General features: G+C 73.8%; 39 protein-coding genes (2 of these 39 only partly in view). 21 read left to right on the forward strand and 18 right to left on the reverse strand.

Going from position 1 to position 57,671, the window contains the following annotated elements; translation table 11 throughout:
- Positions 1-1,693 carry the 3' portion of a SpoIIE family protein phosphatase gene (locus ACZ6S8_RS18925; RefSeq protein WP_469457108.1) on the forward strand. 470 nt of this gene lie to the left of the window's left edge, so the window shows 1,693 of its 2,163 coding nt (coding positions 471-2,163); its start codon lies off the left edge, out of view; the stop codon is at positions 1,691-1,693.
- Positions 1,694-1,744: 51 nt separating this feature from the next.
- On the opposite strand, the gene tal is transcribed toward ACZ6S8_RS18925, so the two are convergent.
- Complete coding sequence (gene tal, locus ACZ6S8_RS18930) at positions 1,745-3,418, reverse strand: transaldolase (RefSeq protein ID WP_469457110.1); 1,674 nt, start codon at positions 3,416-3,418, stop codon at positions 1,745-1,747.
- A 341-nt stretch (positions 3,419-3,759) separates the two neighbouring features.
- Here tal and ACZ6S8_RS18935 point away from each other — a divergent pair, with 341 nt between their 5' ends.
- From ACZ6S8_RS18935 to ACZ6S8_RS18945, 3 genes are read left to right on the forward strand one after another with little or no spacing between them, the layout of a single operon-like run.
- Positions 3,760-4,953, forward strand: a complete 1,194-nt coding sequence (locus ACZ6S8_RS18935) for a lycopene cyclase family protein (RefSeq protein ID WP_469457112.1) — start codon at positions 3,760-3,762, stop codon at positions 4,951-4,953.
- Positions 4,954-4,962: 9 nt separating this feature from the next.
- Positions 4,963-5,673 carry a methyltransferase domain-containing protein gene (locus tag ACZ6S8_RS18940; RefSeq protein ID WP_469457114.1) on the forward strand — a complete coding sequence of 237 codons (711 nt, stop codon included), beginning with the start codon at positions 4,963-4,965 and terminating at the stop codon, positions 5,671-5,673.
- Positions 5,625-7,223 carry an FAD-dependent oxidoreductase gene (locus ACZ6S8_RS18945; protein ID WP_469457115.1) on the forward strand — a complete coding sequence of 533 codons (1,599 nt, stop codon included), beginning with the start codon at positions 5,625-5,627 and terminating at the stop codon, positions 7,221-7,223. Before ACZ6S8_RS18940 ends, ACZ6S8_RS18945 begins: the two co-directional genes overlap by 49 nt.
- A gap of 41 nt (positions 7,224-7,264) precedes the next feature.
- Here ACZ6S8_RS18945 and ACZ6S8_RS18950 read toward each other — a convergent pair whose 3' ends face one another.
- The 6 genes from ACZ6S8_RS18950 to ACZ6S8_RS18975 form a co-directional block, all read right to left on the reverse strand.
- Positions 7,265-8,260: a DUF5914 domain-containing protein gene (locus ACZ6S8_RS18950; RefSeq protein WP_469457117.1), complete on the reverse strand. Its 996-nt coding sequence runs from the start codon at positions 8,258-8,260 to the stop codon at positions 7,265-7,267.
- On the reverse strand, positions 8,257-9,222 hold the full coding sequence (locus ACZ6S8_RS18955) for a phytoene/squalene synthase family protein (RefSeq protein ID WP_469457119.1): 966 nt from the start codon (positions 9,220-9,222) through the stop codon (positions 8,257-8,259). The genes ACZ6S8_RS18950 and ACZ6S8_RS18955 overlap by 4 nt, the downstream gene beginning before the upstream one ends.
- The gene (locus ACZ6S8_RS18960; RefSeq protein ID WP_469457121.1) at positions 9,219-10,751 is read right to left on the reverse strand and encodes a phytoene desaturase; all 1,533 of its coding nucleotides are present in this window, start codon (positions 10,749-10,751) and stop codon (positions 9,219-9,221) included. The genes ACZ6S8_RS18955 and ACZ6S8_RS18960 overlap by 4 nt, the downstream gene beginning before the upstream one ends.
- On the reverse strand, positions 10,748-11,962 hold the full coding sequence (locus ACZ6S8_RS18965) for a polyprenyl synthetase family protein (RefSeq protein ID WP_469457122.1): 1,215 nt from the start codon (positions 11,960-11,962) through the stop codon (positions 10,748-10,750). The genes ACZ6S8_RS18960 and ACZ6S8_RS18965 overlap by 4 nt, the downstream gene beginning before the upstream one ends.
- A 289-nt stretch (positions 11,963-12,251) precedes the next feature.
- Positions 12,252-14,492: a catalase gene (locus ACZ6S8_RS18970; protein WP_469457123.1), complete on the reverse strand. Its 2,241-nt coding sequence runs from the start codon at positions 14,490-14,492 to the stop codon at positions 12,252-12,254.
- A 637-nt stretch (positions 14,493-15,129) separates the two neighbouring features.
- Positions 15,130-16,533 (reverse strand): DUF7507 domain-containing protein, encoded by a 1,404-nt coding sequence (locus ACZ6S8_RS18975; protein WP_469457125.1) that lies wholly within the window; start codon positions 16,531-16,533, stop codon positions 15,130-15,132.
- A gap of 854 nt (positions 16,534-17,387) precedes the next feature.
- Here ACZ6S8_RS18975 and ACZ6S8_RS18980 point away from each other — a divergent pair.
- Positions 17,388-18,719, forward strand: a complete 1,332-nt coding sequence (locus ACZ6S8_RS18980; RefSeq protein ID WP_469457127.1) for an MFS transporter — start codon at positions 17,388-17,390, stop codon at positions 18,717-18,719.
- Between the two features lie 429 nt (positions 18,720-19,148).
- Here ACZ6S8_RS18980 and ACZ6S8_RS18985 read toward each other — a convergent pair whose 3' ends face one another.
- Positions 19,149-19,730 carry a YdeI/OmpD-associated family protein gene (locus ACZ6S8_RS18985; RefSeq protein WP_469457128.1) on the reverse strand — a complete coding sequence of 194 codons (582 nt, stop codon included), beginning with the start codon at positions 19,728-19,730 and terminating at the stop codon, positions 19,149-19,151.
- A gap of 442 nt (positions 19,731-20,172) precedes the next feature.
- Between ACZ6S8_RS18985 and ACZ6S8_RS18990 the strand changes: the two genes are divergently transcribed.
- The gene (locus ACZ6S8_RS18990; RefSeq protein WP_469457130.1) at positions 20,173-20,718 is read left to right on the forward strand and encodes an MOSC domain-containing protein; all 546 of its coding nucleotides are present in this window, start codon (positions 20,173-20,175) and stop codon (positions 20,716-20,718) included.
- A 95-nt stretch (positions 20,719-20,813) separates the two neighbouring features.
- Here the strand turns inward: ACZ6S8_RS18990 and ACZ6S8_RS18995 are convergent, their stop codons facing one another.
- Complete coding sequence (locus ACZ6S8_RS18995; protein WP_469457132.1) at positions 20,814-21,668, reverse strand: class I SAM-dependent methyltransferase; 855 nt, start codon at positions 21,666-21,668, stop codon at positions 20,814-20,816.
- Positions 21,669-21,969: 301 nt separating this feature from the next.
- Here ACZ6S8_RS18995 and ACZ6S8_RS19000 point away from each other — a divergent pair, with 301 nt between their 5' ends.
- Positions 21,970-22,728 carry a DUF6426 family protein gene (locus ACZ6S8_RS19000; RefSeq protein ID WP_469457133.1) on the forward strand — a complete coding sequence of 253 codons (759 nt, stop codon included), beginning with the start codon at positions 21,970-21,972 and terminating at the stop codon, positions 22,726-22,728.
- The gene (locus ACZ6S8_RS19005) at positions 22,728-24,212 is read left to right on the forward strand and encodes a Fic family protein (protein ID WP_469457135.1); all 1,485 of its coding nucleotides are present in this window, start codon (positions 22,728-22,730) and stop codon (positions 24,210-24,212) included. Before ACZ6S8_RS19000 ends, ACZ6S8_RS19005 begins: the two co-directional genes overlap by 1 nt.
- Before the next feature lie 57 nt (positions 24,213-24,269).
- On the opposite strand, the gene ACZ6S8_RS19010 is transcribed toward ACZ6S8_RS19005, so the two are convergent.
- A complete protein-coding gene (locus tag ACZ6S8_RS19010; protein ID WP_469457137.1) occupies positions 24,270-24,545 on the reverse strand; it encodes a response regulator transcription factor in 276 nt (91 codons plus the stop codon).
- Entirely contained in the window at positions 24,452-27,262 is a 2,811-nt protein-coding gene (locus ACZ6S8_RS19015; RefSeq protein ID WP_469457139.1) for an AAA family ATPase, read from the reverse strand. Before ACZ6S8_RS19015 ends, ACZ6S8_RS19010 begins: the two co-directional genes overlap by 94 nt.
- Before the next feature lie 338 nt (positions 27,263-27,600).
- On the opposite strand from ACZ6S8_RS19015, the gene ACZ6S8_RS19020 reads away from it, so the two are divergent.
- Positions 27,601-28,455, forward strand: coding sequence for a MerR family transcriptional regulator (locus ACZ6S8_RS19020; RefSeq protein WP_469457141.1), 855 nt, complete (start codon positions 27,601-27,603; stop codon positions 28,453-28,455).
- 82 nt (positions 28,456-28,537) lie between these two features.
- Here the strand turns inward: ACZ6S8_RS19020 and ACZ6S8_RS19025 are convergent, their stop codons facing one another.
- Both ACZ6S8_RS19025 and ACZ6S8_RS19030 read right to left on the reverse strand, forming a co-directional pair.
- Entirely contained in the window at positions 28,538-29,194 is a 657-nt protein-coding gene (locus tag ACZ6S8_RS19025) for a response regulator transcription factor (RefSeq protein WP_469457143.1), read from the reverse strand.
- A gap of 115 nt (positions 29,195-29,309) precedes the next feature.
- On the reverse strand, positions 29,310-30,509 hold the full coding sequence (locus ACZ6S8_RS19030) for a sensor histidine kinase (protein WP_469457145.1): 1,200 nt from the start codon (positions 30,507-30,509) through the stop codon (positions 29,310-29,312).
- Between the two features lie 166 nt (positions 30,510-30,675).
- Here ACZ6S8_RS19030 and ACZ6S8_RS19035 point away from each other — a divergent pair, with 166 nt between their 5' ends.
- The 11 genes from ACZ6S8_RS19035 to ACZ6S8_RS19085 all read left to right on the forward strand — a co-directional run bounded on the left by ACZ6S8_RS19035 (position 30,676) and on the right by ACZ6S8_RS19085 (position 51,623).
- Positions 30,676-31,068, forward strand: coding sequence for a hypothetical protein (locus ACZ6S8_RS19035; protein ID WP_469457147.1), 393 nt, complete (start codon positions 30,676-30,678; stop codon positions 31,066-31,068).
- A 270-nt stretch (positions 31,069-31,338) separates the two neighbouring features.
- Positions 31,339-32,553 carry a DUF7927 domain-containing protein gene (locus ACZ6S8_RS19040; protein WP_469457149.1) on the forward strand — a complete coding sequence of 405 codons (1,215 nt, stop codon included), beginning with the start codon at positions 31,339-31,341 and terminating at the stop codon, positions 32,551-32,553.
- A 537-nt stretch (positions 32,554-33,090) separates the two neighbouring features.
- Positions 33,091-33,387, forward strand: coding sequence for a hypothetical protein (locus ACZ6S8_RS19045; RefSeq protein ID WP_469457151.1), 297 nt, complete (start codon positions 33,091-33,093; stop codon positions 33,385-33,387).
- Between the two features lie 630 nt (positions 33,388-34,017).
- Positions 34,018-37,275 (forward strand): amino acid adenylation domain-containing protein, encoded by a 3,258-nt coding sequence (locus ACZ6S8_RS19050; RefSeq protein WP_469457153.1) that lies wholly within the window; start codon positions 34,018-34,020, stop codon positions 37,273-37,275.
- Positions 37,272-43,004, forward strand: a complete 5,733-nt coding sequence (locus ACZ6S8_RS19055) for a non-ribosomal peptide synthetase/MFS transporter (protein WP_469457156.1) — start codon at positions 37,272-37,274, stop codon at positions 43,002-43,004. The genes ACZ6S8_RS19050 and ACZ6S8_RS19055 overlap by 4 nt, the downstream gene beginning before the upstream one ends.
- Entirely contained in the window at positions 43,001-44,578 is a 1,578-nt protein-coding gene (locus ACZ6S8_RS19060) for a class I adenylate-forming enzyme family protein (RefSeq protein ID WP_469457158.1), read from the forward strand. Before ACZ6S8_RS19055 ends, ACZ6S8_RS19060 begins: the two co-directional genes overlap by 4 nt.
- Positions 44,575-47,682: a non-ribosomal peptide synthetase gene (locus tag ACZ6S8_RS19065; RefSeq protein WP_469457160.1), complete on the forward strand. Its 3,108-nt coding sequence runs from the start codon at positions 44,575-44,577 to the stop codon at positions 47,680-47,682. Before ACZ6S8_RS19060 ends, ACZ6S8_RS19065 begins: the two co-directional genes overlap by 4 nt.
- Positions 47,679-47,903 carry an MbtH family protein gene (locus tag ACZ6S8_RS19070; RefSeq protein WP_469457162.1) on the forward strand — a complete coding sequence of 75 codons (225 nt, stop codon included), beginning with the start codon at positions 47,679-47,681 and terminating at the stop codon, positions 47,901-47,903. The genes ACZ6S8_RS19065 and ACZ6S8_RS19070 overlap by 4 nt, the downstream gene beginning before the upstream one ends.
- Positions 47,900-48,241, forward strand: coding sequence for an acyl carrier protein (locus ACZ6S8_RS19075; protein ID WP_469457164.1), 342 nt, complete (start codon positions 47,900-47,902; stop codon positions 48,239-48,241). The genes ACZ6S8_RS19070 and ACZ6S8_RS19075 overlap by 4 nt, the downstream gene beginning before the upstream one ends.
- A complete protein-coding gene (locus ACZ6S8_RS19080) occupies positions 48,238-49,713 on the forward strand; it encodes a condensation domain-containing protein (protein WP_469457166.1) in 1,476 nt (491 codons plus the stop codon). The genes ACZ6S8_RS19075 and ACZ6S8_RS19080 overlap by 4 nt, the downstream gene beginning before the upstream one ends.
- A 65-nt stretch (positions 49,714-49,778) precedes the next feature.
- On the forward strand, positions 49,779-51,623 hold the full coding sequence (locus ACZ6S8_RS19085; protein WP_469457452.1) for a N,N-dimethylformamidase beta subunit family domain-containing protein: 1,845 nt from the start codon (positions 49,779-49,781) through the stop codon (positions 51,621-51,623).
- A gap of 677 nt (positions 51,624-52,300) precedes the next feature.
- Here ACZ6S8_RS19085 and ACZ6S8_RS19090 read toward each other — a convergent pair.
- The gene (locus tag ACZ6S8_RS19090; protein ID WP_469457168.1) at positions 52,301-52,807 is read right to left on the reverse strand and encodes a DUF6193 family natural product biosynthesis protein; all 507 of its coding nucleotides are present in this window, start codon (positions 52,805-52,807) and stop codon (positions 52,301-52,303) included.
- A gap of 228 nt (positions 52,808-53,035) precedes the next feature.
- A complete protein-coding gene (locus ACZ6S8_RS19095; protein WP_469457169.1) occupies positions 53,036-53,407 on the reverse strand; it encodes a winged helix-turn-helix transcriptional regulator in 372 nt (123 codons plus the stop codon).
- 92 nt (positions 53,408-53,499) lie between these two features.
- On the opposite strand from ACZ6S8_RS19095, the gene ACZ6S8_RS19100 reads away from it, so the two are divergent.
- Positions 53,500-54,339: an SDR family oxidoreductase gene (locus ACZ6S8_RS19100; RefSeq protein WP_469457172.1), complete on the forward strand. Its 840-nt coding sequence runs from the start codon at positions 53,500-53,502 to the stop codon at positions 54,337-54,339.
- 142 nt (positions 54,340-54,481) lie between these two features.
- Here the strand turns inward: ACZ6S8_RS19100 and ACZ6S8_RS19105 are convergent, their stop codons facing one another.
- The 3 genes from ACZ6S8_RS19105 to ACZ6S8_RS19115 form a co-directional block, all read right to left on the reverse strand.
- Positions 54,482-54,820 carry a hypothetical protein gene (locus tag ACZ6S8_RS19105; protein WP_469457174.1) on the reverse strand — a complete coding sequence of 113 codons (339 nt, stop codon included), beginning with the start codon at positions 54,818-54,820 and terminating at the stop codon, positions 54,482-54,484.
- A gap of 394 nt (positions 54,821-55,214) precedes the next feature.
- Positions 55,215-55,661: a DUF5709 domain-containing protein gene (locus tag ACZ6S8_RS19110; protein WP_469457176.1), complete on the reverse strand. Its 447-nt coding sequence runs from the start codon at positions 55,659-55,661 to the stop codon at positions 55,215-55,217.
- Positions 55,662-55,800: 139 nt separating this feature from the next.
- Positions 55,801-57,671, reverse strand: the 3' portion of a protein-coding gene (locus tag ACZ6S8_RS19115) for a phosphoketolase family protein (RefSeq protein WP_469457453.1). The gene runs 505 nt beyond the window's last position; only the last 1,871 of its 2,376 coding nucleotides appear in the window; its start codon lies off the right edge, out of view — the gene reads right to left on this strand; its stop codon occupies positions 55,801-55,803.

Consider the following 57,671-nt stretch of genomic DNA (forward strand, 5'->3'; position numbering starts at 1 on the left):
CGACGGTATGGCCCGCGCGATCGAGGACCTCGCCCCCGAAGAGGTCCTGGTCTCCGTCCTGCTCGCCGACGCGGACGGCCGCCACCTGCGCCACGGCACGGCCCCCAGCCTTCCCGACTTCTACAACCGGGCCATCGACGGCATCGCCACGGGCGAGGGCGTCGGCTCCTGCGGTACCGCCGCGCACCGGCGCCGGCCGGTGATCGTCACCGACATCGCCTCCGACCCCTACTGGGACGACTTCCGCGACCTGGCGGAGAAGGCCGGTCTGGCCGCCTGCTGGTCCACGCCGATCCTGGCCCGTGACGGCTCGCTGCTGGGCACCTTCGCGATGTACCACCGCGCCCCCCGGGCTCCGCAGGAGGCCGATCTCGCGCTCGCCCGGGTCTTCGCCGGCACCGCTGCCCTGGCCATCGAACGCCACCAGGCGGAGCAGGCGCGCACGGCAGCCGAGGTCCGCGAGATGGCGGTGCGGGAAGACCTCGCCTTCCTCCTGACCGCCGGCACCGCCCTGGGTTCCGACCTCGACGCCGCACAGACCCTGAGGCGGCTGGCCGATGCCTGCGCCCCGCGCCTGGCGCCGCTGTGCGCGGTGGACGTCGTCCAGGACGGGCGGGTGCGCCGGGTCGCCTCGGCCGCCCCCACTCGTCAAGAGCAGGAGCTGCTGTTCTCCCACGGCCCTGTCCACCAAGCCGTAGACGACGCCGTCGCGCGGGTCCTGGCCTCGGGCACCAGCGAGGTCGCCCGTCGCGCCCCCGCCGGTCCCGGCCCCTGGCACGATCTGGGCGTCACCGGCTACGTCTGCGTCCCGCTGATGGACCGGGAGGTGGCGTTCGGCACGGTCACCCTGTTCTCCACCGGCGCATCCACCTTCGACGGGCACGCCGTCGCGCTGGCCGAGGAACTCGCCCGCCGCGCCGCCCTCGCAGCCCGCAACGCCCGCCAGTACACCCAGCGCGCCGCCCTCGCCCGCGACCTGCAAGCCGGGCTCCTCCTGCCGGGCGTGCCGGACGTACCCGGCGCCGATATCGCCACCTATTACCATCCGGCCGGTGAAGGCCTCGAAATCGGCGGCGACTTCTACGACGTCTTCCCCCTCGACGACGGACGCTGGGCGTTCATGCTCGGCGACGTGTGCGGCCGCGGCGCCATCGCCGCCACCACCACCGCCCTGGTCCGTCACACCGCCCGCGCGGTCGCCCCCCTCCTGCCCGGCCCGGTTTCCGTCGTCAACGCCATCAACCGAGCCCTCATCAAGCGCCCGGCCAGTCACGGCACCGGCTTCGTCACCCTCGTCTACGGCCAACTCCGCGTCACCGCGAGCGGCGTGGACATCGACCTGGTGCGCGCCGGCCACACCCACCCGATCCACTTCGACACCGACCGCGCCGCACACACCGTCGAGGCGCCCGGGGCGCTCCTCGGCATCACCCGCGACCCCGAAGTGACCTCCCAGCGTCTGCGCCTGCGTCCGCGGGAGAGCCTGCTGCTGTACACCGACGGCATCACCGAAGCCCGCGACGGCACCGGCCGGCAGTTCGGCGAGGAACGCCTGATCGCCGCCCTGGGCGACACCCCGCACCGGCCCACCGCACACGACACCATCGAGACCGTGACCCGGGCCGTCCACACCTTCACCGGCAGTCAGGACGTCGACGACGACCAGGCCGTCCTGGTCCTGACCGCCACCTGATCGAGTCCTCCTCTTCCTCGGCGGCGGCCGTGCGGATGCCGGTGGGCCGGGTCAGCCCGCTTCGGGCCGCGTGCCGGAAGGCCGGGGCTGCAGCGTTCGGGCGGCCGCCTCGGCGCGCAGGCCCTCCAAGGCCTCGATCTGCCGCTCGGCGCGTTCGATCAGGGTGTCCAGTCGCTCGGGGGCGAGGCGCTCGTCGGTTTCGGCGAGGGCGTGCAGGGTCCGCCAGCAGGCCGCCTTGCCCTGGACGCCCAGGAGCATGGCCTCCGCTTCGAGGACGTCGCTGAGCGGGGAGCGGGAGAGGAGGTGCCCGTTGGGCTTGAGCCTGCCCGCCTTCTCGGCGATCCAGCCCATGGCGGCTTTCGAGCGGCTGGCGGGCACCCCCAGGTCGGTCATGAGCTGCGCCAGCGCGTCGCGGTCTTCCCCGACCTGGCGGGCCAGGTCGGCCAGGACCGTGCCGCTCTGCCCGTCCGGCTGCGCCGCTGCGGCCCGCTTGAACAGTTCCAGGCCGCCCGTGGCGCCGGCGTAGTGGTCGTTGAGGTAGGTCGCCAGGTGGTCGGCGCCGTCGGAGTCTGCGTCCCGGCTCCCGCTGCCGACGGCCTTGACCGCTTCGGGGTGCATCTCGCGCTCCACCGAGGCGCCGAGCTCCGTCCAGCTGTCCTCGAACTTGGCCAGTCCCTCGCGCTCCAGGGTGTCGGTGACGTCGGCGAAGTCGACCCCGGCCTGCTGAAGCGCCTCGATGTGGGCGGCAGCGGCAGCGTAGTCGTCCGCGGTCGGCGGGTGCGCGGGGACGGTGCCGTGGTCGGCGAACGCGGTCAGGGTGGCGCCCGGCATGGTGTTCACGGTGCCCGGGATGACGAGTTCGCTGACGTACATCGTGTCGGGGTAGGCCGGGTCCTTCACTCCGGTGGACGCCCACAGGGGGCGCTGGACCCGGGCGCCCGCGGCGGCGAGGCGCTGCCAGCGCGGTTCCGCGGTCATCTGCTCGTACGCCCGGTACGCGAGCCGGGCGTTGGCGACAGCGGCCCTGCCCTTCAGGGCGCGGGCCTCGGGGGTGCCGAGGGCGTCGAGGCGGCGGTCGACTTCGGTGTCGACGCGGGAGACGAAGAACGAGGCGACCGAGTGGATGTCCGACAGGTCGCGTCCCGCGGCCCGCGCCTGCTCCAGGCCGCTCTGGTGGGCGTCCATCACGTCGCGGTAGCGGTCCAGGGAGAAGATCAGCGTGACGTTGACGCTGATGCCCTCGGCGATGACCGCGGTGATCGCCTTCAGCCCCTTGCGGGTGGCCGGGATCTTGACGAGCAGGTTCGGGCGGTCGACCGTCTGCCACAGTTCGCGGGCCTGGGCGGTGGTGGCGTCGGCGTCCTGGGCCAGGCGGGGATCGACCTCGATGGACACCCTCCCGTCCGTCCCGCCGGTGCGCCGGTGGACGGGGGCGAAGACCTCGCAGCCGTTTCGCACGTCGTCGGTGGTCAGGTCGAAGACCGCGTCGTCCACGCCGGCGGCTGCGGCGCCGAGGCCGCGCAGCTGCTCGGTGTAGCGGTCGCCCTTGGACAGGGCGGAGGCGAAGATCGTGGGGTTCGTGGTGACCCCCACCACGTGCTGGTCCGCTATCAGCTTGTCGAGCTCCCCGCCGGCCAGGAGCTCGCGGGACAGGTCGTCGAGCCATACCGACACTCCGGCTGCGGACAGTGCGGCGAGCGGGTCGGGGCGGGCGGAATCAGACATGCGAGGCCTCCAGATGGTGCGGTGCCGCTCGCGCTGAGGATGCTTCTCGCCCGGTGGGCGGGCTTGCCGGCGGCGGCACTCGGCACCGTGCTTCCCTTGGCGCATGCCCGCATCGTCCTGCGGCAAGCGTTTCGCCGGGCTCGCGCCCCGGGGAGGGGGCCTGACCCCGCCCGCGTGGGGGTGCTGCCGGAGGGCCATGGGGATGGTCCTTCCGCCGTCGTCCGTGGTCCTCGGGGGCATGCTCCTCCGGGAGGGGTTGACTGCATCCGCGGGGGTGGTCGGCGCGGAAGAGGGAAGGTTGGCGCGATGGGCGGGAGGTCGGGGTGAGCCGGGATGCCGATGTGACCGTGATCGGAGCCGGGGCAGCGGGCCTGTCCCTCGCGGTGCGCCTTGCCGAGCCCCGGTCCGGGGCGGGCCCGGCACCGCGCGTGCTGGTGGTCGAAGCGCCGCCGGGGCCGTTGCGTCCGCCCGCCCGGACCTGGTGCTTCTGGGAGGCGGGCGCCGGCCCGTACGACGGGCTGCTGGCCGCGAGCTGGAACCGGCTGCGTCTGTACGCCCCGGACGGCACGGTGATCGACCGGTCGCTGGGGCCGGTGCGGTACAAGATGCTGAGGTCGGACCGGTTCGGGACCGCCATGGCGGGCCGGCTCGGAGCGTACGGGGTCGACGTGCGGCCGATGACGGTGGAGTCGGCGCGGGACGCCGGCGGTGGCGCGGTGGTCCGCGGCAGCGACGTGTCGGGGGCGCCCTCGGCGGTCCGGTCGGGGCTGGTCTTCGATTCGCGGCAGCCCCCTCGGCTGCCCGCTGCCCGGACCACGCTGCTCCAGCACTTCCGGGGGTGGTTCGTGCGGACCGCGGAGCCGGCCTTCGACCCCGGAGCGGCGACCCTGATGGACTTCCGCCTCCCCCAGCCGCCCCGGGGGCTCGCCTTCGGGTACGTGCTTCCGCTCAGCCGGTACGAAGCGCTGGTCGAGTACACGGAGTTCTCCCGCTCGGTCCTGGACGGGGCGGCGTACGACCGTGCCCTGCACCACTACTGCACGTCGGTCCTGGGCCTCGGCGCCTACACGGTGGGCGAGCGGGAGCAGGGGGTGATCCCGATGAGCGACGGCGTGTACCCCCGTCGCGGCGGGCGGCGGGTCTACTTCATCGGCGCGGCCGGTGGAGCGACCCGGCCGTCGACCGGCTACACGTTCGCCGCGATCCAGCGCCAGAGCCGTCACCTGGCCGAGGCGGTGCGGGCGGGCCGCTCCCCCGCCCGGGCACCCGCCGTGCACGGCCGCCGGGCCCGGGCGATGGACGCGGTGCTGTTGCGCGCGCTGGACACCGGGCGGATCGACGGCGGGGCCTTCTTCTCCCACCTCTTCGCGTCCGTGCCGGCCGAGCGGGTCCTGCGGTTCCTGGACGGCGCGACCTCGCCCGTCGAGGACTTCGGGATCGGTCTGCGCACCCCCGTCCTGCCCATGCTGCGGTCGCTCCTGGAACTGCCGCTCCTGCGCCGTACCGTCCCGGCCGTCGGTCCGGGGCGGTACTGAAAGGCTGTCATGTCACTGCTGCGCGACGACTCCCTGTCGGTTGCCTTCGACCACGCCGCGGCGCGCTACGACCTGCTGGTCGCGGCGAGTCCCGGCTACCACGGACATCTGCGCCGATCGGCCCGCAGGCTGGGGCTGCCGGACGCGGGCCGCGGCGTCCGCGTCCTGGACCTGGGTTGTGGAACCGGCGCCTCGACGGCGGCGCTGTTGTCTGCGGCGGGCGCGGCCCGGGTCACCGGGGTGGACGCCTCCGCGGGCATGCTGGAACGGGCCGCGGCCAAGCACTGGCCCCCCGGCGTGGACTTCGTACGGGCGTCGGCCGACCGGCTCGGCGAAGCCGGCGTCCACGGGCCGTTCGACGCCGTCTTCGCCGCGTACCTCCTGCGCAACGTGCCCGATCCCGATCTGACGCTGGCCCGCGTGCGGGCCGTGATGGCGCCGGGCGCGCGGATCGCCGTGCACGAGTACGCGCTCAGCGGGAAGCCGGTGCACCGGGCGCTGTGGACGGCCGTGTGCCGGGCGGTGATCATGCCGCTGGGCCGGGCGGGCGGCGACGCCGGGCTGTACGAACACCTGTGGCGCAGCGTGCTCGGTTTCGACACGGCGCCGGAGTTCGCCGCGCGGATGCGGGCGGCCGGGTTCACCGACGTACGGGTGCTGCCGCTGCCGGGATGGCAGACGGGGATCACCCACACCTTCGTCGGGCGGGTCGCCGCGTGAGTGGGGCCTACCCGGGCCGGGACCGGCGGGCGCGGCGCGTCGATCCCCGAGGCGGGCGACCGCGGGTCGGGCGGGACGGACCGCGGGTGGCCGTGGTCGGCGGGGGCATCGCGGGCCTGTCGGCGGCCACGGTCCTCGCGGAGCGCGGCGTGCGCGTGATCCTGTTCGAGCGGGACGCGCAGCTCGGCGGCCGGCTGGCGGGGTGGGGTACGCGGCTGGCGGACGGCTCGGAGGTGACGATGAGCCGCGGGTTCCACGCGTTCTTCCGGCAGTACTACAACCTGCGGGCGCTGCTGCGCCGGACCGATCCGGGGCTCCACGGGCTGACGGGGCTGGCGGACTATCCGCTGCGCCACCGCGACGGCGGGCAGGACAGCTTCGCGCGGGTGCCGCGCACGCCGCCGCTGAGTGCGCTGGGTTTCGTCGCGCAGAGCCCGTCGTTCGGCTGGCGTGATCTGGGCCGGATGAATCCGCGCGCGGCTCTGCCCCTGCTCGACGTCGGTGTCCCGGGGGTGTACGAGGCGCTGGACGGGGTGAGCGCCAGCGAGTTCCTGGCGTCGATCCGCTTTCCCGAGGCGGCGCACCATCTGGCGTTCGAGGTGTTCTCGAGGAGCTTCTTCGCCGATCCGGCGACGCTGTCGGCGGCCGAACTGGTGCTGATGTTCCACATCTACTTCCTCGGCTCCAGCGAGGGGCTGCTGTTCGACGTGCCGCGCGAGCCGTTCCCGCAGGCCTTGTGGGATCCGCTGGCCCGCTATCTGGGCGGTCTCGAAGTGGAGTTGCGTACGGGCACGCCGGTCGACGAGGTGCGCCCCGTCGGCGAGGAGCAGGTGGAGGTCGTCGCGGGGACGGCGGCCGAGCGGTTCGACGGGGTGGTCCTGGCGCTGGACACCGGGGGGCTGCGGGCGGTGGCCGGCGCGTCGCCGCGGCTCGTGGGTCCGGCGTGGCGGGCATCGGTCGCGGGGCTGCGGACGGCGCCGCCGTTCCTGGTGTCGCGGCTGTGGCTGTCGCGGCCGGTGGCGGGCGACCGGCACGGGTTCCTGGGCACGAGCGGCTTCGGTGACCTCGACAACGTGAGCGTCCTGGACCGGTGGGAGGGCGAGGCCCACCGGTGGGCGTTGCGCAGCGGCGGCTCCGTGGTGGAGCTGCACGCGTACGCGGTCGATGCGGCGGAGCGGCGGCGGGACGTGGAGGAGCGGCTGGTGGGCCGGCTGCGTGAGGTGTATCCGGAGACGGCGGACTCCCGGATCGTGGATGTGCGGCACGAATGGCGCGAGGACTGTCCGCTGTTCACGGTGGGCGGCTACCGGGAGCGGCCGGGTGTGCGGACGGGTGACGCGCGGGTGGTGGTGGCCGGGGACATGGTGCGTACGGGTCTGCCGGTGGCGCTGATGGAGCGGGCGGCGACGAGCGGGTTCCTGGCGGCCAACGCGCTGCTGGAGCGGTGGGGCGTGCGGGGCGAGACGCTGTGGACGGTGCCGGACGGGGGCCGGTCCGCGGCGGGCCGGCTCTTGGCGGGTCTCGGGCAGCGGTCGCCCCGCGTGCCGTAGCCGGCCCGCCACGGGGTCGGCGGCGCATCTCGGCGCGGGGGTCAGCCGGGGAAGCGGCCCGTGCTGCGCAGGTGCCACCGTCGCTCGGCGTAGGCCAGGTCGTCGCGCCACAGGCGGCCGGCGGTGCGGCGCATGAGGGGCCGCAGGAGCGGTGCGGCGGCGCGGGCGAGGGTGAAGCCGGGGCGGTGGGAGGTGGCGATGACGGCTTCGGTGACCCGGGTGCGGGGGCGGCCGTCCCGGCCGGGCCCGAGCGGGGTGGCGTGGGTTTCCACGACGGAACCCCGGCCTTCGCCCTCGGTGATGCGCATGACGACGGTGCGCGGGCCGGGGGCGGTGAACTCGGCCGTCACGGGCACGACGACGCGGCGGGACACCTTGAAGGAGACGCGCACGGTCAGGACGTCGGTGTCCGCGCCGTCGTCGAGGACGGTGAGGTCGACGAAGGAGTAGGGGTGGAACCACGCCCCGTGCCAGGGGTCGAGGCGGTTGGCGACGATGTCCTCGGGCTCGCAGGCGCCCGTGCCGGTGTAGACGGCGGCCAGGGAGTGGGCGGCGGGTGGGCGGACGGGCACGGCGGGCGTTTCGAGGGGTTCCTCGCGGCCGTGGTCGTCGAGTCGTACCCAGGCCAGGACGCCGTCGTCGTGGGCGGGGTGGGGGTTCCATCCGGCGAAGGGGGCTCCGGTGAGGGCGAGTCCGTGCCACGGGCACACCAGGGTGCCGCAGCGGACCGGGGCCTGGGCCAGCGCGGCGCCCAGGTGCGGGCAGGCGCCCGGTCCGGCGACGAGCGTTCCCGCGGCGTCCCGCCAGGCCACGATCTCGGCGCCGTCGACCGTGGCCCCGTACCCGGCGTCCGCGACGACGGCGCTGCTGGGGCCGAGCACGTACCAGTTGCCCGTGGGCCGGGCCTGGGCCCGTTTGAGGGCGGCGTCGATGAGCCGGGGCGACGCGCTGCGCCAGGTCGGTTCCTGCCGGTGCCAGGCCACGGGTGCGCGGCGCAGGCTGACCGGGATGCGGCGGCGGGGGGCGCGCGGGCTCATCGGGCCGGCTCCTTGGCGGTGGGGGCGGCGGAGGCGGTCAGCCGGCCCGCCGCGATCCGGGCCAGTCCGACGGCGGCGACGGCCGCCCTGCGGGTGAGGGGGACCGCGGAACGGCGGTGGACGCTGGTGTACCCGTCGCGGGCGACGGCGTCGAGGATCTCGCCGTAGAGGACGAAGGCGGTGCGGACGCAGGGCCGGGAGCGGGGTTCGAGCATGTTCAGGCCGGGTTCCGCCCTCGTGTAGAAGCGTCGGGCCAGGGCGGTGGCGGAGCGCAGCGCGTGGGTGATGCGGGGGTCGCGGCGGCCCGTGCGTCTGCTCCAGAGCAGCAGGTCGCGGTCGACTCCGTCGGCGGCGAGGAGGTCGGCGGGCAGGTAGACGCGGTCGCGGTCGAGGTCTTCGCCGACGTCGCGGATGAAGTTGGTGAGCTGGAACGCCTCGCCGAGGGCGGCGGCGTGGGGGGCGGCTTCGTCGCGGGGGGCGGTGTGGCCGAGCACGGGGAGCATCTGGAGTCCGATGACGGCGGCGGAGCCGTGCATGTAGCCGCGCAGTGCGTCCAGCGTGTGGTAATCGGTGACGGTGAGGTCGCTGCGCATGGAGGCGAGGAAGTCGTCGAAGTGGCTGTGGGGGATGCGGTAGTGGTGCGCGGTGTGGGCGACGGCGGTGACGACGGGGTGGTGGCCGGTGCCGCCGGTGATCGCCGTGTGGAGGTCGCGCGAGAGGGTGTGGAGGCGTTCGGCGCGGTCGGCGGGGTCTGCGGGGGCGACGAAGTCGTCGACGATGTCGTCGGCGAGCCGGGCGAAGGCGTAGAGGGCGTGCACGGCGGGGCGGCGGGATGCGGGCAGCAGCCGGGTGGCGAGGAAGTACGTCTTGCCGTGCCGGGCGTTGAGGCGGCGGCAGCGGTCGAAGGCCGCGCGCAGGGCGGGGTCGGTGATGGCGGCGGCGTCGAGTTCGCGTCGCGTCATGCGGGGCTGCCTTTCGCTGCGGGGAGGGGCGCCGTGGTGCGGGGGCCGGCGGGCAGGCCGGTGATGCGGGCGGCGGCGAGGCGGCCGGAGATCAGGACGGTGGGGACGCCGACGCCCGGGGTGGTCCCGCAGCCGGCGAGTACGGCGTTGGCGGCGCCGCGTACGAGGTTGCGGGGGCGGAAGGGGCCGGTCTGGGGAAAGGTGTGGGCGACGGAGAAGGGGGTGCCGGCGGCGTGGCCCTGGGAGGTCCAGTCGGCGGGGGTGACGAGGACCTCGGTGTCGATGGCGTCGGCGAAGCCGGTCAGGCCCCGGGCTTCCAGTACGCGCAGCAGGCTGTCGCGGTAGCGGGGGCCGAGGTCGTCCCAGGAGGCCGCGGAGGGGCCGACGGCGGTGTTGGGGCAGGGCGCGAGGACGTAGTGGGAGTGCTTGCCGGGCGGGGCGAGGCCCGGATCGGTGGCGGTGGGCCGGGTGATGAGGAGGGAGGGGTCGCTCATCAGGCGGCCGGTACGGGTGAGTTCGTGGAAGGTCTGCTTCCAGGCGGCGCCGAAGGAGATCGTGTGGTGGGCCAGGTCAGGCCAGGTCCGGTCGGTTCCGGCGTGCAGGACGACGGCCGACGGGGAGTGGCGCAGGGCGAGCGGGCGGCGGGGGCGGGCGCCGAGCAGGCGGTAGGAGACGGGCAGGTCGGGGGTCAGGACGACCGCGTCGCAGGGGATGCGCTGTTGGTCGGTGACCACGGCGGTGATGCGGTCGCCGGTGCGTTCCAGGCGGGTGACGACCTGCCCGTAGTGGAGGGTGGCGCCCGCGTCGGCGGCGGCTGCGGACAGGGCGGCGGGGACGGCGTGCATGCCGCCTTCGGGGAAGTACACGCCGGCGACGGTGTCCATGTAGGCGATGACGGCGTAGGCGGCGAGGGCGCGGGCCGGCGGGACGCCGGCGTACAGGGCCTGGAAGGAGAAGACGCGCTGCAGCCGCTCGTCGGTGAGGAACCGGCCGATGGCGGGCTGGAGACGGCCGAATCCGCCCAGGGCGGCGAGGCGGGCCAGGTCAGGGTGCAGGAGGGAGAGGGGCGAGTCGAAGTTGGTGTCGATGAAGCGGCCCATCTGCGCCTGGTACAGCTCGTGCAGCCAGTGGCGCAGGCGGCGGTAGCCGGCGGCTTCGCGGCCGCCGGCGAAGCGTTCGACCTCCGCTTCCATGGCCTGGGCGTCGGTGTGGACGTCGAGGCTGCTGCCGTCCGCGAAGCGGGCGTGGTAGGCGGGGTGGAGGGGGTGCAGGGTCAGCCGGTCCGACATGGTCTGGCCGACCGCGGCGAACGCCTGCTCCAGCAGGTGCGGCATGGTCAGGACGGTGGGGCCGGTGTCGAAGCGGTAGCCGTCGCGTTCGATGAGGCCGGCCCGGCCTCCGGGGAGGCGGTCGCGTTCGACGAGGGTGACCCGGCGGCCCGCGCCGAGGAGGTGGAGGGCGGCGGAGAGGCCCGCGAGCCCGGCGCCGACGACGACCACGTGGTCGGTGCGGCCGGTGACCGTCTTCATCGGGTGCCTCCGCGGTGGGCGGCGGGTTCGGCGGCCGGGACGGCCGGCGGCGGGGGCGAGGCGACCTGTCTGAGCAGCTCGGCCAGGTGCCGGGCGGCGGGGCCGTGCAGGCGTGCGGCGGCGAGGTGGCGTTCGCAGGCGCGCGCCAGGCGGGCGATGCGCCGTTCGACGTGTGCGGGCGCCCCGGTGGAGTGGAGGGCCGTGCGGACCGAGGCCAGGTCCGGGCCGGAGAGGGCTCCGCTCCCCCGGCAGGCCCGGAGGAGGTCGACGGCCTCGTCGTTGCCGGTGGCGCGGGCGCGCGCGTGGGCGAGGGCGACCAGGTAGGTCGCCTTCCCGGAACGGATGTCGTCACCCGAGGGCTTGCCGGTGACCGCGGGGTCGCCGAACACGCCCAGGAGGTCGTCGCGGAGCTGGAAGGCGATTCCGGCGCACCGGCCGGCGGCGGCGAGGGAGCGGCGGGTGGCGTCGTCGGTTCCCGCCAGCGCGGCGCCCAGGGCCAGGGGCTGTTCGACGGTGTAGCGGGCTGTTTTGAGGCAGACGGTGCGGATGGCGCGGGTGGCCGAGCGGGAGGAGGTCGCCTGGCCGTGGAGGTCGAGGTACTGCCCGGCGACCATTTCCGTTCGCATGGCCCTCCAGATCTGCAGGATGTCGGTGCGTACGGGCGGGTCGAGGTCGGCTCCGGCGACCAGGTCGTCCGCCCAGCACAGCGCGAGGTCTCCGGCGAGGACGGCGACGGACTGGGCGAACGGCGCCGGGCCGGTTGCGTCCGGGTGCGTGTCGGCCGGGTACTGGAGGCCGACCTGCGCGTGGAAGGAGGGCCTGCCGCGGCGTACCCCCGACTGGTCCATGACGTCGTCGTGGACCAGGGCGCAGCTCTGGATGAGTTCGAGCGCGGCGCCCAGCCGCAGCGCTCCGGCCACGTGCGCGTCGGTGCCGCCGCAGGCGCGCATGGCCCACCACAGGAAGCGGGGGCGGATCCGCGAGCCGCCGTCGAGGGTGAAGGCGGCCAGCCGCTCCGCCACGTCGGTGGCGAAGACCGGGTCGAGCGACCGGCTGTACGCGACGGACTCGGCGCACAGGCGCCCGAGTTCGCCGGTGACGGCGTGGGCGACGTCGGCGTCGACGGTCGCCGCGGCGGTGGGGCGGTGGGCGTCGGCGTCGGGCCGGTGGGGGGCGGTGATGAGGTGGCGGGCGACCGACTTCGCGTGCATTGAGTCCTCCGTGTCGTGAAGTGGTGCTTGCCACCTGTTCGGCGTTCACCCGGCGCACGGATGCGTTCTCCGCGGTCCCGGACCGGACGAGGCATGTGTCCCCCGCGGGCGGTGGGGCTCAGACAGCACGCGCGGCCCGTCCACCTGATGGGGTGCATCGGATGCGGGGCAGGCGGCGGACCGGGGCGTCCGGTCGTCCGGGCCCGATACGACGGCCGCGCCCCACCCCGGTGCGGCCGTGAGAGGCGGCTGCGGTGGGTGGGGCGCGGTCGAGGCGGTTCGGGGCCGGTCAGAGGGCGGGCGGGAACCTGTCCCAGGCACGGTGTCCGCCCAGGGCTGCCGTGATCGCCTGCACGGCTGTCGCACTGCTGTCGCCGAGGGTGACGCCGGGTTCGTCGGCGGTGATGCCGCTGATTTCGAGGAGTTGCTCCGCGCCGTTCCATCCGCCGATGGCCTTGCCGTGGCGGAACGCCTCCGTGAGCAGGAGCAGGACGCGCGGATCGGGGGCCGCGGGGGGCCGGACCGTGCCGGCCTTGGCGTCCCGGGCGCCGTAGGCGTCTGCGCCGGCCCGGGGCGCCCCGGCGAGCAGGAGGGCGTCGAACTCGACGGATCGGGCGGTGGCGAAGGTCCGCTGCACCGTGATCGGGTCGGCGTCGGGACCGAGGGTCCCGCCGGTCGGGGCGATGACGAGGGGGACCATTCCGGAGTCCAGGACGGCCCGTCGCGTGCTCCGTACGCCGTCCAGGTCGGCGGCCGCGTCGGCGATGATGCCGACGACGCGGCCGTCCGTGGGCCAGGTGCCTCCCGTCTGGGAGAGGGCGGGGCTGGGGTCGGGGGTGTCCAGCGGCACGGTGGCGGCGGGCGCGGGAAGTCCGAGACCGGTGGCGACTTCTTCGCACAGCTGCGGATCGATGTTCGCCAGGACCTTCAGGGTGCGTTCCTTGACGGCCTGCTCGTAGCACTTGTTCAGCTCGAAGGTGTACGCGGCGATGATGTGCTCGCGCTCGACCGGCGTCATGCTCAGCCAGAACAGGCGGGGCTGGCTGAAGTGGTCGGAGAACGAGGCAGGGGCCTCGCGGACCTTGCCGGCCGCGGGGACCTCCACGGGCGTCTCGATGAACGCGCTCATGTCGGCGCCGGCGAGGAAGGGGCAGCCGCCGTCGAGGCTGTTGGGCCGGTACGGGGCCACTCCGGTGTGCACGGCGGTCTGGTGCATGCCGTCGCGGAGCATGTCGTTGACGGGGGCGTGCGGCCGGTTGATGGGGATCTGGCCGAAGTTGGGGCCGCCGAGCCGGCTGATCTGGGTGTCGAGGTAGGAGAAGAGCCGGCCCGCGAGCAACGGGTCGTCGGTCACGTCGATGCCGGGGACGAGGTGGCCGGGGTGGAAGGCCACCTGCTCGGTCTCCGCGAAGTAGTTGGTCGGGTTGGCGTTCAGGGTCATCAGCCCGATGGGCTGGACGGGTGCCAGCTCCTCCGGAACGATCTTGGTCGGGTCCAGGAGGTCGATGCCCTCGAACGTCTGCTCCGGAGTGTCGGGGAAGACCTGGATGCCCAGCTCCCACTGCGGGAACGCACCCGATTCGATGGCGTCGGCAAGGTCCCGGCGGTGGAAGTCGGGGTCCATGCCATTGATCAGCTGGGCCTCCTCCCACACCAGGGAGTGCACGCCCAGCTTCGGCTTCCAGTGGAACTTCACCAGCACGCTCTCGTCTGCCGCGTTGACGAGGCGGAACGTGTGGACGCCGAAGCCCTCCATCATCCGGAAGGACCGCGGGATGCCGCGGTCGGACATGTTCCACAGGGTGTGGTGGGTGGCCTCGGTGTGCAGGGACACGAAGTCCCAGAACGTGTCGTGCGCGCTCTGGGCCTGCGGGATCTCCCGGTCGGGGTGCGGCTTGCCGGCGTGGATGACGTCGGGGAACTTGATCGCGTCCTGGATGAAGAACACCGGGATGTTGTTGCCGACCAGGTCGAAGGTGCCCTCGTCGGTGTAGAACTTCGTCGCGAACCCGCGGGTGTCGCGCACCGTGTCCGCCGAGCCCCGCGAGCCGAGGACTGTGGAGAACCGCACGAACACCGGCGTCTCGACGCCCTTCGCCAGGAACGCGGCCTTGGAGACCTCGCCGGCGGTGCCGTAGCCCTGGAAGACGCCGTGCGCGGCCGCACCGCGGGCGTGCACCACCCGCTCCGGGATCCGCTCGTGGTCGAAGTGCATGATCTTCTCGCGCAGGTGATGGTCCTGCAGCAGCACCGGTCCGCGGGCCCCGGCCTTCAGCGAGTGGTCGCTGTCGGGAAGCCGTACGCCCTGAGAGGTGGTGAGGTAGGCGCCGCTCTGCGCCCTGCGCGTCTGCTCGGCTCCGGTGGCCTGCCCGGTGGGGCTCACGGTCTCCGGCCCCTCCTGGTCCGCCTTCGGCGGCAGGGGCTCCGCGGGTTGCATCGGCTCGGCCACGGGCGGCGGCACCGGCCCGGGCCTGCCCGGCAGCCCGCCTCCGTCTGCGCCGGGGGTGGCGTGGTCGTGTGCTGCGCTCATGATCTCTCCTCGGGGTCTGCGTACGTCTCGGTCATGACCGCAGAGCTCGGGGCTCAGGCGGGCTCCCGCTGTCACACGGCGTCGCGGGGCGGGGCCATGGCGTCTGCCCGGCGTACCGAACGGGCCGGGTGCCGCGTTCGCCGCCTACCCGCTACAGAGGGAAGAACCCACCCACAGGTAAAAAAGCTCCCATCAGGGAGAAAAGGCCCCAAATCCGCACGTCGATTTCACCGGGCGAAGGCCGACGCATGGAAGCGGCGGAACGCCGGGGCAGCCCGCCTGAGCCACGGGCCGGGGGCGTCGGAATGCGCGGATTCCTGAGGCAGCGAGGCGTCTCGGGCACCACGCGCCGGAACGGGCGAACCGGCACGACGGCCGGACCCCCGCTGGGAGTCCGGCCGCGTCGGAGCGTGGCGGAGCTGAGCGCGTCCCGGAGCCGGCCGGAAACCAGCAGGTTGCAACACCCGCCTTCCGTGCACGAGATGGGGGGCAACGCAGGCGCTGCCCCCCTCTCGTCGCCGCCATGGGCCCCGGCCTCACGACAGCAGCCCTTGGACCTCGACCGGGCTCCCGGCGCACTCCGCCGGCCCGGTTCCGAGACCTGCCGCGAGGGCGTTGCCGGACGATCGGCCGGGAGCTACTGCCGGGAGGCGCAGGGGTCGCAGCAGGAGGAGGCCGGTTCGACACAGACGCTGACGACGTCGGTGTTGTTGGAGGTGTCCGGGTCCCTTTCGTTGCCGGTGACGGTGGCGGTGTTGCTGATCGGGCCGGTCTCGGTGGCCTTGGCCCGCAGTACGAGGGTGGCGGTGGCGCCGACGGCCAGATCGCCCACGGTCCACTGCCCGCGGGCCGGGTCGTAGCTCCCGGGCGTGGCACCGGCGGACAGGAACGAGAGGCTGTCCGGCAGCCGGTCCGCGACGGTGACGCCGGTGGCATCGTTCGGGCCGGTGTTGTGCACGGTGATGCGGTAGGTCACCGTCTGCCCGACGGCGACGGTGGTGGTGTCGGCCGCCTTGGTGACGGTCAGGTCGGCAGCGGGCTTGACCTGGGTGATCTGCTCGTTGGACGTGGCCGTCAGCGTCTCCGGCGTGTCGCCGAGCCGGTTCTCGTAGGACGCGGTCGCGGTGTTGCTGATCTGCCCGCCCCCGCTGGCCCGGTCGATGATGACGCGGTACTCCACCGTGGTTCCCGCGGGCAGGGTGCCGGTGTTGGGCAGGCTGCCTCCCTGTGACCCGGACGCCCCGTGGCCGAGATGGAAGACGACCTTGTTCGCCACGGCGTCGTAGGACGCCTGGTCGTCACCCTGCGCGTCGCTCTTCGCTCCCGAGTTCGGGCCGTCGACGATGCGCAGCGAGCCGGGCAGGTACGTCGTGCCCTGCGGGATGACGTCGGCCAGGATGAGGTTGTCGGCCCCGCCGCCGCCCTCGTTCTTCACGGTGATGCGGTAGGTGACGACGTCCCCCACCTCCAGCGGCCCCGCGGGAATCGCCGTCTTGTCGAGCACCACGTGGGCAGCGGTCCCGAAGAAGATGCCGTCCAGGAAGTTGCCGATGCCGCGGTTTCCGCCGGCGGCGGAGATGGAGCGGAAGGCGAAGCGCGTCAGCGTTTGCCCTGCCGGGACGGTGTAGGTGCCGGTGTAGTAGCCCCAGGCGGTGTTGCCGTCGGTGAAGCGCCTCTGCTCCGACGTGGAACCCGGCGCCCCGATGTCCAGCGCCATGGTGTCGTCCCCCTGGCGGCCACGGTGGTACAGCCGCCAGTACAGCTTCGTACCGGGAGTGGTCGGCAGGTCCTGGTAGAGGGTGGACACCTCGTTCGCGTTGAGCTCGGCGAACTGGGCGCCCTCGGCCGCCGGCACTCCCTGGAAGCCCGAGTGCCACAGTTCGATCTTGTGGTCGGAGGCGGTGGTGAGCCAGCCCGGCACCCGCTTGGGCGCCTGCGTCTGTGAGGCGTCCGGCAGGATCTCCACACCGGCAACGGGGGGATCCTCGAAGCTGCCGTTGGCCAGGGCGACCCGGAGCGGAGCAACAGAAGGTGTGGCCATGGTTCTTCCCTTGAGTCGACGCTGCTGAATGCACCGCTGACAGGCGCACACTTCTGCGCGCCGCGGCGGAGCGGGAACACTCCGTGAGGACATCGCATGCGAATGAACACGTAAAGTGACGAGCGGACAGGTCCGGTCAATCCCGCACGGCAGGTTTACGAGATCGGTCCCGGAACTACACCCGCCACGCGGCCACACACGACGCCGCACGCGCGCCGCCCCCACCCCACATGCCACCCGGCTTTCTTCCGCCCACCCCGTCGTGACCGAAATGCTCTGCTGCACTGCCTGCATCAATCCCCAGTCAGGGTGAATCGTTCGTCACGGAATTGACGTCTCCAGCGGCAACTCGCCCCTGCCCACCGGGCCGTGGCACACGAACGGGAGGCCAAGCTGCCGCACCCGGTCACGGTGAGCGACCTCCCCGACGGTGTCAGCTCGTTCAGGTCCGAGCTGATCGTCAAGGGGCGCCGATATCGGGCCCGCACGACGAGCCGGAGCGACCGAGGGCTCGGCGCGGCCGCCCCCACCCCTCACGTTCCCGGATGCCGTCCGCGCCCTGGTCGCCGCCACTGGGGCGACTCCACGGTTGTCGGAAGATCACAAATTCTGCGGTGCGCAAGTCCTCTCGGGTTATGTTCCCGCTCCGGGTTCCCCCCACCTCTGCCTCTGCCCCACCTGCGCAACCGCGCTGACACCTGCGCCTGCCCCGAGGTCGCCGTCCGCCTGCGGTCGCTCTCGGCGTACACCACCTGCACAAATCCCCTACTCCCCCAGATCGACAGCACCTTCGGCCATCACCGCCTCCTCGACGCCGAGGCCCCCGGCCCTGCCCCCGCCCCGCATGCCCTCCGATGGAAAGCCACGCCCTGTTGACCCTGGCCGATCACCCGACCACCGCCCGGTCGTCCGCCACATACGGCGCCGTACTGGGCAGCCGACACGTTGCCCGCCTGCTCTGCGGCACCCTGACCGGACGCCTGCCCAACAGCATGGTTCCCGTGGGACTCGTCCTGTGGATCACCGATGGCGGAGGGTCGATTCCCTTCGCCGGACTGCTCGCCGCGCTGTACGGGCTGGCGTCCGGGCTGTCCCAGCCGGTCAAGGGCAGGCTGATGGACCGCTGCGGCCAGGCCCGCGTGTCGGCGCCGGCGGTGCTGCTCAACGCCGGCTGCCTGGCCGCGCTCCCCTTGATCGGGGCGGGCGGCCACCCCGCGGCGGTGGCCGCGCTGGTGGGGTTCGCAGGTCTGGTCACACCGCCGCTGGAGGCGGGACTTCGGGCGCTGTGGCCAACGGTCCTGCCCGACCTCGGGCGGCGCCGAGTCGTCCAGGCCCTGGACACCGGATCGCAGGGCCTCCTCTACATCACCGGCCCCCTGCTCGCCGCGTGGCTGGCCACCGCGCACGGGCCGGACACCGCTCTGACCGCGACCGCGGCCCTCGGAGTCCTGGGCACGGCGGTCGTCCTGAGCTCCGCACCGTCGCAGACCTGGCGTCCCGCCGCCGGGGCGACCGAACGCGTACGGCTGATGAGCGCCGGCCTGATCGTGCTGCTCACCGCGCTGGCGGGTACGGGGTTCGCGTTCGGAGCGATGAACGTGTGGGCCGCGGGCATGGCCGACACCCACGGGTCAGCCATGCTCTGCGGACTGCTTCCCGCCGCGTTCTCCACCGGCAGCTTCCTGGGCAGCCTGATCTACGCCCGCCGGGCATGGCCCGGCACGACCACCCTCCACCTCCTCACCACCAGCACCCTGTTCCTCCTCGGCTGGGTGCCCCTGCTGGCCCAGCCCGGTCCCCGGACGGCCATCGCCCTCACGGTGATCCCGGGGCTGTTCTTCACCTTGATCATCACCAACGGCTTCCACACCGTGGATGCTCTCGCCCCTGCCTCCCGCACCACCGAGGCGTACGCCTGGCTGATCCTGTCCGTCGGCACCGGCCAGGCCGCCGGAACCGCACTCGCCGCGGCTCTCGCGGCACGCCCCGACGTGCTCGCCGCCCTCCCCACCGCCGGCGCCGCGACCGCGCTGACCGTACTCACCCTCGCTCGCCACAGCCTCGGCCCGCGCCGTCGCCTTGGCCGCCACCGGCGCCCCCGACCCCAGAAGCGCCGCGTCAGCCCCGTCTGGGCGCTTCCCCTGCCGGTCGACGAGACGCGGGGGGTCTCACGGACAACCGGGTAGCCGGTCCGTACCGCACGGGGGGAGGGGGGAGGACACCCCGCGGGGCGGCAGCCGCGCTTCCCTCTGGAGAGGTCAAAGCCGAGCGGCGCGCTCCCGTGGGAGGGGAGGATCGCGTCGCGCACCAAGCCCTCCCGCATCTTCGTACGAGGAGGTCGACCCAGCGGTCGGCGCCCTCCGCCTTCGTACGCGCGATGTTCGCGGCGACGGCCTGGTGGGCTCTCCGGTGGTGATGGGGCCCAGCTGCGGCAGGAGTGTGCCGAGGTCGGCCCCGGCTTGCTGGAGCCCGGCGGGCCTCACCGGCCGGTCGGCCATCACGGCCATCGCAGAACCCAGACTCGCTGCTGCGGTGAATCCGGCCGCGGGCGCGGGTGCGCTATTCGCCGAGGGCCCTTCTGGGCGGGTGTTGGGCCCGCTGGACCCCCAGGTTGATCATGACGGCCGCTCGGACCTCGCCATCGCCGCCACCATCCGCTCCAGGCGGGCCAGGCGGGTCTTCTCGGTGCGGGCGGATACCAGGCTGAGATACAGGGCGAACCGGTCGGACTTGCCGAGCGTCTCGTAGAACGCCCGCGCCGCCGGGTTCACGTCGAGCGCCTCGACGAGATCCGGCGGTGCGGTGGCGTTCTTCTGCGAGGCGTATGCCGTCGCCCAGCGACCGTCCGCCCGCGCCGCCTCGACCTCGGCGAGGCCGCGGGGGCGCATCCGTCCCTCGGCGATCAGCGCCTCGGCCTTGTCGACGTTCACCTGCGACCAGGGCGACCGGGGGCGGCGGGGTGTCGTGCGCTGGAGGAAGTACCTGTCGTCGAAGCCGTGCCGCACACCGTCGATCCAGCCGAAGCAGAGCACCGTGTCAACCATCTCCTCCCAGGTGAGCGACGGGATGCCGGTATGTTTCTTGGCGATCTTCACCCAGAGCACGGTCCGCTCCCCGTGATGCTCCTCGAGCCATGTCTCCAACTCGGCCGGGCTCGCGGGGACAAGAATCTCGACGCCGTCCTTGTATTTCTCCATAAACCGCAGACTAGAGGCCGTATAGGACAGATTCTGACCTGTTTCGGCCCCCGACGCCGCCGAATTGCACGGCCTCCGCCGGGCCGGGAGTCTGGCCGACCCCCACACCCCGCCGAACGCAGCCCACCCCACCACCCGCGGCCGAATGAGCACCCGCACCGCCCGCCGCCGCATCACCGCAGCACGCCAACTCGGCAACGAGCAGGCGGGCCCCGACGGGCGCCGTCCCCTACGCCTCGTGGGTCGCCGCGAGTTCCGGCACCGGACGCTGCCCGCGCGGGCCCGGCGCTCATCCGCGACTTCTCCTCGACCTCGAAGCACAGCACTGGCACCGGCGGCCCTGAACCGTCTTGCTGGAGGCCCACTGCACGCCCTTTCACAAGGCTGCTTGCACCACCTCTATGATCGACCGGCCGAAGACCGACGACGGTTGGAGGGCGTGATGCCAGGTCAGGTGACCGCGGTGAGCCGCAACAGGGAGTACTCGTTCAGCAAGCCCAACCGCGATTCCATCAGGCTGCTCACGGGGCTCGGAGTGGAAGGAGATGTTCACGCAGGTGAGACGATCCGCCACCAGTTCCGCATGACCTACGAGCCGACCCTGCCCAACCTGCGCCAGGTCCACCTGATGCACGAGGAACTCTTCGACGAACTCGCGCTCAAAGGCTTCAGGGTCTCGGCGGGCCAGCTCGGCGAGAACATCACCACGCGCGGGGTGGACCTGTTGGGCCTGCCCACCGGCGCCCTGCTCCACCTCGGGGAGCAGGCGGTGCTTGAGGTGACCGGACTGCGCAACCCGTGCTCGAAGATCAACGACTTCCGCAAGGGCCTGCTGGGCGAGGTCTTCGCCATGGACCCCTTGTCCGGCGAGTTCACGTTCAAGTGTGGCGTCATGGCTGTGGTCCGCCGTGGAGGGACCGTCCACCCCGACGATGCCGTTCAGGTCGAGCCCCCGCCGCCCCCTCACCGCCCGCTGGAACGCGTCTAGGCCGAGGTCACCGGCGTGCCTGGGTGACGGTGAGGACGGCGACGATCAGGCCGCGCAGGTGCGGGGCTCCATGGTGTTCCGTCGTTACGGTGCGCTCAGCGGGCGGTCAGCGAGTAGGCCGGCAACGGCGCGTTACCGCGCTCCTTCGCCAGGGCCCGGAGCACATCCGCCTGGCTCAGTACCAGGTCCCGTACCGTCTTCGGCAGCTCGGCCATCCGGTCGGCGTCGTCGAGCAGCATCGCGCACGCGTCCACCTCCCAGTCGCCGTCCCGTAGGGCGGTCGTGTCCGCGGCCTGTCCCGGAACTGGGTGCCAACCTGTCTCCGGGAGAATCCGGAGCAGGGTTTCCTGCGAGAACGGCGTGCGTATGTTGCCTTCGCCCCGGGACCCGCTCGCCTCCACCTGACCCTGGATAAGAACAGCCAGGAGGTGGGGCAGCTGGTCTGACGAGCGGGGTACGAGGTCCCACTCGGCGAAGCACAGGTTGCGTGCCCAGCTGCGTACCCGGGCGAGGGTCTTCCGCAGCGGGTCCAGGGAGGCGAAGTACCAGGAGCAGTGGGCGAGGACCACGTAGTCGAAACCGCCGTCGGGAAAGGTGACCGCCTCGTCGAGGAGGTCCAGGCCGAAGCGGAAGTCGATGCGCGAGCCCAGCGGCGTCGCTGTGAGGTGCTCCGCCGACTGCCCCAGGGTGACGGGGGCGCCGTACGACGGATCCGCGATGTCGACGGCGACCACCCGGCCCCATGGGCCGACGGCCTCGGCAAGGACGGCCGTCATGTCGCCCTGCCCGCAGCCGACCTCCAGTACCGACGCTCCGGCCGGGATGTCCCAGGTGGAGACGAGTGCGGCCCGATATCGGGTCTGGGGCAGCTGAATGCCGGGGCTCAGGGCCCCGACTGCCATGGCGGCCGCGATCGTGGGCGCCTTCGCCATCAAATCGGTCTCGTTCACAGGGTCCTCCGTCGTTCTCTTCGGGTGCCGTGCGTGTCGAGGCCGCGGCTTTGCAAGGCTCCATCGTGGCCTTCTGCGCCATCGCCCCCGTCGGCGGCAGCACGCCGTCGACTTCGCAGGAAGCCATGATCCAGTACTCCATCGGCCTCGGCGCGGTCATCGGCGATCCGTCTCCCCCGCGGCCGAGCCGACCGACAGTCCAGTTTGCGTACCGACTTGCGTGTTTCTACGGACGTGGCCGGGTCCGCCCGCCGGACAGAATGTGGGCCGCCCACCCGAACCGTTCCCAACCGGAGGACCCGTGAAGCTCCGCCAGACGCTGGTCGCCGCCACCCTCGGCGCGACCGTGCTCACCGCCGTACCGGCGGTGACCGCCTCGTACACCGCCTACGCCTGCGAGGACACCCAGACCAGCTGCGACCACGAGGAGGAGGAGAACCCCTGGCCGGACGAGGACCCGGGCGGTTTCCCCGGCGGTGACCCCGGTGACGGTGGCTGGGGTGGCGGAGGGGACGGCGGTGGCACCGGGGGGTCGTGGGGCGACATCGACATGTTCAACGGCGTCGTCGGCCAGCCGGTCGACGGCACGCTGCCCCGGGTCGTCGTCGACGGCACCGCCACCCGGCCGCCCACTCCGATGGACCCGGCAATGCCGCCGATGTCGTGGGGCTGGGGCAGCGGTGCGCCGGCCAACGGCGCGGGCCCGGTCCAGGCCGGTGCCAAGACCGAGGTGCCGACCGACTGCCACCGCAACGCCAACTCGATGCCCGTACGGGTCAACCGGACCGTCAAGTACCAGATTTCCTACCAGGTCAGCGCCAACATCTCGGCCAACGCGGCCACGGTGCTGTCCTCTTCGCTCGGCGCGCAGCTCAACACCCAGATCGAGCAGTCGTACTCCGTCGACGTCCTCCTCGCACCGGGTCAGTCCTGGGCGCTGTTCGTCGAGTACCAGACCTTCACGTACTCCGTCACCTCCACGAACTGGCTGGGGTACACCACCACCGAGTACGTGGACGTGGTGCGGCCCACCGGGAAGGTCACCAGCCGGTGGTGCTGATGGATCCGCGCCCCCGGGGCGCGGCGGTACGACAGGTCGCCCCCGTCGTACCGCCACTGGACGCGGAGGCGATCCCCCCGGCGGAACGGGACGAGGCGACCGGCGCGCTGGGCGAACTCGCCGACACCGCCGGGCGGCTCCTGGGCGATCCGGACCTCTTCCACCGGCCCCGGTTCCGTACGGCCGTGCACACCCGGCATCTGGCCCGCATCCCCGACGGGCTGGTGACCGCCCGGATCGCGGCCGCCGCCGAACGGCGGGCCGGGGCCGGGCTGCTGGCCGCCGCCTCCACCCGCGCGGAGATCGCGGAACGTCCCGACCGCAGGCCCTGCTTCGCCCCGGACGCCCTGAGCGAGCTGCACACGCTGGTCGTCGCCGGCGATCCCAGCATCCCCGGCCCCTGCGGCCTGCGCCGGTCCACGGCCAGAGTCACCTGGGCCGACGGCCAGGTCTTCGCGATCGAGGTGGCACCGGGCCGGGAACTCCGGGGCCACGTGGAACGCTGGTACCGCTGGGCCGTACGCACCACCGCCCCCGCCCTGGACGCGGCCGCCCTCTCCATGGCGCGGCTGCTGACCGTCCACCCCTTCGCCGACGCCAACGGCCGGACCGCGCGCCTCCTCGCCCAGTGCGACCTGTTGGCGGCGCGGCTGCTGCCCGGGCTGTTGCTGGACCTGGACGGCTGGGTCCACGCCCACCGCCGCGCCCACGACGAGGCCCTCGTCGCCGCCTCCGAAGGCCGGTGGACGGAGTGGGGCTCCCTCTTCGCCCGTGCCGTGACGGAGACCGCCCGACACCGCACCACCACCATCACCCGGTACGGCGCCCTGCTCACCGATGCCGCCGGACACCTCACCGACGACCCGGCCGCCGCGGCCGTCCTTGCCCACCTGCGCTCCTCGCCCGCCGTCTCCGCCGGCTGGCTGCGCGACCGCGTCCCGTATCCCCCGGAGCCGGTCCTCGCCCGGCTGACGGCGAAGGGCATCCTCCTCCCCCACCCCGGCTCCCCGGCGCGCTGGTGCACCCCCCTTCCCTGGCGGTCCTCGACGAGCCCTGGACCCCGGAGTCCTGAACCGGCGGCGCGGACCGGACATGTCACCTCTGGAGTGGAGACGGGTCAACGTCGGAGTGCCGGCCTTTGGTCAAGCTCCCAGGGACATGGTCACCTTGCTTCGTGCGCGGGGCCCGGCACCTCGGCGGAAACCGGGGCGGTGGACACGCACGCCGCTCCCGCCCGCCTGTGGCCACGCTCCGGCCGCGCGGAGCTGCCCGGAGCCGTCGTCGGGTTTGGGTGCGCACATGCCGAGCATCAGGATGGACATGAGCAACGACAACGCAACCGGCGCAGGCCAGTGGTACTTCGACACGCACACGCATGCGGTCGCGGAGGAACCCGGGCCCGACCGCCTCGGCCCCTACCCGACTCGGGAAGCGGCCGCCTCGGCCATGAAGACCGTGGACGACCGCAACACGCAGTGGAGTGAGGATCCCCGCTGGAACGACACCGCCGGGTCATAGAACCGCCGCTGCAGTACCACCGACTAGTCGGGGGTGAGCGGGCCGATCGCCCGGGCCAGGGCGGTGCGCGAGGAGACGCCCAACTTGCGGTAGGCGCTGCCCAGATGGGAGTCGACGGTACGGTGGCTGAGGAAGAGGCGTTCGGCGATCTGCCGGGAGCGCAGTCCTGCGGCCGCCAGCTCGGCGACCTCCCGTTCGCGCGCGCTCAGCGCCGATCGGAGGTCCTCTGACCGGGGGTCGGTGCCCGGGAGGACTGCGGCCCGGGAGCCCGCACTCGGACCGGCACCCCGGGCCGGCACCCCGGGCCGGCCGGGTCGGTGCGGAGAGCCGGCTGCGCACGCGTTCCGCTTCCTCCAGGGCCAGGGTCGCCCCGCAGGGCCGGGCCACGGCTTCGGCTCGCGCCAGGACCTCCAGCGCGGCGGCCGGGCCGCGTACCTCCGCGGTGACCGGTGCCCCGGCGATGAGCGTCCACGCGTACTGCACGGGCAGGCCTCGGGCGCGGAATCCCTCTGCGGCCCGCTCGAACCCTTCCAGTGCCCCGGCGTGCTCCCCCGCGCGCCGACAGCAATTGGGCGCCGGCCCGGTGGACGCAGGCCCACTGCAGGGGCAGACCGAGCCGACCGGCGTCCGCCTCCGCTTCGGCGAGCAGCCGCTCGGCGGCCCCGGCGGGCCCGGCGGCCCCGGCGGTCAGCGCGGCGGTCGCCATCAGGGCGAGGAGCGAGGGCCGGAAGGCGGCCTGCAGCTGCGGCAGACCTTCACCGCCTCCGCCGTCCAGCAGCGTCCGCATGCAGCCGGTGGCGTCCCCGCCCAGCAGCTGCGCATGCGCCAGCAGGCTGATCGCGGAGGTGGCCCACCAGCCCCGGCCCAGCGTGGCGGTGTCCACCGCCCGCGCCGCGAGCGCGGCCGCCTCCCCGGCGTACCGCCGTCCCCGGGCCCAGACCAGCGTCATGGCGCGCATCGCCGTCGCCAGTGCCACCACGTCGGGCGCGCCGACCGCGCGAGCCAGTTCCTCCGCCTCGGCGGCCCGGCGCTCCGCGTCGTCGAGCCGGCCGGCCCACTGATCGATCATGGTCAGGCCCAGCAGCTGGTGGGCACGGATGTGCTTCTGCGCCCCGCCGGTCGCGGCGTCCAGACCCCGCTGGAGGTGACGGCGGGCGTCCGGGAACCGCTCCAGGTACAGCTCCGCACAGCCGAGCAGGGCGAGGACGTCCGGGGTGTGGCCGGCCACCCCGTCGGGCAAGGCGTCGACCAGCGCGGCGCAGCGGGCCACTTCGGGTGCTCCCCGCGCGATGTCACCGGAGAAGACGTCGCAGAAGGCGATGAGGACGCCCAGGGCCGCCGCGGCGGAGGGTCCGGCCTCGGTCCGCGCCCGGGCCGCCTCCCGCAGCAGGGGCCGGATCCGGTCGTGGGTGCCGCGCAGGACGTGCACCAGCCCGTACTCGTAGATCAGCTCGGTGGCCTCGGGGGACAGCACGGCGGGCAGCGGCCGGGGCAGCAGTGCCATCCCGGTACGGGCGATGGCCTCCGCCTCCTCGTACCGGCACAGCAGCCGCTCCGCGTCGGCGCAGACGGCGTAGGCCCGCAGCAGGAGCCGGGGCGTCAGCCGCGGGCTCCCGCCGCCGGTGCGGCCGGTGTGCCGGGGGACGCCCTCGGCCAGCAGGGCGTGGGCAAGGGCGCGGGCCTCCCGGAGGCGGCCGGAGGCGATGAGCGCCCGGCAGTGCGCGATTTCCCAGGCCACCCGCTCCTCGCCCTCCCTGCCACGGGCGGGCAGCGCGTCCAGGGCGAGCCGCAGCCAGCGGGCCGCGACCGCTGGTGCCCGGGTGACGGTTTCCGCGGCCCCGTCGGCGAGGACGCGGGCTGCGGCGGCTCCGTCGGTGTGCACCAGGTGCTCGGCGTGCCGGGCCCGCTCCACGGCCGGGGCGCCCTGTTCGGCGGCGATCTGCAGAGCCAGCCGGTGGGCGTGCAGCAGGAAGGGCAGTTCGCAGTCGGCGTGGGCGACCTGTCCGACGACCGGGTGGCGGAACGCCAGCCGCTGGCCGTGGCCCGCCGGACGCACCAGGTCCGCGCGGACCAGCTCTGCGCACGCCTCCAGGCCCTGCCGCGCGCCGAGTCCGGCGATCCGGGCGGCGTCCGCCGGCCGGAACGTCCCGCCCAGCACGGCCGCCGCCCGCACGACGGCCCGGGCCGGTCCGCTCAGCTCGCCGAGCTCGGCGAGCAGCGGCGCCGCCTCACGCAGCAGCCGGGCCTCGTCGCCGCCCGCCCGGTCGGGCCACAGCGCGGCGTCGAAGCCGGCCGCGACCAGCAGCCGCAGGTACCCGGGAAGTCCGTTCGACGCGGCGTGCAGGGCCGCCGCGGAGGCGTCCGTGCCGTCCGGGGCCGCGTAGGCCGGAGGCACCGCGTACGCGGGGGGCATGGCCGCGTCCGGCGCTACGGCCGCGTACGCCGCTGCCGGGACCGGCCGCGCCAGCGGTCGAGCAGGGCCGCCACCGCTGCCACGTCCAGCGGGCCGGCCTCCAACCGGACGATCCCGTCCGTCCGTACACCGAGGTCGAGCGCCTCCAGCAGGGCCGGGGGGGCTCTGCCGTGGCCGGTGCGCCAGTACCAGCACGAAGGCGGGGAGCGACGAGGGGGTGGGAGCGGAGGAGGGTAAGGGGCGGATCAGCCGGAGCGCCAGGTCCAGCGAGGACGGATCGGCCCGGTGCAGCTCGTCGATGAGCAACACGCCGCCGGCGGCGCGCTGCCGGATGCGCTCGCACCAGGCGGCCGGGCCGGATGCCTCGGCGGCCCCCGGCCGCCCCGCGGCGTCGCGGAAGACCCGGAACGCGCCCTCGCCCGAGCGGGGCGCGCGGGCCCAGGTCACCGGGAACCCGCGCGCCACCGCCTGCTCCGCCAGATGGCAGGCCAACTGCGTCTTGCCGGAACCCGGTTCACCGCTGATCTCGACCACGGCCCCCCGGCCGCGCTCCAACCCGTCCAGGACCTGCGCGAGTCGCGCGCTCTGCGCCTCGCGTCCCACCGGTGGACCATCCGTCATCGGTGACGACACAACGAACACCCCGCCCCTCCCCCTTGCGGCCACCGCACGTCCCGGGCCAGGGCATGGCGGGGCCGCACGTCAGTCCCGGACCGTCTCCCCCGCTCCTGGCTTTGATCCAAAAGTAGCCCGCCGCACTGACAGCGGCTCGTCAGCGCCGGAGTCCTGCGCTCCGGATCCGGTTGTCAGGGTGTGCCGCCCTCGTCGCCCTCCCAGAGACGTGGCTCTCGGCGGTGACGAGATGCGAGATGCGAGTTGCACCTGCCGTAGCGGCATGTGGTGTCGTCAAGGCACCACCCGCACGAAAGGCTCCCTCTGCGATGTACCCCTCCGTCACGTCACCACGCCGGGTCAAGATCGGTGATGCCGCCGCCTTCGCCGGGACCACCCCGCGCGCCATCCGCCATTACCACCAGATCGGTCTGCTGCCGGAGCCCGAGCGGGGCGGTGACGGTCGCCGCCGCTACGGCTATGACGACATGATCCGTCTGCTGTGGGTCCGCAAGATGGCGGAAGCCGGAATCAGTCTGGACGACATGCGAGCCGCCTTCGACGGAGCCCGGGACCTCGAGGAGACCCTGGGCCGGCTGGAGGAGACCCTGGCCGCTCAGGAGGCCGACATCAAGCGTCAGCGCGCGGCAGTCCAGCGCTTGCGGACCGTGGGCAGCCCGCTGGGTCTGCTCTCCCCACTGGTGACGGACCGGTTCAGCCACCTGCCTCCGGGCACCTTGCGCCCCTCCGACCTGGATGCCCTGCTGGTGACGGAACGGGTCTTCGGGCCGCTGGGAGCCGCAGTCCAGGCCAGCGTGTTCATCGTGCTGGCCACCCACCCCGACCTGCGGGCCGACGCGGACCGCCTCGAGGCGGCCGACGCGGCCCTCGACGACAGCGTCGATCCCCATGACCCGCGTGTCGAAGAGCTGGCCGCACAGCACTGCGCTCACCACAGCGCTCTGGTGGAGGCCATCGAGGCGGACGGGGTGGACGCGGCCGAGGAGAAGCTCTTCGAGAGGTACGACGCCGACCTGACGGGCGAGGAGGTCTCCCGGATCAGCGCCTTCGAAGCCGTCACCAAGATGCCCTACGACTTCTCTCCCGCCCGGATGCGATGCATGGAACTCACGGCAGAACTCCTCGCCCAGGACGGCCAGGACACCCCGGACGACGACAGATGATCGCCCACGGCAGGCACGGACGGACCCGTCAGCCGCCCCTCGCCGCCGTTCGGCGGGACGCGCCGCACACGGTCCGCCGGGCTCAGGACACGAGGCCGTGCTCCCAGGCCCAAGCCGCGATCTCCACACGGTTGCGGGCCGGGAGCCTCTCCTGGATCCGGCTCAGGTGACTCTTGATGGTGCTGACGGCCAGACTCAGCTCGGTGGCGATCTCGTTGTTGGTGCGCCCGCGCGCGACGAGGGTGGCGACCTTCAGCTCCTGCGGTGTGAGGCGCTGGAGCTGTGTCGTATTCCGCTGGGCCGGAAGCCTGTTGAAGTGGCTCAGCAGCCGCACCGTGGTGGACGGTGAGATGAGCGACTCCCCCTGGGCCGCCGCGCGCACCGCTTCCACGAGCAGGCGCGAGCCCGAGTTCTTGACGATGAAGCCGTTGGCCCCGGCACGCAGCGCCTGGTAGGCGTATTCGTCCAGGTCGAAGGTCGTGACGATGACGATCCTCGTCCGGGACGCCGCGGCATGAGGGCCGGTCCGCAGCAGTCTCGTTGCCTCGAGGCCGTCGAGACCCGGCATCCGGATGTCCATGAGGCACACATCGGGGGCGAGCCGTCGTACGGCCTCGACGGCGTCGACCCCGTTGGACGCCTCCCCGACCACGGATATGCCCTCGTGGCTCTCCAGGATCAGCCGGAATCCGGTCCGTACCATCTCCTGGTCGTCGGCGATCACGACGGTGACGGTCACGGCTGGGTGCTCCTCGGGCTCGGGCCGGTCGAATCCCGACGACGCACGGCTGCCGGGAGGCAGGAACTCCAGGTTGGCACAGCCGCCCTCGTCGGGTGACGGCGGCCGCCGCCGGCTACTTCAGGGGTATCGAGGCGGCCAGCTCCCAGCCGCCCTCGGGCATGGGGCCGCAGTCGAGCTCGCCGCCCAGTTCGGTGAGCCGTTCGGTCAGCCCGATCAGGCCGAAGCCACTGGGTCGGAAGCGCGGGCGCGCGCGGTGACCTCCGGTCGCGTTGTCCCGTACCCGTATGACGACGCGGTCCCCTTCGCTCCCCAGCAGGACGTGCACGGAGGTGGCGCCGCGCGCGTGCTTGCGGACGTTGGTCAAGCCCTCCTGCACCAGCCTCTCGACCGACTTGGCCAGTTGCGGCGACCACGTGGTGCTGTCGACTTCCTCGGAAACGGTCAGCCACGTGCGCTGTTCCGGTGTGTCGGCACGGCGTACCAGATCGCCGACCCTGGTCAGTGCCGGCGTGGGCGGCGCGGCTTGCTCGCGGGTGCCGGGGTCGCGCAGCAGCCGCACCATACGGCTCATGGCCACGAGCCCGTCCTGGCCGGTCCGCTCGATGTCGGAGAACAGCAGCCGGGCGGTGGCGGCATCCCGTTCCGCGATGTGTTCGCCCGCCTGGGCCTGCACGATGATGGCCGTGACGTGATGGGCGACATGGTCGTGCAAATCGCGCGCCAGCTCCAGCCGTTCGGCCTGTCGCACCTGCTCTGCCGTCGAGCGGCGTCGGCGGTCCTCGGCGCGCAGATACACGCCCAGCAGGGCGAACGCTGCCGGCAGCAGGGTGAGGAACCCGTCCAGGGGACTGAGCAACGGCACGTCCGAGAGCCCGGGTGCCCGCTGGCCCAGCCGCGTCGTCGCGGCAAGGAGCGCGGCCGCGGAGAGCACCAGCGGCAGTCCGCGGCTGTACCGGCAGGTCACGCACATCAGGAGGAGCAGCCCGGCCAGCTCGGCCCAGCCGGGGGTCCGCTGCAGTACGGACTCCTGCACCATCGACGTCACCAGCAGCGAGAGGGCGGACGCGCCTGCGGTGAAGACGCAGGCCGTACCGTGCCGGCCGCGGCGAAGGCTGCGGGACACGACGGCCGCCGCGCAGCAGACGAGTACCCCACAGGCCACGACGGCCAGTCCGAGCCCGGTCCTGCTGACCACACCCGCATCGACCACCAGGAGGAGGACGGTGAGGAGGCCGGCCGCGAGCTCGGGAGAGGTGAGGGCGGCCGGGAGGGGGAGTCGGAGCGGGGGCGGGAGGCGGAGCGGGGGCGGCATGGCGATGAGGATAGACGCCCCTGGTCAGAGCAACGAAGGCGGGAAGACGGGTGCGTACTTTTGGTGGAGGCGGTCGCTGAGAATGCGTTCTTTGGACCGCTGTGAGGGGCGCGAACGACCGCACAGAATGGTCGGCGCACGCACCCACAGAACGTCTGGAGACCTCGTGAATTCCGCTGCTCCCCGCTTCCCCCTCGCGCACCGCGCGGCCCGCCGCACGCTGCTCGCGAGCGCCGCGACGCTGCTCGCCGCCACGACGCTGACCGGGTGCGGCCTCTTCGGCGAGAACTGGGACGTGAAGATGGAAGTGACAGGGACCGGACAGGCCGACATCGCATACAACTTCTCCGGAAAGAACAAGCAGACGAAGGCCCCGGGCGAGGCTCTGCCGTGGCAGGTCTCCCAGAACGTCGGCTTCGGCTTCAACGGCGTCGCCGTCCTCCACGCGCCGCCCGGCACGGCCTGCCGCATCTACGTCGACGGCAATCTCCGGAAGAGTTCTGACCAGCCGGACGCCAAGGGCGACGTTTCCTGCACCGTCAACCTGCAGGAGAAGTAACCCGGAACACCGTCCACTCGTCGTCACTGCCGAATGCCGCACCTGATAGCCGGGGACGGGCCGAGGATCGGTCAGCGGTCTGTCCGGGTGGCACCCATGCCACGGAAGGAGGGATTGCGCCTCCCCCGCGTGGCGGCGCCGCAGTCCTGTGGGCATCGTGACATGCATCCGGACCGAGTCCGGTGAACCGATACCGCCGTCGCGGCTTCCAGGCCGGCGGACGGGCGCGATCCGTGATCCTGCGGGAGACGGAAGAAGCAAGGAGACTCCATGGTGAACTACCGCCGGCCCGTCCTGCGACGGGTGCTGACGAGTGCGGCGATCGGCCTCGTCCTGGCCGCCACGGGTCCCGCGGGGCTCGCGCAGGCCGACGGGGGCGGGGCTTCGGCCTCCACCGGTACGGACGCCTCCAAGGCGCGCGCGGTATGCCCGCCCACGACGCTGTGGGCCAACACCGGCGGAGCCGCCCGGAACCTCATCCAGTACGACACCACGGGCACCACGCTCAGCACCGCTCCGCTCGTCCGCGACTACGGTGACATCGCGTTCAGCCCGAACGGATCGACCCTGTACGGGGTCGACTTCCCCGGAGCAGCCGGTTCGACCACGCTGTACACCATCGATCCGGTCACCGGTGCGGAGACGGCGAGCACGCCGATCACCGGACCACTCGCCGCGGTCACCCCGACGCCTGCAGTCAACGGCCTGACCGCCCGCGCGGACGGAACGCTCCTCGCCGGTTCGTTCAGCACGAGCCAGATCTTCCTGATCGACCCCGCCACGGGCGTCTCCACCCTGTTCCCGGTCTCCTTCCCTGCCGGCATCGTCTCGGCGGGTGACTTCATCACCCTGGACGACGGCGACGTCCTGGCCTTCGGCGCCCCGGACGCCGCGGGTCCGTCCACGGTCTTCCGTATCCGCCCCGACAACAGCATCATCCAGATCGGCACGGCCCCCCAGACCTTCGGTGCGGCCAAGTCCGCCGGGACCGTCTACTCGTTCGCCTCCAACGGCGACATCAACCTGCTGAACAGCCTGCCCACCACCGCTTCGACCGCGGCGCTGCCGGTCACGACCGTCGAGGCGACCGGCCTCGGCTTCTACGGCGCCACCTCCACCCAGGACGCCGGCACCTGCGTCACGCCCGCCTACACGATCTCCAAGACGGCCACGCCGGCCAGAACCGTCAGGGAGGGCGACACCATCACCTACCGGGTCACCGTCCGCAACACCGGCACCACGGCCGCGAGCGGCGACTTCACCGACGACCTGAGCGGTGTCCTGGACGACGCCACCCTCGTCCCCGGCTCGGTCACCTCCACCACCGGCACCGCGACCGTCACCGGCGACAACCTCGCCTGGACCGGCACCCTCGCGACCGGCGCCACCGCGACCGTCACCTACAGGGTGAAGGTCAACACCCCCGACACCGGCGACCACCGGCTGGTCAACGTCGCCGCCCCCACCGCGCCGGGCGGCACCTGAACCACCTCCCGCGCCTGCACCGTCACCATCAAGGTCAAGGCCGAGGACTGCGACAAGCCCGGCCACGGCAAGCCCGGCCACCACCACGGCGACGAGCCCGGCCGCGGCCACGACGACGACATGCGGAAGCAGGACGTCTCCCCCTCCTGACCGTCACACACTGCGGTTCACCGACACAGCGGTCCGTGAAGGACAGCGATCTCCACAGGCAGAGACCGAGCCGCACGTGACCGGTTGAACGCACCATGCTCTGCACCATCGCGGCCATCGCCGACCAGCCGGTGGGCGACAGCGCGAGGAACCGGGCAGTCAGGGCCGTCTTCCCCACTCTCTCGTGGGCGAGACGGCCCTGTTGTCGTCCGTGCCGCGCGGGGGCTGACACGGCAGTCGCCAAGGAGGCACGCCGGCCTCGCCGGCCGGGGCCGGACCGTTCGGCGAACCCCCGGCGCCGACGCTCGGAACGCCCCCGGACCACGGATTCGACGGCAGCCAGCCCCGCACATGACGTCGAGGTGGTCGGGCAGTACAGTGCGCGCCGTGGAGATACCCGACTGGTACGTCTGGATCGTTCTCGGTCCAGCCGTTCTGCAAGCTCTTGGCCTCGTCCCCATCGTCCGCCGGCTCCGCGGACCCGACCCGGTGCTGCGCTCCCAGGCGCGTCTCGAACTACTCGATACTGTCGCCACCCTGATCCTCATGAGCGGCCTGTTCCTGACCCTCACGCATGCGGAAGACTGGTTCTGGCTCGCCGCCACCGGCTTCGCGCTCCTGACCGCCGGCTACGTCGCCAAGGGCGTCCGGCACTTCCGCGCCCGCCGCAGCAGCGCTTCCTGATCCAGTCCCCACGTACTCCTGCCCGCGGCGCCCGCCGCAACGCCCCGGTCGCGGCGTGCCATTCGGCCCGCCCCGGCCCTCCAGGGAGCGGGCGCCGGGGCCGCTCCCTGCGTTCCCTCTCTGCGACGTCATGGCCTCCGGCGGCCAGACCTACGACTACGTCGGCAGCATCATGGGCGAAGGAGTCCCACCGAGGGGCTCCGGCCCGCAGCCAGCGCGGTGGCGGGGCGCGGATCCGGCCACGGTTCGAGTGGGGAACGCCGTTGTCCCGCCGGGTCCGTGACGGCCGAAGGGCACGCGAGTGAGTCCCGGGCGGGCGGCGGTCGGGGGGACCTGCGGTGCCGGGACGGCGGGCGGGCGGGCGGTGAGGTTCCGGGGCTCCGGGGTTCTCAGCTGCGATGACCGTGGATTCGTGGGCCGGTCCGATGCGATCAGATGGTCCAGACCATTGACCTCGGGTTGGGCTGCTCCCTAGCATCGGTGCCGTCGGGGCGGTCGCTCCGCGAGGCCATTCGGACCCTCGGGCACGCCTGCCTCCATGTCCGGAACCGTTCGTCTGGGTATGCCCGGTTCCCCTCCGCACGACGCCCTCAGGAGCCACGTGCCCGCACATCGAACAGGAGCTCTCATATGGTGACCTCGGGAGCCGAGCCGCCGGCCGACGGCGTGGGAGAGGACCCCGGGGTGCTGTCCGTGGGACAGGAACGGCTCTGGTTCCTCGACCAGTTGGAGCCTGGTGACCCGGCGTACAACATCCCGTACGTCCTGCGGCTGCGCGGTTCGCTCGATGCCGCGGTGCTGGGACGGGCCCTCGACGGTGTCGTCGCCCGGCACGAGGCCCTGCGCACGCGGTTTCCCGCCGCGGACGGGCGGCCGTCGGCGGTCGTCGACGACGGCGCGACCGTCCGCCTCGACCGGCGCGATCTGCGCGGCCGCGGTGCGCGGGAGCTCGCCGAGGTGCTGGGCCCGCTCGTCAACGGGGGCTTCGACCTCGGCGCCGGACCGCTGGTCCGGGCGGCGCTGCTGCGGACCGGCGAGGAGGAGCACCTGCTGTGCCTCGTCCTCCACCACATCGTCGCGGACGGCTGGTCGCTCGGGCTGCTCCGGTCCGAACTCGCCGACCACTACGCGGCCTTCAAGGAGGGGCGCGACCCGGCCCTCTCCCCCGTGCCCTCCTATCGGGCGCACGCCGCCGCCGAACGTGCCTGGCTCGAAGGTCCCGAAGCCGCCGCCGCACTGGCGTACTGGCGTGAGCACCTGGCCGGTGCGCCCGCGTTGGAGCTGCCGATCGACCTGCCCCGGCCGGCCGTGCCGAGCAGTCGCGGCGGCTACCACACCAGGGTGCTGGGCGGGATCGGGCCCGCGCTGGACAGTTTCGCGCGCGCCCACCGCGTCACGCCGTTCATGGTGCTGGCCACCGCGTACATGAGTGTGCTGCACCGGAGCACCGGGCAGGACGACTTCTGCGTGGGCGTCCCCACCGCCGCGCGGGACACCGTGGAGAGCGAGCGGACGATCGGCTACTACTCCTCCGCCCTCGTGCTGCGGGCCGGCTTCGCCGGAGTCCCCACCTTCACGGAGGTGCTGCGCAGGACCCGCTCGGACTGGATGCGCGCGCTCACCCACCGGCGCGTCCCCTTCGAGCGGCTCACGGAGGCGCTGCGGCCCGAGCGGGACACGGGGCGCACGCCCGTCTTCCAGACGCTGCTGGCGGTCCACACGCACGGGGGCGGTGCGCTCGGGGAGCAGGACTTCGCCGATCTGCAGGGCACCGAGACCGACGGCGGGCACACCGCCGCCAAATTCGAACTCGGTCTGGACATCCGGCCCGAGGGGGACGATCTGCACGCCGTCTTCGGCTACCGCACCGACCTGCTGCACGCGAGCACCGCCGCCGCGTTCGCGTCCCGCTTCGAGATGTTCCTGCGAGCCGCGCTGGCATCCCCTCAGACACCGGTTCACCAGCTGCCGCTCCTCGACGCGGACCAGCTCCGGTTCCTCGCGGACGGATCCCGAGGGCCGGACCTCGCCGGTCCCGCGCCCTCGACCGTGCTCCGCGCCATCGACACGGCGGCGGCCGAGGCGCCCGGCGCCCTCGCCGTCCTCGGGCCCGACGAGAGCCTCACGCGCGGCGCCCTCGCCGACGCCTCCCGAAGGCTCGCCGCCCGGATGGCCGCGCACGGCGTCACCCGCGGCGACCTGGTCGCGCTGTGCCTTCCCCGGGGACCGGGGGCCGTCGTCGCCATGCTCGCGGCGTGGCGGCTCGGCGCGGGCTACCTCCCGCTCGACCCCTCGTACCCCGCCTCCCGGCTCGACTTCATGCTGCGGGACAGCGGTGCCCCGCTCCTCGTCACCCCCGACGGGACGCGGCCCGACGGCTTCCCCGCCGAGCTGCCCGCCGGGCTCCGGCTCCTGTCGCCGGTGCCCGGCCCGGCGGAGCCGGTGCCCGGGACCCCGCCGGAGCCGTCTGCGGGGGCCGGGCCCGAGGACCCGGCCTACCTCATCTACACGTCCGGGTCGACGGGGACTCCGAAGGGCGTGCTGGTGCCGCACCGGGCGCTCGCCGCGAGGGTCGCGTGGATGCGCGAGGGCTACGGCCTCACCCCCGAGGACCGGGTACTGCAGTACGCGACGCTCTCCTTCGACACCAGTGCCGAGGAGCTGTTCCCGGCGCTGGCCGCGGGCGCCGTGCTCGTCACCGCGCGGCCCGGCGCCGCCCTGCCCGACCAGCTGGCCGAGCCGTACTCCGCGGGTGTCACCGTGCTCGACCTGCCGACGCCGTACTGGCACCACCTCGTCGCCGACCTCGACGAGACGCCCTGGCCGGACCGGCTGCGCCTGCTCGTCCTGGGCGCCGACCAGGTCCAGCCGCACGCCGTGGCCGCCTGGAGGGGGCGGTTCGGCGACCGGGTGCGGCTGGTCAACTCGTACGGGCCCACCGAGACGACGATCATCGCGACCACGGCGGACCTCGGCGACCAGGACGGTGTCACCCGTCCCCCGATCGGGCGGCCGATCGGCGCGACCACCGTCGCGGTCCTCGACCGGCACGGCGGCCGGGTGCCCCCCGGCACCCCGGGTGAGCTCGTCATCGGCGGTGCGGGGGTGGCCGACGGCTATCTGGGCAGGCCCGGCGCGACCGCCCGTGCGTTCGTCCCCGACCCCGACGGGCCGCCCGGCGCCCGCCGCTACCGGACCGGCGACCTCGTGCGGCACCGGTCCGACGGGGCGCTGGAGTTCCTGGGGCGCATCGACGACCAGGTCAAGGTGCGCGGCTACCGGGTGGAGCCCGGGGAAGTGGAGGCCGCGCTCCTCGCGCTGCCGGGTGTCGGGCGGGCGGCGGTGACCGTGCGCGGGGACGTCCTCGTCGCGTACGTGGTCCCCGCGCCGGACGGTCCCGCTCCGGGCCCGGTCTCCCTGCGCGGCGATCTCGCCGCCGTCCTGCCGCCGCACGCGGTCCCCCATGCCTTCGTCCTGCTGGACGCGCTGCCGCTCACCCCGAACGGCAAGCTCGACCGTGCCGCGCTGCCGGCCCCCGACGTCCCGGCCGCGGCGCGGGCTCCGTTCGAGCCGCCGCGCACGGAGGGCGAGGAGCTCGTCGCCGAGGTCTGGTGCGAGGTGCTCGGGGTCGACGGGATCGGTGCGCACGACGATTTCTTCGCCCTGGGCGGGCACTCACTCCTCGCCACCCGGGTCATCGCCCGCGTCCGCGCCGCCATCGACGTGGCCGTACCGCTCCGCGCCCTGTTCACCCACCGCACGGTGGCCGCCTTCGCCGAGGCCGTCGAAGCCGCCCTGGCCGCCGAGATCGACGTCCTGTCCGAGGCCGACGTCGCCGAACTCCTGGCCTCGCAGGACGCCCTGGAAGGAAACCGACCGACGTCATGAGCAGCACCGACACCACGACTGCGGCCGACCCGGCCCCGGAGGCCGGGCCCCCGCCCGGGTCGTCCCCCACCTCCGGCACCCTTCCTCCGACGGCCGCCGGCGCTGCCGCGCCCGCCCTGTCCGGCGCCAAGCGGGAGCTGCTTCGGCGGCGGCTGGCGTCGCGGGCGAAGCGGTCGGCCGTCATCCCGCGCCGGGCCCCCGGAACGCCCGTTCCGCTCTCCTTCGCCCAGGAACGCCTGTGGTTCATGGAGCAGTTCGCGCCCGGGACCTCCGCGTACAACATCCCCGTCGTGCGGCGCCTGCGCGGCGCGCTGGACGCCGAGGTCCTGCGGGCCGCGCTCGACGCGAGCGTGGCCCGCCACGAGACGCTGCGTTCGCGCTATCCGGCGACCGAGGACGGGCGTCCGCTGCTCGTGGTCGATCCGCCGGGACCGGCGGCGTTCGCCGTGGTGGAGGCGGCCGACGAGGCCGCCGCCGAGGGGATCGTGGACGAAGCCGCCGCGGTCCCGTTCGATCTGGAGGAGGGGCCGCTGCTGCGGGCCCTGCTGGTGCGGCTCGCCGACGACGACCACGTCCTCCTGCTGCTCGTCCACCACAGCGTGAGCGACGGCTGGTCCAGCGAGGTGCTCCTCGGGGAGGTCCTGCGGAGCTACGCGGCCCGGGTGGCCGGCGCGCCGGACCCGCTGCCGGAGCTCCCGGTGCAGTACGGCGACTTCGCCCTGTGGCAGCGCGAGCGGCTGAGCGGTGAGCGGCTGGCCGGGGAACTCGCGCACTGGGGGCGCGAGCTCGCCGGGATCGAGCCTCTGGAGCTGTCGTTCTCGCGGCCGCGGCCGCCCCGGCAGACGTTCGAGGGCGCCGGCTACGCCTTCGCCGTGGACCGGGCGCTGCTCGACCGGCTGGCCGCCCTCGGCGACCGGCAGGGCGCCACCCTCCACATGGTGCTCCTGGCCGCGTTCCAGGCCGTGCTGTCCCGGTACGCCGGGCGCCACGACTTTGCCGTCGGCTCGCCGGTCGCCGGCCGTCCGGAGGCCGAACTGGAGCCGCTGGTCGGCATGTTCGTGAACGTGCTCGCGCTTCCGGCACGGCTCGGCGGGGATCCGACCTTCGCCGAGCTGATCGCCCGCACGCGCGAGACCTGCCTCGACGCGTACGCCCACCAGGAGCTGCCGTTCGCCCAGTTGGTGAGCGAGCTCAAGGTGCCCCGGGACGTCTCGCGGCCTCCGGTCTTCCAGGCCGTCCTCGCCGTGCAGAACTACGCCGTCCAGCGCGACGGGGGCGAGCTTGAACTTCCCTTCGACGTCGTGCCGTTCGGGGTGCGGGCGAGCGGCACCCGGTTCGACGTCGAGCTGTTCCTCCAGGAGTGGCCGCAGGGGATGCACGGCTCCTTCAACTACAACACGGACCTGTTCGCCGAGGAGGACGTCGCCGCGCTCGCGGCCCACCTCGGACGGCTGCTCGCCGCCGTGGCCGACGACCCCGGCCTTCCCCTCTCCGACCTCGGCCTCCTCACGGACGAGGAGCGGGCGTTCGAGGTGGAGCGGTTCAACGACACCGCCGTCGAACGGCCGGCCACCACCCTGACCGCGCTCTTCGACCGGCAGGTCGCCCGGACCCCGGAGGCCGTCGCGGTCGCCGTCGAGGACCGGCCCGCCCTGACCTACCGCGCTCTGGCGGACCTGGCCGACCGGATCGCCGGCCGGCTCGCCGCGGAGGGCGTCGGCCCCGGCGACCTGGTCGCCGTGAGCGCCGAGCGCTCGCCGGAGCTCGTCGCCGGGCTCCTCGGGGTGCTGCGCACCGGAGCCGCGTACACCCCGCTCGAACCGGACTATCCGGCCGAGCGCCTGGCCTTCCTCCTCGCCGACAGCGACGCCAGGATCCTGCTCACGCAGCGCGGCCTCGCCACCCCCGACGGCTGCAGCGCCCGCGTCCTGCTCCTCGACGATCCCGCCGAGTGGCCGCGCGCCCGCGACCTGCCCGCCGGTCCACGGCCGCAGGACACCGCGTACCTCATCTACACCTCCGGCTCGACCGGCCGCCCCAAGGGGGTGCCCAACACCCACCGGGGCATCGCCAACCGCATCCAGTGGATGCAGGACCGGTATCTCATCGGTCCCGGCGACGCGGTCCTGCAGAAGACCCCGACCGGGTTCGACGTCTCGGTCTGGGAGTTCTTCTGGCCACTGGCCGCCGGGGCGCGGATCGTTCTCGCCAAGCCCGGCGGACAGCGGGACAGCGGCTACCTGCGCGACCTCATCGTGTCCGCCGGCGTGACCGTCGCCCACTTCGTGCCGACCATGCTCACCACGTTCCTGACCGAGGAGGGCGTGGAGGACTGCACGGGGCTGCGGCGCGTGGTGTGCAGCGGCGAGGCACTGCCTCCGGACACCGCCCGCGAGCTCGTCTCCCGGCTGCCCGGTTCGTCCCTGGCCAATCTGTACGGTCCGACCGAGGCCGCGGTGGACGTCTCGGCCTGGGAGTGCACGGGGCCGATGGAGACCGTGCCCATCGGTCTCCCCGTCGACAACACGCGCCTGTACGTGCTCGACGAGCGGCTGCGCCCGGTGCCGCCCGGCGCCCCCGGGGAGCTCCACATCGGCGGGACCGCCGTGGCCCTGGGCTACCACCGGCGGCCGGGGCTGACCGCCGCGCGCTTCGTGCCCGACCCGTACGGCCCGCCGGGAGCCCGGCTGTACCGGACCGGGGACCTGGCGCGGCGGCGCCCGGACGGCATGCTCGAACACCTCGGCCGGATCGACCAGCAGGTCAAGCTGCGCGGGCTGCGGATCGAACCCGGCGAGACCGAGGCGGCGCTCCGTGCGCAGCCGGGGATCGCCGATGCCGCGGTCGTCCTGTACGAGGACCGGCCCGGCGGTGGCCGTCTCGTGGGCTACCTGGTGGCCGCCGCGGGCGCCGAGGAGCCCGATCCGTCGGCGCTGCGCGCCACGCTGCGCCGGAGCCTGCCCGACCATCAGGTGCCGACCGCGTACACCGTGGTGCCCGCGCTGCCGCTCACCCCGAACGGCAAGCTGGACCGGCGGGCCCTTCCGGCGCCGACCGTCCACCGGGCGGCCGGGGCCGCCGAGCCGGAGACGCCGGCCGAGGTCCTGCTCGCCGAGATCTGGGCGGAGGTCCTGGGGCTGCCGCGGGTGGGCGCCGACGAGGACTTCTTCGATCTCGGCGGTCATTCGCTCCTCGCTACCCAGGTCGTGGCGAAGGCCCGTAAACGGCTGACGGAGGCCGGGGCCCGGCCGATCAGCGTGATGGACCTGTTCACCCAGCGGACCGTCCGCGAGCTCGCCGCCGTCGCCGACCGGGACGAGCGGGAGCGCGGGCCCCGGTCCCTGCTGCACCGGCTCACCCGCGCGATCCCCGCCGAGCGGCGGCGGCTCACCCTCGTGTGCGTGCCGTACGGGGGCGGCAGCGCCGTCGTGTACCAGCCCGTCGCCGACGCGCTGCCGGCCGACACCGAGCTGTGGGCCGTCGCCATCCCCGGGCACGACCTCGGTGTGACCGAGGAGCGGCTCTCCTTCGACGACCTCGCGGCCGGTATCGCGGCGGAGGTCCGGGAGCAGGTGCAGGGCCCGCTCGTGGTCTACGGCCACTGCGCCGTGGGCACGGCGCTCGCGGTCGCGGTCGCACGGTCCCTGGAGGCGTCCGGGCGCGAGCTGGAGGGCGTGTACGCGGGCGCCCAGTACCCCTTCGCGAAGCCGCGCAGCCGGGTGCTGACGGCCCTCGGGAAGATCGCCTCGCTGGAACCGCTGGTCGGCGACCGGACCTACGCCAACTGGCTGACCGGCATGGGCGTCGACACGTCCGAGCTCGACGAGGAGCAGGTGCGGTTCGTGATCGGCAACATGCGCCGGGACACCCGGGCCGCGGAGGACTGGTTCACCCGGGTCATCGCGGAGGTGGCCGACGGGGCTCCGCGGCTGCGGGCGCCCCTGGTCTCGCTGGTCGGCGACCGGGATCCGGCCGCCGACTTCTACCAGGAGCGCTACCGCGAGTGGCTGCTGCTGGCCGAACGCTCGGCAGTGGCCGTGCTGGACGAGGGCGGGCACTTCTTCATCTCCTACCGGGCGGCCGAGGTCGCGGAGGCCGTCACGAGCGTGCACCGTGCCGTCCTGGACGGCACGACCGCGGCACTGCCGGTGGCGGACCCGGAGAACTCCTGGTGGTTCCACGGCGAGACCGGTCCCGCCGCCGGCCGGCCGGCACCAGTGGGCGCCGGCCCGGGGGGTGAACCCGGTCCGGCTGCGGCAGCCGATGACGGAACGGACGCGGGCGTGGAGGCGGGTGCGGGTACGGGTGCGGGTGCGGGTGCCGACAAGGACGCGGACCCGGACGCAGACACGGACCAGGACAAGGACGCGGGACCTCAGCCCGGCATGGGTCGGTTCCTGCTGGTGGCGGGCGGTCAGCTCGCGTCCATCATCGGGTCCGCGCTCACCGAGTTCGCCCTGCCGATCTGGATCCTCCTGGAGACCGGGTCGATGGCCCGCTACGCGCTGTACGCGGTCGTCGCCATGCTCCCCGGCATCCTCGTCGGACCGCTCGCGGGGGCGCTCGTGGACCGGATGGACCGGCGCACGGTGATGCTCGCGGGCGACATCGCGGCCGGGGCCACGCAGGCCGGGCTGCTCGTCCTGCTCCTGACCGGCCAGCTGCGGTCGTGGGAGGTGTACGTCCTGCTCGGCGTGCTGTCCGTCTCGCTGACCTTCCAGCGGCTCGCCTACTCCTCGGCCGTGCCGCAACTGGTTCCCAAGCGCTATCTGGGTCACGCCAACGGCATCGTGCAACTCGCCTTCGGCACCGCACAGTTCGTGGTGCCGCTGGCAGCCGTCGCCCTCATGGCGGCCATCGGCCTGCAGGGCATCCTCATCATCGACGTGATCAGTTACGTGCTCGCCATCGGGGTCCTGCTGGCGGTCCGGTTCCCGCGCACGCTGCCCTGGACCCGGCGCGAGTCCCTCGTCGCGGAGATCCGCAACGGCTTCGCCCACGCGTGGCGGCGCCGCGGCTTCCGCTCCATGCTGCTGTGGTTCGCCGGGCTCAACATCTTCCTCTCGCCGCTCTTCCTCCTCACCACCCCGCTGGTCCTCGCCTTCGACGACCTCGGCGGAGCGGCCCGCGTGGCGGTCGCGGGCGGCGCCGGGGCCCTCCTGGGCGGGGTGGCCATGGGCTTCTGGGGCGGTCCGCGGCGGCAGCGGATGCGCGGCATGCTCGCCCTCGCCGGACTCCTGGCCCTGGCGGGCGCCGTCACCGGACTGCGCGCGAACCTGTGGGTGGTGGCCCTCGGGGTCTTCGGGATGTCCTTCGCCCTCGCCCTCGTCAACGGGATCTACGCGACGATCGTCCAGACGAAGGTGCCGCAGCGGTTCCACGGGCGGGTGTTCGCCCTCAACACGCTGATCGCCTGGTCCACCCTGCCGCTGGGCCACGGGATCGTCGCCCCGCTCGGCTCCGCCTTCTTCGGCCCGCTGATGGAGCCGGGCGGCGCCCTCGCCCCGGTCTTCGGGCCGCTCATCGGCACCGGGCCCGGCCGTGGCATCGCCCTGATGTACGTGCTGTTCGGGCTCGCGATGGCCGGGCTGGTCGCCCTCGGCCTGCGGCTGCCGTCGCTGTCCCGTTTCGACCGCGACGTGCCCGACGCGGAGCCGGACGACCTGCTCGGCCTGCGGGAGCGGGCCCGGGCCGCCGCGGACCGGCGGGCGAAGGCGGGCGCCGCGTGATCCGCCGCCGCCCCGGGGCCGGACGCGGCCCGGCGGGGCCCGTCCCGGCGCCGCCCGCAACCCTGGCGGAACTGCTCGCCCACCGGGCCACCGCGCACGGGGAGCGTACGGCGATCGTCAACGGGCCGGTCCGGCTGGGCTTCGCCGAGTGGCAGGACCGCAGCGGGGCCCTGGCCGGCGCGCTGCGGCAGGCCGGGCTGACCGCCGGGGACCGGGTGGTGCTGTGGTTCGGCACGGAATCGTGGACGCAGTACGCGGTGGCGTTCCTCGCCGTCCTGCGGGCCGGCGGCGTCGCCGTACCGCTCTCCGACCGGACGTCGCCGGCGGGCACACGGCACGTCTTCGCGGATGCGGGGGCACGCTTCCTGGTGTCCGCGGGTCCTGGGCTGCCACCGGGGATCCCGCCGGGCGTACGGGCTCTCGTCGAGGACGACGCGTCCGGGCACCCGGCCCTCCCCGGCCCGCCCGCGCCCGACCCGTCGGCCCCGGCCCAGATCCTCTACACCTCGGGCACGACCGGGGCGCCCAAGGGGGTCGTGGCGGCGCACGCGAACCTGGTGCACGGCTGCACGCGCGACGAGCGGCGCCGGCCGCTGCGCCACTCCCGTACCTTTCTGCACGCCTTCCCCGTCGGCAGCAACGCGGGCCAGACCATGCTCGTCAACGCCCTGAACGCAGAGGCGACCTGTGTCACCGCGCCGCAGTTCACTCCGGCAAGGTTCCTGCGGGCGGTCGCCGAGCACGGCGTCGGCAGCGTCTTCGTGGTCCCCGCCATGGCGATCGAGCTCCTCGGCTCGCCGGCCTTGGCCGCGGCCGCCGACGCCGGCGGCCTCGGCACCGTACGCCTGGTGGGGTCGACGGCGGCGGCACTGCCGCAGCAGGTCGCGCTCGATCTGAGCCGGGCGTTCGCCCCGGCCCAGATCGTCAACTACTACACGTCGACGGAGGCCGCCCCCGCCCAGGTCACGCTGCTCTTCGACCCGGCCCGGCCGCAGTCGCCGGGCCGGCCCGCATCGCTGGCCGATCTGCGCGTCACGGACGATGCGGGACGCCCGGTGCCGCCCGGCGGGGCCGGTGAGCTCTGGCTGCGCTCCCCCACCGCCCCGCGCGCCTATCTGGGGGGCGGCGACGTGGAGGTGTTCCACGGCGGCTGGACCCGGATGGGCGACCTCGGTCGGGTCGACGAGGACGGTTTCCTCCATCTGGTCGACCGCGAGCGCGACGTCGTCAAGTCCGGTGGCCACAAGGTCTCCACGCTCCAGGTCGAGAACGCCCTGCACGCCCACCCGGACGTGCTGGACGCCGCCGCGGTCGGTGTCCCGCATCCCGTCCTGGGGAGCGTCGTCGCCGCCGGCGTGGTGCCGCGCGGCACGGACCCGGTGGGCAGTGGCGGTGACCGCGACCGGCTGACCGCGAGCACCCTGCGGGCCTTCCTGCTCGGCCTGCTGTCCCCCCACGAACTCCCCGCCCCGATCGTCTTCCTCGACTCGCTCCCCCGCAACGAGGGCGGCAAGGTCCTCAAGCGGGAGCTGCGCCGGATCCTCACCCCCGACCCCCGCGAGGCCACCCCATGACCCACCCCACGACCCGGCCCGGCCCGGCCCGGCTCAGCCCGGCCCAGCACGGCATCTGGCTCACCGAGCGCGCGCTCGACACCGGAGCCGCCTACCACCTGGCCGTCACCCTCGACCTCGCCGGACCGCTCGACACCGGGGCACTCGACCTGGCCTGCCGGGCGGTGGTCTCGCACCACCCGGCGCTGGCGACCCGGCCCGGACCGGACGGCTCCGTCCACCCCTGCGAGGCACCGGCCCTGCGGCGCGCGGACTGCGCACCGCGGGAACTGGACGCCGCCCTGGCCCGGGAGCTGGCGGCGCCGTTCGACTCAGGGACCGGCCCCCTCTGCCGCTTCACCCTGTTCCGCACCGGCCCCGAGCAGCACGTCCTGCTGGCCGTCGTCCACCACCTGGTCCTCGACGGCGAGTCCAAGGACCGGCTCGTTTCCGATCTGGCCACCGCCTACCGGGGTGAGCCCCTGCAGCCCGCGCCCGCGGTTCCGGGGGACGCACCCGGGCCGGAGGCGCTCGCCGCCGCCCGCGCGTACTGGGCGGAGCGCGGGTACGCGCCGGGCTCGCCCGTCCTGCCGTGCCTCGCACCGCCCGCGGACGGGGGCCTGGTGGCGGCGCCCGGCTCCGAGGTGCCCTTCCGGCTCGACTCCGGGCGCTGCGACGCGCTCGCGGAGGCCTCCCGCAAGCTCGGCGTCACCCGTTTCGAACTGCTCCTGGCCGCCTGGCAGGCACTGCTCGTCCGGTACGGGGACCCCGCGCCGGCGACGGCGGTGGAGCTGTCCCTGCGGGCGCCCGGCGCTGCGGTGGGCGTCGGAGTGGCCGTCAACGAACTGCCCCTGAGCGTCGGTCCCGTCGGCGACGGCCCGCCGATCCGGCTGCCGTTCGAGGAATGGGTGCGCGCGGTGCGGGGCGAGCTGCGGGCCCTGTACCCGCACCGGTCCGTCCCCCTGGGGCAGGCCGTCCTGGGCCTCACCCCGCGGACCGCGCTGACCCCGCTGTCGGTGAGTTACCGGCGGCGGCCCGCGGCGCCCGCGCCGGACTTCGGGGCGGTGACCGCCGGGGTGCGCTGGATCGGCTTCCCCGGCGCCGTCCGCAACCTCCTGCACCTGCAACTCGTGGACAGCGGCGACGAGGTCCACGGCAGTGCCCAGTTCCGGACCGGGGCGCCCTTCGGCCGGGCTTCCGGGGCGGGCGACGCGGACGGCGGCGGGTGCCTCACCTCCGCCGCCGTCCGCCGGATCGTGGGCCACTGGACGCGGCTGCTCGACGCGGCCCTCGCCGACCCCACGACGCCGCTGGGCGACCTGCCCCTGCTCGACGAGGACGAGCTGCGCGTCCAGCTCGCCGCTCCCGAGCCGCGTCCTGAGCTCACCGCGCGCACCGTCCCCGCACTGCTCGCCGTCCAGGTTCGGGAGCGCCCGGACGCGGTCGCCGTCGTCTCGGACGGCGAGCGGATCACGTACGCCGAGCTGGCCGGCCGGGTCGCGCACGCCGCGGCAGCGCTCGTCCGGCACGGTGCCGGGCCCGGATCCCTCGTCGGGATCGGGCTGCCGCGGGGCCTGGACCAGCTCGTCGCCGTCCTCGGCACGCTGGCCGCCGGGGCGGCCCACCTGCCGCTCGACCCCGGCTACCCGGCGGAGCGGCTGGCCTTCGTCCGCGCGGACGCGGGCTGCACGCTGTGTGTCACCCGCACCGCTCGGGAAGCCGGCGACCTGACACCGGCGGACCTCGCCCCGAGGACCGGCGCCGCCGTGCCGTCCCTCCCGACGCCCGACCCCTCCCTCCCCGCTTACGTGCTCTACACCTCGGGGTCCACCGGACTCCCCAAGGGCGTCGAGGTGCCGCACTCCGCCCTCGGCAACCTCCTCGGCAGCCTCGCCGAGCAGCTCGGCTCCGGCCCTGAGGACCGCTGGCTGGGCCTGACCTCGCTGTCGTTCGACATCTCCGCCGTCGAACTGCTGCTGCCCCTCACGACCGGGGGGCGCGTCGTCCTGGTCCCCGAGGGCGCCCACCGCGACGGGCCGGCGCTGGTCGACCTGATCGGCCGGGAGGGCGTCACCCATGTGCAGGCCACACCCAGCGGCTGGCATCTCCTCCTGGACGCCGGCCTCGAAGCCCGCGCCCCCGTCCCGACCGCGCTCACCGGGGGCGAGGCCCTGCCCGCCGGGCTGGCCGCCCGGCTGACGGCCGCGACCGGGCGGCTGGTCAACGTGTACGGCCCCACCGAGACCACCATCTGGTCCACCCTCGCCGAGCCCGCCCTGGCCCCCGACGGCTCCGTCGGCCTCGGGTCGCCGCTCGCCAACACCCGCGCCTACGTCCTCGGCAGCGACGCCAGGCCGGTGCCGTACGGGATCTCCGGCGAGCTGTACCTGGGCGGCGCCGGGGTGGCGCACGGCTACCGGGGCAGGCCCGGCCTGACCGCGACCCGGTTCCTGCCCGACCCGTACGGGCCGCCCGGCAGCCGCATGTACCGGACCGGCGACCTGGTCCGGCGCGGTCCCGGCGGGGCGCTGGAGTTCCTCGGCCGCTCGGACGGCCAGGTGAAGCTGCGGGGCCACCGGATCGAACTGGGCGAGATCGAGTCCCGGCTGGCCGGGCACCCCGCCGTCGCCCAGGCGGCGGCCGTCCTGCACGGGCCGGAGGCCGACCGCCGCCTCATCGCGTACGTCGTCCCGGCCGGCGCGGCCCCGCACCCGGAGGAGCTGCGCTCCTTCCTGGCCGGCCTCCTCCCCGAGGCCGTGCTCCCGGGGGCGTACGTGGTCCTGGACGCCTTCCCGCTGACGCCCAACGGGAAGCTGGACCGTGCCGCCCTGCCGGAGCCGGAGTCCCTGCGCCCCCAACCGGTGGCGGCGCCGTCGCGGGACGAGGAGCTCGACCAGGTCGGCGCCGCCGTGCTCGCGGTCTGGCGCGAGGTGCTGGACCTCGACGACCTCACCCCGGACGAGGACCTCTTCGACCTGGGCGGCCACTCCCTGATCATCACGGCCATCGCCGCCCGGATCCACCAGCGCCTCGGGGTGGTCGTCCCGCTGGACGCGTTCTTCGACACACCGACCGCCCGCGACATCGCCGACATCGTCCGCGCCCTGCACGAGGAGCAGCAGTGAGCAATGAGATCCGTTACGCCGTCGTCGTCAACGACGAGGAGCAGCACGCCCTCTGGCCGGAGGGCGCCCCGCTGCCCGAGGGCTGGCGGCCCGAGGGCTTCACCGGGACGGAGGAGGAGTGCGTCGCCCATGTCGACCGGGTCTGGCCCGACATCCGTCCGCTCAGCCTGCGCCGCCGGCTGGCGGCCGGGCACGGCGCCGGTCCTGCGGAGACCCGATGAGCACGGCGGGAGGCGCCCGGCCCGTACCGCCCGGCGCACCGTCCCGGGGAGGTGACGACAACGCAACGGAGCCGCTCCGCCGGGAGCTGGCCGCACTCGTATCGCGGTCCACCGACGGGCTGCTGGGCGTGCGGGAACTCCTGGCCTCCACCGCGCCGCTGACGGACCTCGGCGTCGGCTCGCTCTCGCTGCTGCGTCTGGTCGACGCCGTGGAGGGCACGTACGGCGTCTTCGTCGACCTCGGCGACCGGAGCCTGTACGCCGAGGATCTGCGCGGGCTGACGGAGCGTCTGGTCCGGCTGGGGGCGGCGCCCGTGGCGGCGGAGTCCGCGCCGTGAGCCCGGTCGGTACGGGGGCGGCCCCCGGGCGGCAGGCTCCTCCCGGGGCCGCTCGGACCGGGGACGAGGTCCTGGAGGTCCCCTTCGCCGCCGGGCGGTCGGGCGAGGCGCCGCTCACCTGGGGCCAGCGCGCGATCTGGCACGCGATCGGCAGGACGGCCCCCAACGACCACTACTTCAATCTCGGCAGGGTCCTGCCCCTGGCCGACCGGGGCGTACCGGTGGACACCGATCGTCTGCGTTCGGCGCTCGGCGCCCTGCTGTCGCGGCACGAGGCACTGCGCACGCGGGTGGTGGACGCGGACGGCGAACCGGCGCAGCGGCTCCACGCGGAAGGACGGGTGAACCTCGTCGTCCGGGACGAGCCCGATCCGGAACGGGCCGGGAGGACCGCCGCGGCGCTGTTGGCGGAGCTGGCCGGACGCCGGTTCGGGTATGCGCAGGAGTGGCCGGTGCGGCTGGGTGCGGTCCGCAGCGGCGGCCGGATCACCCACGCGGTGCTGGCCCTGTGCCATCTCGCGGCCGACGGGCACGCCGCGGAGGTCCTCGTACGGGACCTCCGGCTGCTGGTGCGTCGTGGTGCGGCCGGCCCGGTCTGTGCGCAGACCCCGCTGGACCTGGCCCGGCACCAGCACGGTCCGGCCGGGCGGCGGGCGAGCGAGGCGGCGCTGGCGCACTGGGAGCGCGGGCTGGCGCTGGTACCGCCGACGATGTTCGAGGAGCGGGTGGCCCGGCCGCTGCGGCCCCGGTTCTGGACGGGCCGGCTGGTGTCGGCGGCCCTGCCGCGTGCCGTGGACGCGGTCGCGGCGGCCCACGGGGTGAGCGGCTCCACGGTGCTGCTGACCGCGGCGGCGGCCCTGGTCGCGGCCGGGCAGGGGCACGGGGCCGCCGCGGTCATGCCGATCGCGGGAAACCGGGCGGCGGAGGAGCGGCGGACCCTGGTCAGTACCCTGTCGCAGGATGCGCTGTTCGTCCTGGAGCTGCCCGAAGACCCGTCCGGGGAGGCGGTCTTCACGGACCTGCTGGCCGGGGCGTGGCCCGCCGCGCTGGCCGGGTACCGGGCCGCCGCCTACGATCCGGTCGGCTGGGACGCACTGCTGGAGCGGGCGGCCCGTGACCGGGGCACCGAGGTCCATCCGTACTGCTGCTTCAACGACATGCGCCTCGTGGACCGGGCGGCGGCGTCCGTCCCGGCCCCCGGCGCGCAGGAGCTCGCCGGGCTGCGCCGCCGCACCGTCCTGGACTTCCCGGCGACGCAGGAGCGGGTGGCCTGCCGGTACTGCCTCCATGTGACCGGTGACGCGGCCGCGCTGACCGTCACCCTCACCGCCGACACCGCCTACCTGCCGCCGGACGCGATCCACGCCCACCTTCGGGGCATCGAGGAGGTCGTCGTCGCGTCCGCCGCCGGCGCCCCACCGCCGCTCTCCGGGCTGGCGGGGCTCCTCGCGGGACCGGAGGCCGGCCGGTGAGCGGGGGGTGCGTACCCCGGCCGCTCGCCCACGCCGACACCACGTCCTGCGTCCAGGGCGGGCGGATGCGGTTCCACGTGGCGGCGGGCGACGGGGCCCGGTTCGCGGGCCGGGTGGTCGTCACGGACGCGGTGGCGGAGCGGGTCGTGGCCGAGGCGGACCTCGCGGGGCCGGGCTGGACGCTCGACGTGCCGGGCACATGGCCGAGTTCGCTGTACGTCGCGTCCTTCCACGACGCCCGCCCCGAGGTGCCCGCACCCGAGCGGGACGCCGAGCACGAGGTGTGGTTCGTCGTGCGGGCGGCGCGGCCGGGCGGCTCCTCCACCGTGCTCGTGTCCGTGCCCTTCCCCACCTGGCGGGCCTACCACCGGGCCGGCGAGCCGGGCCGGAGCATCTACTACGCGGAGCAGCCCACCCGCGCGGCCCGGGTCTCCCTCGCAGCGCCGGGCGGCGGGCCGCCGCCGGAGCGGTGGGAGGAGCCGCTGCTGCGCTGGCTGCACCGGACCGGGCGCAGCGTCGAGTACTGCTCGGGATTCGACCTGCACGGCGGCGCCGGTCTCCTGGCCCCGTACCGGCTGCTGGTGGTGAACGGGCACGACGAGTACTGGACGGCGCAGATGCGCGACGCCGTCGAGGGGTTCGTGCGGCGCGGCGGGAACCTCGCCGTCTTCGCCGGGAACACCGCCTGGTGGCAGATCCGGCTGGAGGACGGCGGCCGCACGATGGTCTGCCACCGCGACGCCGCCGCCGACCCGGTCGCCGCCGTGGACCCGGCGCGCACGACCGTGGAGTGGTCGAGTTCCCCGGTCGACCGGCCGGAGAACTCCATGACCGGGGTCAGTTTCCGGCAGGGCGCCGGGGCGTGGGGCGAGGGCATGGCCCTGATCGGCCGCGAGGAGTACACGGTCCGCTTCGCCGACCACTGGGTCTTCGAGGGCACCGGACTGCGTGACGGGGACACCTTCGCGCGCGGCGCCCTGGGCTACGAGACGGACGCGGCGGAGCTCGACTGGTCCGCCGGGGTGCCGCGGGCCACGGGCCGGGACGGAACGCCCCGGTCGTTCGCCGTCCTCGCCACCGCCGACCTGCGGCACTGGCGGACCTACGGCCAGGGCGGCTGGGCGACCATGGGGGTGTTCCGTGCCGGGGCCGGCAGCGTTTTCAACACCGCCACCATCAACTGGGGCCGCGCGCTGGACGATCCGGTGGTCGACCGGATCACCCGCAACGTCTTCGACCGGCTTTCGGGCGCTGTCCCGGCCCCGCGCTGGCACGCGGTCGGCCCGGCACCCCGCCTGCGGGCACTCACCGTGTGCGAGGGGCTGTTGTTCGCCGTCGCCGAGGACGGCCGGACCGTGCTCCACCGCGAGCCGACCGAGCAGAACCTCCCGTGGACCCCCTGCCCGCCCGTCGACGGCGATCCGTCCCCCGAGCTGCGCTGCCTGACCGCGCCGCGCGAGGCCTCCCACCCGATGCCGCTGGCCCTGCTGGCGGTGACCGGTGACGACCGGCTGGTGCACAGGGCCCCGGTGCCGGGGCCCGCTCCGTGGCTCCCGGCCGGGCGGGTTCCGGCGGGGACGACGGCCCTGGCGATGTGCGACAACAGCCTGTTCGCGGTGACTCCGCACGACGACACCCTGTACCAGCGCCCGGCGGGCGACTTCGACGCACCGTGGCGGCGCCTGGGCCCGGCGGGCAAGGCGTCCGCGCTGGCCGTCCTGGGCGCCCGCCTCTACGCCGTGACCCCCGACGGCCTCCTCACCCGTCCGCCCGTCCTCACCGAGTCCTGGTTCGCGCCGTCCGCTCCCCCGGTCGCCTTCCCGCCGGCCAGGGCCCTGACGGCGTACTCGGGTCGCCTGCTGGCGGTGACGGAGGACGACCTGCTGATCAGCCACCCGGGGGTGCCGTAGCGGCCGCGGGGCCCGGGGAATGGGTGAAGGGCCCATGGTGATGCCGATCGGGGTTCCGGGCCACCGGCATGTCCGCGTACCCGAGCCCGCTGCCCCGTGCAGGCTGGGGCGGCGGAGAACGTGACGTCCGCCGATACGCTCGCTCGCGGGCCCGGGCGGCCGGCCATTGCCGGAGGAGAGCAGAGCCCCGGCTGCGTCCCGGCCGCCGTCCGGATACCGCCGCTGCTGAACTTCACCGGGCGGCTCCGGATGGACCAACGTGCTCCCCCGGCCTGGACACGGGGTGGCTCCAGTCGCTCATTCGCCGGTGCGCGGGTCCGCCCCACCGACTACAGGCCCCTCGCGGGAGGCTCCGTACTCGGCCGTCGCGGTCTCCTCCGCCCGCAACCTCCCCGACCAGCCGAATCCCCACCGCCCGAGGTTCCCGTGGGCCCGCTGGGGGCATACCGGCGGGCCCACTGCAGGCGGCCGCCGGATGCTGACGCGAACGACCCGGGACCGGCGAGGCGCGCCCGTCGCAGCCGAGGACCCCGGGGCGACGGCCGGGCCGCTCCCCGGCGTGGCTCCGTGCATGGACGAGACCCTGGGCCTGCCCGACAACGACGAGGGGTACGCTGGGCGGCCCGTTAGGGGGGCCGGTCCGAGTTCCTCCACGGCAAAAGTCCCTCTGCGTCGCCTCAGCGCGCCGGCCCAAGCCCTTCCGGGAGCGCAGCCGCCACGAGGTCCACGGCCTCCTCGGGCGTCTCGGTACGCGCGACCAGCTCGCCGTCGTTCCGCACCCCGTAAAGCCCCCCGTCGTAGGGGTAGATGGCGTACCCGACCCGAGCCTTCCAAGCCTCTTCAACACGGGTGGAGAACCTGAGGTTGAAGTGGCTGTTGACCGGCATCAGCCGGCGCAGCACCGGCTGGGCGTACGCCGCCGCCAGCAGCGCGTGGGCGCGCGGGTGCCGGTTGTACGGCGGCATGTGGATACGGTCGAGCTTGACCCACCACGTCAACTCGACGGCGCCGAACGGCTCCCGCTCGTGGGCGAGAGCCCAGGGCCTGAACCGGACGAATGAGGCGCATGCGTGGGTCTCCCTGAGCCCCTCGCCACCCGTCCACGCCACCGTCGCCGTGACAACCTCGGTCAGATCCGCAGTCCACCCCCAGGCCAGAGGCGTGCCATTGTTCCGAAGGTTCACCTGGAAGGTCCGCTGCCCCTCGCGGGGTGGGTGCACCATCACGCGCCGCCCGCTTCCCGCGTCAACGTACTCCGCAAGGCGTCCCCCGTTCTCCCCCGACTCCGGCAGGCCGAGCCCAAGGCCCTCGGCCGTACGTCTCAACGCAGCCCGGAGAGCCCCGTGATCGTTCCAGCCACCCTCACCACGTCCCGCCCCGATGCCCATCACCCCACCCCAACGGCTCCGAGGCTATCCGGCGCTGCGCGGCGGCAGCCGGCGTGTGATCCGGTCGAACAGCTCTGTCAGCGGTTCGCCGACGTCCTGCCCGAACTCGGTCAATCCGTACGTGACCTGGGGCGGCGTGGTGGGCTCGACCTCCCGCCAGACCAAGCCGTCCTGGACCAGCGCGCGCAGGGTCTGGGCGAGCATCTTCTCGCTGATGCCCTGAATGCTGTCGCGCAGTTCGTAGAACCGCAGAGCGTTGCTCCGCAGGGAGATCAGCACCCAGATCCCCCACCTGCTGGTCACGTGGTCGACCACACCGCGCGCTGGGCAGTCGGTGTGAAACACGTCATACCGCTTCTCCGGACCGGCCTGGATGAGCTGCGCGCTTTCCGTCACGTGATGAGCTTACCAACAGGTATGTCCTTACGAAGAGTTAGCCCTGCTCCTAGCGTCGTACCCACAGAAGGACGTCCGACAAGGAGCTGATCATGATCGTGGTGACCGGGGCTACCGGCAACATCGGCCGGCCGTTGACGCAGGCGCTCGCCGAGGCCGGCCAAGAGGTGACGGCTGTGTCGCGGCATACGGCCGCGGTGCCGGGCGGGGTTCGCCACGTGGTGGCCGACCTGGCCCGGCCGGCCGGCCTCAGGCCCGTACTGGCCGGGGCGAAGGCGCTGTTCCTCCTCCTCTCCGGCGACCTGCACGGCGCCGAGGCCGACCCTGCCGCCGTGATCCGCGCAGCCGCGGCCGGCGGGGTCCGCAGGGTCGTGCTGCTCTCCACGCTGGGCGTGGTGACCAGGCCCTTCGGCGCGACGCGGATCGCGATGCGCGCATTGGAGGACACACTGCGGGAGTCAGGCCTGGAATGGGTCGTCCTGCGGCCGGGCGGCTTCGCCTCCAACGCTCTGTGGTGGGCCGAATCCGTCCGCACACAGCAGGTCGTCGCCGCACCCTTCGGCGACATCGGGGTGCCGATCATCGACCCGGCGGACATCGCCGCGGTCGCGGCGGCGTGCCTGATGGAGGACCGTCACACCGGCGGCGTCTACGAGTTGACCGGCCCGGAGGTGATCACTCCGCGCCGGCAGGCACAGGCCATCGCCGCCGCGCTGGGCTCGCCGGTCGGATTCCACGAACTCACCCGCGCCGAGGCCAGGGCCGCCATGGCCCAGAGCATGCCGGCGGAGCTCGCCGACGACACCCTGGACATACTCGGTTCCCCGAACCCGGCCGAACTGCGTGTCAGCCCGGATGTCCAGCGCGTCCTCGGCCGCGCCCCGCGCCCCTTCGCCGACTGGGCCGCCCGCAACGTCGCCGCATTCCGCTGAGACCGGTCAGCGCCGCGCCTCCTGCCCCGAAGGCAGCGTCCGCCTCTGGCCACGCCGGCACGCCCCTCGAGTACGACGTCCTCGACCCGCCCCAGCCCCCACCAGGCGAACCGTCCAGAAGGCGAACTGACAGGGGCGCGTGCTACCAGGCCCAGCCGTCGTTCCGGCCCACGCGGATGGCGAGCGGCATCGGTGCGTGTCCCAGCCCGCCGGGGTCTCCGGTGAGGCTACGGGCACAGGCCCCCGGGCAGGAGAACAGCTGTGCCGCCCCTGTCTGTGCCACGACCACGGCCTCGTGCGAGTTCCGCAGGTCCGCCAGACAGTGCATGCAGGCGAGACCCGCCTTCTGGTCTTCCGTCAACGGCGCGGATCCGACGTCGAAGGCCGTGGCCGTCCCGGCGGGGGCGGCCATGCGGGCGCCGGCCTGGCCTCCGGTCAGAGGCTCCGACGCGTGGTGAGGGGGCATGGTCTTCTCGATCATGTGCTTGCCTGTCTGCCGTCGAATGAACCATCGGGCGCCGCCTGGCTGCGGTGGCACCCACCGAGCCGGCACCGCGCTCCGCCACGAGGGGCACGCAACACCACGACCGTGACCGGCGCTGACGGCGCCCAGGCTCTAACGATCAAGCGTTTCGGCGGTCACCGCAGCCCAGGGGGAATCCCGCGGCACGGTGGCCCGGCGGCCCTGTACGAGGCACCCGACCGCGACCTCCGTCCCAGCGGCCGAGCCACCCGGCGGCGTTCCGCAACACTCCTGCCTCGCGCCCGGATGCGGGACGCGAGGCAGGAGCGCGATGACCATGAGGCGGGCGCGTGGGTGACCGTGGTGCCGCCGCAGCCGGCCGCCGCGATGTCGTACGGGCGGCGCGGCCCTCCTACGGCTCTTCGATGATGTGCACGGCCGCTTCCTCTGCCGAGGCGGCTCCGGCGTCGATGCCCACGTCGTGAGCCAGTACGCCGTTCTCGTGCGGGAAGGCGGTGACCGGTGCCAGTCGCCCGGCGCGGGCGCCGCCGGCCTGGGGGTCCACCGGTTCGCCCTCGCCTTCGGCCAGGTCCCCGATTCCGTCACCTGCCTGGGGAGCCGGTTCGGGAAGTTCCCGGGCGAGACGTTCGTCGAGGCTCTCCCCCTCTCGCTGCTCCTCGCCCGTGGTGGAGTGGCGGTCGCTCGCATACGGCCGCTCGACCGGCGAGTGGCCCTGATCGAGCAGGTCGTCGGCGTCCGGCTCCCCCAGGCTGTCCTGCATGTCCGGCTGGCCCTCGGAAGGCTCGTCCTCGGGCTGGGGCTGGTAGACGTCATCGCCGCGGGCGTGGGAGTCGCTCATCACTCTCGTCCTTCCTCTCGGATCCCCCGCTCCCGGGGTTGATCCATCCTCCTTGGGCGCCTCCCCACAAATCAGCGGATCACACGGACGGGGCGGTACGAGGCCCTGACCCATGAGGAGCGGTGGCCGGTCTTCCGGCTCAGGCCGGCCACTTCCACTGCGTGATCTCGGCCGGGTCCACGCCGGTACGGCGCAGCTCCGCGCGGAGCCGGTCGCGGTGGCGGGCGTACTCCTCCGCGAGCTCACGGGATCCGGCGTGGTGGTCCCGCAGGTAGGTCAGGGCGGTGATCGCCAGATCGTGGCGGGAGGTGCCGTTGAGGACGAGGAGGTCGTAGGGGGTGGTCGTGGTGCCCTCCTCCATGTAGCCGCGGACGTGGAACCGGTCGGGGTTCGGACGGCCGTGGAGCAGCTGGTGCACGGCGGAGGGATACCCGTGGAAGTCGAAGACGACGGGGGTGTCGTCACCGAACAGGTCGCGGAAACGGTCCTGCGCCATTCCGCGCGGGTGGCGGTCCGGCGGGGCGAGGGAGCACAGGTCGACGACGTTCACGAAGCGGATCCCGGCGTCGGGCAGGTCGCGCCGCAGCATGTCGGCGGCGGCGAGGGATTCGACGGTGGGGATGCCGCCGGCGCAGGCGAGGACGACCTCGGGGGCCGTCCCACCGTCCGTGCTCGCCCAGGGCCAGGCGGAGGCTCCCGCGCGGCAGTGGGCGCGGGCGGTGTCGAGGTCGAGCCACTGGGCGGCGTCGTGCTTGCCCGCGACGACGATGTTGACCTTCCCCGTCTCGCCGAGCAGATCCTCCATCGTCACCAGGAGGCTGTTGGCGTCGGGCGGCAGGTAGACCCCGGTCACGGTGTTCTTGCGGTTCAGCAGGTTGTTGATGAATCCCGGGCCCTGGTGGCTGTACCCGTTGTGCTCCTGGCGCCAGCCCTCGCTGCTGAGGAGGTACGTGAGGCTGCTGACCGGAGCGCGCCACGGGACCTCGCGGGACAGCTTCAGCCACTTCGCGTGCTGGTTGACCATGCTGTCCACGATGGGGGCGAAGGCCTCGTACGTGGGGAACAGGCCGTGCCGGCCGGTCAGCAGGTAGCCCTGGAGCCAGCCCTGGCAGTTGTGCTCGGACAGCATCTCCATCACGCGGCCGTCCCGGGTGAGGTCCTCGGAGTACTCCTCGACGGGCCAGACGTAGGCACGGCCGCTGGCGGCCAGGACGGCGTCGAGCTTGTTCGAGGCCAGCTCGTCCGGCGAGACGATGCGGAAGTCGCGGCGCGCGGCGCTGCTCCGCATCAGCTCGGCCAGCCAGTCGCCCAGGACCCGGGTGGGGCTCGCGGTGGCGGTGCCCCGGCCCTTGGCGACGTCGATCGCGTGGGGTTGCAGCGGCGGCAGGTCGAGCGGGCGGCGCAGGCGCCCGCCGTCCGCCGCGGGCTGGGCGCCGATCCGCGCCGCGCGCTGCGGTACGCCCGCCAGGACGTCCGGCACGGGACGTCCGTCGCCGTCGAACAGTTCCTGGGGCCGGTAGGAGCGCAGCCACTCCTCCAGGGCCCGCAGCTGCTCCGGATCGTCGTGGACGTCCGGCAGCGGCACCTGGTGGGCGTGGAAGGTCCCTTCGATCGCCGTGCCCTCGACCTCGGCGGGCGCTCCCTGCCCCTTGAGGCTGCGCAGCACGATCATGGGCCAGGCGGGGCGGACCGGCTGGTCGCCCGAGCGGGCACGGTTCTGGAGTCCTCGGATCGCGGTGTGCGCGTCGAGGACCGCCTCTCCGAGCGGGTCTCCCGGCGGGTTGCGGGTGACGTCCACGATCCGCGGGTCCCAGCCGTAGCCGCGGAAGAGGGACGTGAGCTCGTCGTCCGTCATCGTCGCGAAGACGGTGGGTGAGGAGATCTTGTAGCCGTTGAGGTGCAGGACCGGCAGGACCGCGCCGCCGGTTGCCGGGTCGAGGTACTTGGTGGAGTGCCAGGCGCCGGCGGTCGGTCCGGTCTCCGCCTCGCCGTCGCCGACGATGCAGGCGA

The sequence above is a fragment of the Streptomyces sp. NPDC048461 genome, from assembly GCF_055587105.1.

Bases quoted from the DNA above. Each gene is read 5' to 3' on its own strand.
- ACZ6S8_RS19110 (WP_469457176.1), bottom strand. From the start codon at position 55,661: ATGAGCGACTCCCACGCCCGCGGCGATGACGTCTACCAGCCCCAGCCC.
- ACZ6S8_RS18980 (WP_469457127.1), top strand. From the start codon at position 17,388: ATGGAAAGCCACGCCCTGTTGACCCTGGCCGATCACCCGACCACCGCC.
- ACZ6S8_RS18975 (WP_469457125.1), bottom strand. From the start codon at position 16,533: ATGGCCACACCTTCTGTTGCTCCGCTCCGGGTCGCCCTGGCCAACGGC.
- ACZ6S8_RS19040 (WP_469457149.1), top strand. From the start codon at position 31,339: ATGGTGAACTACCGCCGGCCCGTCCTGCGACGGGTGCTGACGAGTGCG.
- ACZ6S8_RS19055 (WP_469457156.1), top strand. From the start codon at position 37,272: ATGAGCAGCACCGACACCACGACTGCGGCCGACCCGGCCCCGGAGGCC.
- ACZ6S8_RS19030 (WP_469457145.1), bottom strand. From the start codon at position 30,509: ATGCCGCCCCCGCTCCGCCTCCCGCCCCCGCTCCGACTCCCCCTCCCG.
- ACZ6S8_RS19105 (WP_469457174.1), bottom strand. From the start codon at position 54,820: ATGATCGAGAAGACCATGCCCCCTCACCACGCGTCGGAGCCTCTGACC.
- ACZ6S8_RS19005 (WP_469457135.1), top strand. From the start codon at position 22,728: ATGGATCCGCGCCCCCGGGGCGCGGCGGTACGACAGGTCGCCCCCGTC.
- ACZ6S8_RS18950 (WP_469457117.1), bottom strand. From the start codon at position 8,260: ATGAGCCCGCGCGCCCCCCGCCGCCGCATCCCGGTCAGCCTGCGCCGC.
- ACZ6S8_RS19100 (WP_469457172.1), top strand. From the start codon at position 53,500: ATGATCGTGGTGACCGGGGCTACCGGCAACATCGGCCGGCCGTTGACG.
- ACZ6S8_RS19020 (WP_469457141.1), top strand. From the start codon at position 27,601: ATGTACCCCTCCGTCACGTCACCACGCCGGGTCAAGATCGGTGATGCC.
- ACZ6S8_RS18955 (WP_469457119.1), bottom strand. From the start codon at position 9,222: ATGACGCGACGCGAACTCGACGCCGCCGCCATCACCGACCCCGCCCTG.
- tal (WP_469457110.1), bottom strand. From the start codon at position 3,418: ATGTCTGATTCCGCCCGCCCCGACCCGCTCGCCGCACTGTCCGCAGCC.
- ACZ6S8_RS18960 (WP_469457121.1), bottom strand. From the start codon at position 10,751: ATGAAGACGGTCACCGGCCGCACCGACCACGTGGTCGTCGTCGGCGCC.
- ACZ6S8_RS19050 (WP_469457153.1), top strand. From the start codon at position 34,018: ATGGTGACCTCGGGAGCCGAGCCGCCGGCCGACGGCGTGGGAGAGGAC.
- ACZ6S8_RS18940 (WP_469457114.1), top strand. From the start codon at position 4,963: ATGTCACTGCTGCGCGACGACTCCCTGTCGGTTGCCTTCGACCACGCC.
- ACZ6S8_RS18985 (WP_469457128.1), bottom strand. From the start codon at position 19,730: ATGGAGAAATACAAGGACGGCGTCGAGATTCTTGTCCCCGCGAGCCCG.
- ACZ6S8_RS19065 (WP_469457160.1), top strand. From the start codon at position 44,575: ATGACCCACCCCACGACCCGGCCCGGCCCGGCCCGGCTCAGCCCGGCC.
- ACZ6S8_RS19085 (WP_469457452.1), top strand. From the start codon at position 49,779: ATGCGGTTCCACGTGGCGGCGGGCGACGGGGCCCGGTTCGCGGGCCGG.
- ACZ6S8_RS19075 (WP_469457164.1), top strand. From the start codon at position 47,900: ATGAGCACGGCGGGAGGCGCCCGGCCCGTACCGCCCGGCGCACCGTCC.
- ACZ6S8_RS18970 (WP_469457123.1), bottom strand. From the start codon at position 14,492: ATGAGCGCAGCACACGACCACGCCACCCCCGGCGCAGACGGAGGCGGG.
- ACZ6S8_RS18945 (WP_469457115.1), top strand. From the start codon at position 5,625: ATGGCAGACGGGGATCACCCACACCTTCGTCGGGCGGGTCGCCGCGTG.
- ACZ6S8_RS18990 (WP_469457130.1), top strand. From the start codon at position 20,173: ATGCCAGGTCAGGTGACCGCGGTGAGCCGCAACAGGGAGTACTCGTTC.
- ACZ6S8_RS18965 (WP_469457122.1), bottom strand. From the start codon at position 11,962: ATGCACGCGAAGTCGGTCGCCCGCCACCTCATCACCGCCCCCCACCGG.